Here is a 57,323-nt window from a genome sequence, read left to right on the forward strand (position 1 = left end):
AAATCAACTCATCGTGACCGCGCCCTCTACAATCTGAACCGCGTAACATCCCCTCGCGCGCAACGGTCACGTTGCGCCGGAATCGTCGGTCACGTTCACCGGAATACGCAGCTTTTCAATAACTTCGCTTGAATTAAGGAAATTCTAGCGATTTTCGCGGGTGATGGGAATTTGCCGGGTGCGCACCGAAAACCCATCTCTATCCCATCTCAGGCCGGTGATTTCTCTGGCGGGCGAGACGGCGGCGTGCCAGTAGCAACCCGAGCTGGAAAGAACCCATGAAATCGACGAGTGACTTTCGGGGTGACCGAAGCGTGTGCGATTTCAGGCGTCGACGACCGTGACTCGTCCGAAAAGTGTGCGACTCGTCTGCAAGACTGTCCGAGAATTGTATGTTTCTGGCACACCTAGTCCGCCGTGACAACTCGAGACGTCTGCGTGCGCCCGTCGCAACCCGACTTGGAGGGCATTCATGAAATCGACCCACCTTTGTCTCGCCTGTGGTAACGCGTTTGTGCCGTTGCCGCATGTTCCCCACCAGCGTTACTGCTCCGAGAAAGCCTGCCAGCGCGCCCGTCGACGTGACTGGCAAAACCGCCGACTTCGTACCGACACCGATTATCGCGACAACCAAGCGAGGGCCCAGGCGAAGTGGCGCATAACTCACCCCAATTATTGGCGCGAGTATCGAGCTGCTCATCCGGCATATCGAGAGCGCAACCGCAGCATGCAGCGGATGCGCAATGCAAGGCGGACTTTCAAACCGATTGCAAACATGGATGTCATAGGGCGCCATCGGACGTTGGGTTCTGGCTTCTATGTACTGTGTCATGCGGACGAGGCCAGCATTGCAAAAATGAACGCGTGGACCGTCCATATCGCCGTCCTGTCGGCACCTGCAGCGCCCCCCATATGATTGCAAAGAGATGACGTGATTCACCTTGGCGTCGTGCCTGCTACCCTTGCCTCACCAAGTTCGCTTTCAAACGCCACCACCTGATGTGAAGCCGTGGTGCGCGCATTTGAAGCTCCCTTGCGTTCGGTGCCATCCGCGGTCTATGTCTGAGTTGCGGAGTGAAAAATGTCATCCAATAACGCGGTTGCTGCAGTCGTTGCCGGCTCGTTGGCCGGACGGGCAGCGGAGTATTTCCGCATGTCGACCGAACATCAGCAGTATTCGACCGAGAATCAGCGCGACAAAATTCGAGAGTACGCATCCCGTCGCGGATTCGAAATCGTCCGCACGTACGCTGATGAGGGTAAGAGTGGCCTTCGAATCGACGGTCGCAAGGCACTTCAAAATCTCATCTCAGATGTGGTCAGTGGCAATGTTGATTTCAGCGTAATCCTCGTCTATGACGTGAGTCGATGGGGGCGATTCCAGGATGCCGACGAGAGCGCTTACTACGAGTACATTTGCCGCCGTGCCGGCATCCAAGTTGCGTACTGCGCAGAGCAGTTCGAGAACGATGGCTCGCCTGTCTCGACCATCGTGAAAGGGGTAAAACGTGCAATGGCTGGCGAGTACAGCCGAGAGTTGTCCGCGAAGGTATTCGCCGGCCAGTGCCGTTTGATTGAGATGGGCTTCCGACAAGGAGGTCCAGCCGGCTACGGGCTACGCCGCGTATTGGTCGATGAGCACGGCCTTATGAAGGCAGAACTATGCCGCGGCGAACATAAAAGCCTGCAGACAGACCGGGTAATCCTCATGCCGGGACCAGAAAGCGAAGTGCGAATCGTCAATCTAATCTACAGCTGGTTTATCGACGAGTCACTCGACGAGTATGAAATCGCAGCTCGCTTGAATGGTATGCATGTACGGACTGACCTTGACCGAGAGTGGACGCGAGCCACGGTACGAGAGGTATTTACCAACGAGAAATACATCGGCAACAACGTATACAACCGGGTCTCATTCAAGCTGAAGAAGATGCGTGTGTCCAACACGCCGGACATGTGGATTCGAAAGGAGGGCGCATTTCAGGGAATTGTACCGAGCGAAACTTTCTACACGGCTCAGGGCATCATGAGGGCCAGAGCTCGTCGCTACTCGAATGAGGAGCTAATTGAGCGACTGCGCAACCTGTACCGTAGTCGCGGATTTCTTTCCGGTGTAGTGATTGATGAAACAGATGGCATGCCTTCTACGTCAGTCTACGTGTACCGGTTCGGCAGCCTAATTCGTGCATACCAGACAGTCGGTTTTACCCCTGGACGAGACTATCAATACATTGAAACCAACCGCTTCCTGCGGAAACTGCATCCAGAAATCGTCGCGCAGACAGAGAGGAAAATCGCGGATTTGGGCGGCACGGTGATACGCGACCCGGCTACCGACCTGCTGACGGTCAATGACGAGTTCACGGCGTGCATCGTGCTCGCGCGCTGCCAGGCGCATGGCAATGGCCGGAATCATTGGAAGGTCCGCTTCGATACGAGCCTGCTTCCGGATATTACTGTTGCGGTGCGGCTCGACCAAATGAATGCCTCGGAGCTGGACTACTATCTATTGCCACGTCTGGATTTTTTGCAACCTCGTATTCACCTCGCTGACCAAAATCCAATCGAGTTTGAGAGTTATCGCTTCGATACGCTGGACTACCTCTATGGCATGGCCGAGCGTGCACGTCTCAGGAGAGTAGCGTGAACTCGCGGCAGCAGCTCGGTGAAATCCGGATGGTCCCCGTCTCTCAGATAGAAGTCATCAATCCGCGAGAACGCAATGGTCGAGTTTTCAAGGAAATCGTCGACAACATCAAGACCATCGGCCTCAAGAAACCTATTGTTGTCACCCCGCGAGCGACCGCCGGTGGCATAGAGAAATACCTCCTCGTGTGCGGCGAGGGGCGATTGAAGGCATTCCGCTCGCTCGGGGAAGCGACCATCCCCGCACTCGTTGTAAGTGTGAGCGACGAGGACGCGTTCGTAATGAGTTTGGCGGAAAACATCGCGCGCAGACAGTGTCGCCCACTTGAGCGGCTTGCTGGCATTCGTCAATTGCAGGAGCAGGGATATACGCCGAAGGTCATTGCAGAAAAGACCGGTCTTACGCCTTCTTACGTTCAAGGCATTCTCACCCTGCTGCGCCAAGGAGAAGAACGGCTAGTTGTTGCGGTGGAGAAAGGTCTTGTCCCCCTGAATGCGGCGCTTACGATTGTTGGCGCCGGCGACGACGACGCCGAAATACAAGCAGCACTCCAAGAGGCCTATGAGTCGGGCAAATTGCGGGGCAAGCAACTGATGAACGCCCGCCGAGTCATCGAGCGCCGAAAAGCGCTCGGGCGAAGCACAGCCCACAACATGACGAGCAAGTCTGCCGCCGTCACGACATCGAGTCTCGTACGGACGTATGAGCACGAGGTAGAACGTCAGAAATCCATGGTGAGAAAGGCCGAGTTCACGCAACAACGGCTGCTATTTGTGGTGGGCGCGTTGAGGCAACTGTTTGCCGATGAGAACTTCATCAACCTGCTTCGAGCGGAGGGACTGGCCAGCCTGCCGAAGTATCTTGCCGAACGTGTTTGGCCAATCGGGAGTGCCACATGACTGGCGTGACTCTTGGGTTCATCCCCGAGCCGTTGTCGGTGCTGGTCACCAACATCTTGCCATCGCGCAGGATACCGGCACCCGTGGTGGAATCGCGAAAATTTAAGCAGATAAGAACCTCCATTGAGGAGGTGGGCCTCATCGAACCGCTCTCTGTAACGCCTGCGGACCAATCTTCCGGCCAACATGTCCTGCTAGACGGGCATCTCCGCTTACTTGCCATCCAGGACTTGGGGTACGAGCGGGCTGCCTGCCTCGTCGCAACTGATGACGAGAGCTACACGTATAACAACCGCGTAAATCGCCTCTCTACAATTCAAGAGCACTACATGATACGGCGTGTAATTGAAAGAGGCGTGTCACCCGAACGATTGGCGAAAGCTCTTTCCGTAGACGTGTCCCAGATTATAAAAAAGATGTCGCTGCTCGATGGCATTTGCCCGGAAGCGGCTGAGCTTCTGGGAGACCGGCAATTCTCGGCGGAGCTTGTTCGCGCTATTCGCAAAATGAAGCCGACGCGGCAGGTCGAATGCGTTGAACTGATGGTGGCCGCGAACAACGTGTCAGTCTCCTACGCTGAGGCTTTATTGGTGGCTACGCCTGCCGCGTTTCTCGTGGAGGGAAAGAAGCCACGCAAACTGACGGGCGTCAACCCGGAGCAGATGGCGAAAATGGAGCGGGAAATGAGCAATCTGCAGGGGCAGTACAAGCTCGTGGAACAGACTTACGGTCAAGACGTACTAAATCTGGTACTTGCGAAAGGATACCTCGCCAAGCTCCTCGAAAACGAATCTGCTCGGCAATACGTTGCGCAGCGCCATCCGGATTTGATGGTGGAGTTCGAGTCCATCGTCGCGACCATTTCTCTCGACCAGCAGCAATGCGGCGCGGTCCTCTAGCCGATGGTGCCGGCTGTGGCATATGTTCATCTGCCTCTCTGGCTGAGCTGATTAGGTGAGCACGAGCGACGCAAGGCATCCTGGAATTCAGACTACGAGTGTGGGAGCCACGGTGAACGCAACCACCGGATTCCGGAGCTGGTGACACGGTCAGGCTCTCTGAGCCGCTGCCAGAACGACTCGAGATGATGTCTTCAGAAGGCGACCGATTACCGCTGAAAGGTCTTCGGGCGTAAGATGGCTTGTACCAATCCACCCCCCGCTCACCAATCCTGAGAAGTCGCTGTTCGACATATGGCGAGGTATTGAGTCGTATTTCACGATTTGCCCGGACCGTGGTCCTTGAGTTTGCTTTAGTTCAAGCAACGTAGCGACGTCAGCTCGGCGCAACAGACGACCATCACACAGCTCACCATCTTGCCGCTGCAGTGGCAGGCGTTTGCAGAACTTTACATAGAACGGGGCCGTACAAAGCCTGCTTTGATGCATCTGCACTTCAGGCACTTGATACCCATTGGCTCTCGAAATCCGCATCTGCTCGAAGGCAATCTCGGCCTGCCGCATGCTTTCCATTTGGTCGTAGAACTTGTGGTCGGCGCGATACGTCCATTCAGAGTTTTTGTTGTCACAACACTTGTACTGAATCATGACCAGCGATGCCAGGTCAGCCAAGTAGATGAGCAAGTCAACACCTAAGGCAGTCTCAAGTGGTCCTTTGTCGAGCGTTTGCACATGGAGCTTGCGTGAACCTTCTCCTATTGAAAGGTCTCCGGTTACCGCGAAGTCCGGCAACACGAGACTGGCAAATGCATTCCGGTCATAGTCGACGAGTTCGCGCTCTTGGGTCGGCGCAACCCCTTCGAGGTACGAGATAAATGAGTCTTCTTTTGCGCTCTCGTCTACCAGTTTAGCCCTCCTAAACACGTCACGACGAGTGTTCCCAAGTTTCGCACAATCCAGCGCCAAGCCAATGGCGTCTCGCTGCAAAGCAAGTGTCTGCAGGTTGCTCGAAGTTTCAATCCGTTCGGGCTGGCAAACCTTTTGCCACAGGACCTCAAGCTCGCTTGCGATGGATGGCCGCAATCCCGATACCGTTCTACGCACCTCCTCCCAGGCAACGGGCGGCATCCTCCTTGCGACTCCGCCAACGCTCCTCACAAGCGACTTCTTCGTTCCGGGTGACACCCTGCTCTCAAGCTGCGTCACCGAAATCGGCTCGAAAAACACAAAGTCCGAAAACCGGTAGTTCCGCGCCCCGGTGTTTTGGGGCCCCGCCTTGTAGGAAGCCATTGCAGCGGCGGAGATTTGCTTGCCCTCACCATCGAAGCACACCAAGAAGAATTCTCGTGTCTTGGCCGAGTTGTCCAAGCGCGAGAGCTCCAGGGAAAAGGGCTCGCGTGCCCGAGCCCGGTCTTCGAATAAGCGCGAACGCTCCGGCTCGAAAGAAATGAGGAAGCCTCCTTTGCCTGTTGCCATGACGTTTCCTATCGCGCGCAGTTGGTGCAGCAGTTTTGGAATTCTGAGAATGATAAGGCACTTTTTTCCGCTGAGCTGCACGGTGTATTGCAACGGAAGCAGTGCAGCGCGGACTGCGGCATGCGACAGCGGGAAGCAGGGGAGAACTCCGCAGCAACTGACTGACCCAAAAGGCACAGCCTCGTTGTCGGAGGCGCTGCTTTGCCAAGCGGAGCAGGCACGGTTACCAGTCGTCGCTGGTATGACCACCGTTTGAGGGATGAGGCCAGGTGGGGCGGGCAGCTAAGCCGGCGGCCCGGCCTAGAAGTTTGCGCTTTGGTTCAGGTCGACGAGAAAACGCGGCGCTGGAGCAAGAGGCGCACGGAGATGCAATCTAACTGTAATGTGTAGCCGCACATCCGGCACCTCTTAGTTTCTGGAACAGTCCTGTGACTGCCCTCATGCCTGGCTTGAGCTCCCATGGCCCTCATTCGCGTTTCCATTCGCCGGCTGATTTTCTGGCAAGTTGTCTTGCCAAGCCGCGTAAGTGATGGTCGTCCCCTTGAGTCGCCAGGTGTCGCGACCATTATCGGTGCGCCCCAAAACAGTGGCAGACGCTGCGCTAGGGCTGGAGAAATTCACATCCCGTATGAAGACCAGGTGCGAGCCGTCGGGCGATAACTGCAGGGAACCCTCGCTGCGCAAACCTTCGCGTAGCTGCTGGTATGAATGCGGTTGCCCGGACCAATCCAGCTTCGCCTGCGACTGGGCAAGGACAATGAAGGCACTACCACTCTTTCGCGCCAAAGCATTGAGGCAGTGCTTAGCGCTTTCCAGCTCGAAGTCGACGCCCTCGCCGTTCGCCGACAGTTCAGACAACATCTCATTCGCGAGGTCGGCCTTACTTTTGCGGTCTTCCAGGCGCCAGTGATTCTCGAATGAATCCATCACAAACGTCTGCCGCTGCTGCATGACATTGGCGGTCCAGTCCGAATGCTGGAGTACCTGTGTCGTAAGGGCGAAACTGCTGACTCCGCCCTTCGAGAAGTACGTGGTCTTCTTCCACGAGAAGTCGCGATTACTCGCCGAGCTGTTCTTCTTGCGGCTCAGTAGAACAAGATTGCCCAAGCGGTGCACCCAACTTTGATAGACCTTCGTATCTGGAACCCACGTTACCCATTGGCTGTTCGGAGCGGCTTGCTGCGGCATCACATGCTCGACCGAGACAACGTCATGCTCGTAGATTGCGCTCCCGTCAGACAGGAGACGGTCCAGGCGCAAGAGCAGTAACGCAACGGCCCGTGCAGAATGCGTGTCGTATAGCGGCCCATTTAGCATTGAGTACGTGTCATACTGCTCACCCGGCGAAAGTTGTAACGCTGACATCCCGTCAAAGAGGTTGAGTCCGTTTTCGACGGCTCCCGTCAGCGCGGAAAAGCGTTCTACTCGACCATTCACGCCGACCTTCCGCGCCAGCATCGAATACGCGAGGCGCTCGAGGTCACGAAAGAACGCCAACATCAGGCCAGGCTGCTCGCGATGCCGTACATAAAATGATAATGCTGGCGGAACCCAGTCCTTGAACTCCAGCCTATTGAGCCAGCGCAGATGTTCGTTCACCTGCTCCGCGTGCATCTGGCTAGCGTAATCTGAACCGCTTAGCGCAGCAAAAGCGTCTGCCATCGGCAGTAGGATTTTATCGACAAACACTTGCGGTTGCGCGACTGGAGCGACGTGCTCCTTGAACTCCTTGAGCAGCGTCCCGTGAGGCTTGGCTTTGCGATACACCATACGGATATGGCCGAACAGGTCGCCGAACTCGTCGCGCCCCAAATCCTCTTCCGCGTCTTCCCAGTTTTTTGTGTACGCCTCGCGCAACCCCGACTCTACGCCCCCAATGATTTCTGCCTTCAGAATGTCTGTAGCGCTCAAATCCAGGCCGCGGCTATTGAGAACCCCGAAAATGCGATAGGCAGAATCAAGGTCGGGGGTCGCGACCACGACGAGGTAGCAGCGCGTGATAATGAACTGGACGAGTCGAACCAACTCGGACTGTTCCAGTTCAGCAAGTCCGGTCATAAAGACGTTGGCATTTGCTCGAAGACGCTCCTGCGCACTCGGCAGTATCGAATTGAGCTGAATAAGCTTGGCTAAGCCATCCTCGTGCTGGACGTACTGGCGGAAAAAATCTCTGTCTCGCTCTCGCAGTGAAAGTCGATAGCTGGCTGCCGTGGCGGATACGACATCACCATGCTCGTAGATGCGCTTTGTGATACCTGCCTGCACTGCGCCATCATTTATCGTGGTCCTGATGGCTGAAAGCAGAAGCGTTAGCGTAGTCAAACGCTGTTGACCATCGACCACCGTCGCATCAGGCGAAGCCTCGTTCTTGATGAGAACAATGCTGCCAAGGAAATACGGTACGGCATCTCCAAGCTGTTCGGGCGCCGTCTCTAGTGCGGTCAGCAGGTCGTCAAGAAGTTCCTGAGCCTGGTCATTACCCCATGAATAAGGCCGCTGGTAGCCCGGTATGGTGAACACGTATTCATCGCTGAAAATCTTCGCCAGCGTCTGTTCTTTTGCGGTGAGGGTGTTGGACACGTGGATTTCCTGGCCGATTGGGAGTTGCTATGCGCCCCAAATATACTGGCTTTCACGGTCGCCGGCACTTTCATGCGCCACCCCGAGTCACGTGATACGCCCCTACGAAGATGTGCCTGAACTTCCGTGCCTCGGGGATAACGCCATGACTCGGCCGAACAGACCTCCTTCTTGTTGGGACAAACCAATCTCCCGCTCCCCGCATCGAGCCAGGGGCATCGCCCTGGCTGCCTGCGGTCGGAGGGTCAGCGACCGGCCGCAATCTGGCCGAGCTCCGCCAAAACGGTGTTCTTAAATGTCTCAAACACAATCCAATTCTTGAACTCCGGGTTCCAATACCCACGTCCTCGGCAAATTGGCTCGACCAGTTTCCGAACAGGCTCGCAGATTTGGTGGAACACTGCGATGTTGTTTCTGGGCAATTCGCGCACGTGAACCGACACACCCAGAATAGAAAAAGTCCATACTCCGTTTCGTTCAAACATGATGACCTCCTGTGTTGGAAACGAGGCCAGCCTAGCCAGCACGGGTAATCAAAAACAGTTGCCAACGGTGGAAGAAACTGTGCAAGACGGAAATATTCTTCTTAAAATCAATAACATAGACAGCGGCCAGCCCCAGATACTCCAGGCTAACGAGAACGAAAGGCTGGCCGCACTCGACGCGTTCTTGGGCTTTCTCAAACTGCAGGGGAAGGAGACGAAGGCGCTGAGAGTCGCGCGCGGACTTGCTGAACACACTCGAAAGAGGTTGAACGAAGGCAAAGCCCTAGTTGTTTACAATTCCGTCAACGTTGCGGAGATGGCGGAACAACCTGTGACGCCAGAGCGGGCCACCGCCTGGCTCGCCAAAATCTGGAGCAATCTTGAGGAGCGCCTTGAAGAGCGTGAAACCGGCATCCAGGACTTCGCCCGCCAGGCAGGGCTATCGATTTATGCATGGCCCAGGAAGACTTCCGGCGCAGGTGGCGCTGGAAATAACTCCACCTACGCCATCGAGTTCCTGAAGCTTCCTTCAGCCAACGCGCATTCCCCGGAGATTGCGCCCGGCGGCGTCGCCTACGTGCAAGACCTGACCTTGAAGCCGGCCTTTTGGCTGAAGCCACTCATCCGGACTGGCTTTGCCCTCAAGGGATGGAGGCGCGTCGCCTTCCTCGTGTATGGCTTTGGCGGGCTCGCGGTCATCGGAGCGCTATTCGTTCTGCTGTGGCTAGCTCTGACGACACAGTCGGCGAGAATACCAAGCGGTGACATTGCTACCCTAATATTGTTCGCCGCGGTGGTCGGATGGCTGGGTTTCGCATTTCTTAGCCCATTCTGGAGGCTGATTGACTTGCGCATTATCATGGCACCCGACCTGCTGTTGTCGTTACGTGAGCGTGGCGTTCAACTCGAAGCAGCAAAAGAGCCTGCGGGCGACGGGCAGCACGTCCGAGTCATACGATTGGTGCGGTACTCAGCCCGCTGCCCCAAATGCGGAGAGGCTGTCCATCTCTACAATGGTCGGAGAGAGTTTCCAGGACGCCTGGTGGGGAAGTGCGACGAGCATCCTGCCGAACATGTTTACTCGTTCGACAGGTTTACAAAGACAGGCAGCCCACTACGATAGGGTCCAACCCGGACTGCTCTGCGCGAGTCCGGCCATCCGCTTGTCAACCTGGACCTCTTGGGTCGCTATTTGCTGGCTCCCAAGCGGGGACACTCCAGCCCATGCCTGTGCGATGATAGGTCCTTCATTCTTGCGGACTCCTTCATGGAAAACGACCACGCAGTGCTGCTGAATTCGGTTCTCGTTCGGCTCGGCCGCAATATCCTGCTATTCCAGCGGATTGAATCAGCATTGAAGTTCATGCTGCCATTTATGCACCCGAAAGGGAGTGCTAGCGGTGACGAGGCCTTCGCCAGGTTTCGGGACAAGGCCAAGGGCCAAACGTTAGGGAAGCTGGTGGAAAATCTCCAGGAGTCCATAAATGCGGACACGGACGCTGTAGCGCAGTATCTCGAGCGCATGGTAGAGCAGCGCAATCAACTCGTTCACCATTTCCACGAAATGCCCGGCGTCTCGCTGTTGACCGAGGCCGGTTGCCGTGCAGCGATACAAGTTCTTGACGACCAGCATCACGAAGCGCAACCGCTCCAGGACTTGGTCCATCTACTAGGTGTCAGCCTGGGAGCGTCGCTGGCCGCAAAGTTCAAGGACGACCCTGAATGGGTGGCCGTCTACACGGCACTAAAGCAGGAACTCCCTGCCCATGTCGAGTATGTGGACCTGTCTGACCCGAGCGAGACGACTTGGCCCACCACTCGCATAGTTCGGGCTCTCCAGGAGGCCGAATCTCGGACCGAGCCCGTGAACGGCCTGACGTCGTTAGCCCGTGCCGGGGCCTTCCTCCGCTCGCTCGACCCTGACCTTAATCCGCAGGCGTACGGTGTCAGCAAGCTCAAGCGTGTCCTCGTACTGTCAGAGGCCTTTGACATCGTCGAACACTGCCCGCATGAAACGTCGGAACCCATCACTCTCTATCGTAGCAAGCCCGCCAACGGGCCCTGAGTGAATTCAATACCTGCACGAGATAGCGATAACTAAGCGTATTCATTTGGCTAGAAGCGAATTCGCGCAGGCGAGGGGGTAAGCGTCGCCAATATCCTGCACGCTCAACGAACACAAATCTCGGACGACTTAGCTTCAGTCGTTGAGGTCGGCGTCTGTATCCACATCTGGCATGCTGACCAAGGCCTATTTTAGCGAGCGCCAATACGGCTTCCTCAGCTTCGCACGGCAAATTTCGAGCTCTCGCGACAATGCGTCAATTTCTGACTGCATGCCGGCTGCCCGCTTGAGGAGTTGACCAACTCGATACCAATATTCGTAACCCAAGTCACCGTCCGCTAACGCAAGCTCGTGCAATTTGCGAAGTGCAATGTCCAGGTCAATTTGATTCTCCGAAGACATCATCGTGCTCCTTTTTCGGGCGCGGCAGCCTCATCCCTGTGATGCACGTAGGTGACGGCGCTCACTTCCCAGTTTAGGTCCGCTTCCCATCATCTGCTGGGCTCATCGACCGTCCAAATCAGCTTATCTCGAGCGAAGCATTGCCCCATTCAGGGAAGACTTCTTCGATTTGCGTTTCATGCTCACCTGTGATGCATATACTCATATGCAGGGACGTACATGCTATCCGCCGCGCGCAAAGCCGCCGGGTGGTGAGGGCCGCCCCGTCACGGATGACGGGCTTCGGTGATGTCGTTGTTGCCGCTCGCGCTGACGGGGTACCAACCACCAGGGCGTGAGGGAAATCGAGCACTGGGGGGTTGCCTTGAGAAGCTCGGCGCGCTGGCGAAGATAGAGGCGCGAGGCAAAAAGTCTGTCGGGCGAGGCCGGCTCCATACCGTAGAAGGAGGGGTGGCGGCTGAGTGAAGGCGCATCCCAGGCAGCTGCCAGGGAGGGCTAGGCTCAGCCTCACCACCCGTAGCAAGGCGGTGCAGGTGTACACCTTCTTTTTGGCTGAGCCCTTTGGGCGAGTAGGAGGCATGTGAAACCTCTCTCGGTTAAGCCTATGTTTGTGGAAAGAGCGGTATTGGCACTCTCCGGATGAAGCCGCACGTTCGAGCATCGCAGGCTGGCAACCTGTCAACTCTCTACATCGTGAGCACATGGTCGTGTCATGCCTACGAGATAGAATGCGTGGACATTCATCAACGGCGAGCTCGCTTACATTCATGCTGTCCGTGGCCGTCGCCCATCATCACGTGAATGATTGAAGAGTTAGCCTGCGAGAGGTGCCGTAGCTCCGCACGGAAGCCATATAGTCGATGCAGTGCTACGGCAATCGCACATGAGCGTGAGTACCCGCCTTCACAGTGCACAACCACCGATGTGATTTCGTGCGGCAGACCCTCGACGAATGTGCGAACCGCTTGGGCTTGGTCCTTGGTGAATGCGTGGATGAGTTTTTCTTGCGCCCTCGCCGAGAGGTTTGGATTCAGGAAATCGACATCCGCAAAGCTCAAACGCAGAACATGAGCAAAGCTACCGATGTTTGCCTGAGGGCGTTCGGGCGCTGTGATTGAGATAAGCGCCACAGCCGGTAGTTGAGGTAGCTTTTCCGCATCCGCTCGCGATAGCGCAAAAACTTGACGCGTCCCGTCTGCGGGAGACTTGTACAGTTTCCCAATGATGTCCTGCAGTCGCCGCGTCATTTCATTCCTCGCAAGAACCCTTCGCTGCAGCAAACGTACTATGTCTGGTCATCGCCCACCTCCCTCGCCTTTCGCTTGGTTTGTCAGCAACTCACGCGTCCGCTTCATCGTCCAGGCTATTTCGGCAGACGAAAGGTCCCAGCGGCCAGTACTGACCTTGTTGGCAACGCTCTTTTCGACTCGAGTAAGTACATCGTCCAATGGACAGACGTGCTCAGACATTTTGCGCGCGGCGTAGCCTGCAAGCTGTTGAGCAAGGTCCTCACATGCGTCGTAACGTTCCCACAGTTCATCCTCAGTGAGGCCCGCGTAGTACCGTCCATCAATCCTGCGCAGGACGAGCTTGGGTTGCGCACCTGAGACGACGCCATGGCCTGGCTCTCTCGGGAAATCATCGGGAATCACACGGTTAGTCATCAATTTCTCCCAAGAGTTTGCATGTCGGTCGCGCTCTTCCTGCGTGTGCCTCTCAGCCCCACGTCCAACAAAGGCCTCCGCGCGCATCAGTTCTACCCGCCCAATTGCACCGGCGCTGCGGATACAAACAGGTCCTGTCCAGCCCTCGCACCGAGAACGGCGAGCCGGCCCAGCTCTGCGATGCGAATCAGCCCCCCGCGAACGGCTCCCCCAGGAAGCTGCTGCGCGCCGACCAGCTCGATGCCGGACAGCAACTTCGACAACGCCGATGACTTGGTACCCATGCCTCTCGCCAGGTCTGCAAGGGGCACGAAGGTTTCCCGAAATGCCAACAACTGGTGAGGCAACACCACCCGACACGGCTGACCGCGCAGCACAATGGACTCGGAGGCCAGTAGACCCTGCTCTATCCAGTGGGCAATGCTCTCCCACTTCCAGCCGGTGAACCTGGACAACTGTTGAATCGACATACCTGCTTCGAGTAGCGGCGTGCCGAAGTACGAGGCCACGTCGGCGCGGCGGAACACCGTGTCGCCAAGCCGACGGCCACGAGCGATAGCCTTCACCTTGCCTTCGGAAATGGCCTGCATCGCTGACTGGATGGCCTGCCTGTCACCCATGCGCCGGCTGGTCAGCCCTGTCCACGTGAGTTTCTCATCGTCCGTGCCGGCGGCAGGTTCCGCCGCTTCTCTGACGCGCTCATACAGTTCCAGTACAGAGCGGCGCTCGACCAGACCTCCCTTCAGAATGTCCTGTCGCCAGTTCACGTCGGACCGAATCACGCCGGCGGACATCATGTGCTCCAGCACCGAAGTCGGCACACCAGCCAGTTCGCAGGCTTGCGCGCTGTTCATCCATTCACCGCGCTGCCCTTGGATGCGCATGACCTCGGCGCGAGGGATTTCATAGACTTGCCCGCGGGTACCTACGCGACGCGTGCGGGAATCGCACTCCTCGGTATGGATGGCCGTGTGCATACGGGAAACACTGACGCCGATAGCTTTCGCAGCGTCCGACGCGCGCACATACTCGGTCGCCTCCTCTGCCATCGCCTTCGCCGAATCCAGCCCGAGCGCCCCATCGAATCGCACAGCCGCGACTTCGATAATAACTTTGAGAAATGGCTCCAGTGCGGTGCCTTGGCAGAGTTTCCGCAGACCGATGTACCAGGGACCGAGCAAGGTGTTCAGTGTTCGTGCCTCGGGCTTGCCCGCGCCAATACGTCTCTCGACATGGGACCGAAAGCCCTCTGGCCAGTCCGCCAGCAGCGTCTCAAGTGGCGCAAGCAAATCGATAGCTTCAGCAATGGATTTTGGCAATGCTGCGCTTCGACGGGGAGATGGAACCCCTGGGTCAGCGAACAAACAGAGGGTGCGGACGACCTGGCCCAACGTAACGATGTCCACTCCACCAAAGGCTGGTTGGATGTTCCCCGAGTGCTTGCCCCTACTGGCAATGAGTGTCGACAGCCAGTGCTGGGCGCTCGTCGAAGCAATGCGAGGAAGCATGTGGAGGTCATGCCCGCACTCGCATCTATCAATGTGGTAGCGATATGGCGACAGTAACTCGCCGCAATCATTGCATCTGTCGACAAGTCTGATGCGGTGATGGGGACATGCGGTGACATAGGTGTGCTCCCAGTAGTGGCGTAAGTACCCTAGTTCAGCTAGACAGACAGGACAGGCGGCGTCGGCCTGGGCTCGATGCAACCGCCCCCAACTTCGGCAGGTCGTTTCCTGCTGGCTCGCAAAGCGCGCCCACTCGCTCTCAAGACCGAGCTGGCCCGCTACAAAATCCGCGTGACCAAGCAACGCACTGCGACTGCGCTGTACACCCGCTAGCCCCGCTAATTCACGCCAGTTGGACAGGAGGTTATCGGCGGCGAGCCGGCGGTAATAGCCCAGCCCGGATTCGTCATCCTGCGGGGCATACGTCAGGACCAGGCTCATGCAATACCTCCGGCTTGCTCATGGATGACAGGAACCGCGAGGTCGTTGTCGTTCATCACCTGCACAAAAGCTTGGTGGAGGGCTGCTGGTGCGACTTCTGCCTGCATGGAGTCCGGATTCCCGAACGCCGGAAAGTGAGGGGAGCCGGCGGCCTCGATGGCATCCGCCGCTGCCTGGCAGTCCGCGAGAGTGACGGTACGCGGTGCCTCATACGCGAGCTGACTCGCCAGCTCCTGCATGAATCGGCTCAGTACGCCAATCAGACCGCCTGTCAGGAGATAGCATTGGTAGGTGAGCGCTGCTGCCGTTAGGTCTATCGGATAGCCGGATTCGCGAAAGAGATTGGCGTAGGTCGCCACGCAGATATGAAACGCCTTCATGTTTTCTGGAATACGGGAGTCGTAAGGCAAAAGATAGCGGGCAGCTGACGACCGCAGGCGCAATTGCTCATTGCTGTCGAACAACCGCTGGAGACGTGGCACGCCGAAGAGAAATACCGTCAGGTTGTTCGAATCCGCCAGCGCCTTGAACCAGTCGCCAGCCGAACGCGGCGGCACGCGCGCGCCCGGTTCAACAAGGTGGCTAGCTTCTTCAAAAAGCACTGCGCGCGTACCGGCAAGATTCAGCTGGTCCAGCATGCGATTGTCCATAACACCCTTCGTGATATTGCGTTGCACTGGCAAGCCAAGTGCGGCAAGCACGCTCGAGGGCAGCAGCAGTGGTGATACGGGCGTAGGTACTGGCACGACGAGGATTGGCACATGGCGACGCCCGTTAATCCTCGTTTCCGGAAAGGTGCGCTTGAGCGCATTGATAAGCATCGACTTACCCACGCGCGACGGCCCCATCACGCGCTCAATACGGCTTGCGGCGCCGTCCAAGGCGTCCTCGATGCGCTGTCTGAGCGGGTTGAACTGCTGCAGGAACAGCAGATGAGGAAGTTCGCAGCTTTCAATCGCTTTGCGTAGTTGCTTTGCGGGCGTCATATCAGTTCATCACCATTGGCACGGTCCAGGACGGGGAGCAAGGCCGCATCGCCGAATATCGAGCCAACGGGCTGCGCAGCAGCAGATGCTTCTTCTGAGACTTTTTTGGACCTGCACGCTGGTGGCGGAGGTAGTGGACCCGGTTGCCTGGATGCGCGCGTGACAGCTCGTGTCTCCCTCTCCCGACGTGCGGTTTCGCGGTTTCGCTCATGCTTGCTCGGCTTCTTGCGTTTGGGAGCAAGAGAGTCCGCGACGACTTGCTCATGCATGTCCTGGTCGAATTTCTCTGCCTGGGGGGCTCGTTTGATGGTGGACTTCTGGTTCTTGAACCGCTCCTTCGCCTCGCTGAACGACCACGCTGGCGTCTCGGGTCTCAGGTGCTCGTGCGGCAGCGTAACGAGTGGGAAGTCATCGCCCTCGTAGACGTAGACATGTCGGAAATCATCTGGGTTGAACAGCACACGCAGTTGTCTCTGTTCGCCGTATTTTTTTATCAGCGCCTCAATCTCGTCGCTCTTGTAGTGCAGTCCGTCTACGGTGATGCCAGTCTTTCGGCTCACGCTGCGGTCCGTGTGCTCGTAAAGCGCTGCCAGCCATTCTGACCGTGATGGCGGAAGGGAAATCGCGAAGCATGACGCCTCGAAATGCTGCCAGCGTTCGGCTGGGGTATTTCCCTTCAGTGAATCCGTGAGCACGACGTCCCACTGCAGACGCTCAAGCGGAGTGTGAATCCACTTTTCGTAGTACCAGCGCACAATCCAAACCTCGAGCTCCTCCAGTGTCGGGAGCTTGTCGCCTAGCGCAATCGGGTCGCGCTGCCCGTCTTTACCGTCCATCCGCGTGCAACCCGCTAGCCCCTCCATCGCTTCCTTGATGGAACGATTAGAACGTTCGATGAAGGGCTTTTCCTGTCCCGCCCTGGCCCGACAATGCTTGACGTCAACACCGAGCCGCTCCAGGTTCTGGATGCGTCCACCTTTGGCTTCGGCACCGTTATCGAAGATAAGCTGCCCAGGCGTTCCGCACACGTTCATGGCATGGTCGATACCCAGTTCCTCGAAGCGCTTCTTCTTGAGAGGGGCCATGTACAACTCTGCGCATGCGAGCGAATCGGTATCGGTGGGAGCTCCGACAACCAGGCGCCAGCCAAGCGGATAGCTCGTGCAGCAGTCAATGGCGTGCACAAGCCAAACCTGACTGGTTATGCCGTTCGGTGTCTGAACGACGAATGGCAGATGCAAAGCGTCCTGTTCGACGCGCTCAAATGGCGTCTCGACGCGAATGCGCTTCTTCGCGAGTGACTTCCCGGCGACGACATCTGCCGGAAGCATCCGCTCCAGTTCGGGGTCGGCGCTGACAATCCGCAAGATGGCGTTCTTCACATACTTGACGCTTATCGGCCGGCAGTTTGTTGGTGGAACGGCGCCACTCACCTGGCGATTGACTTCCTTGGTGACCCTTCTCAGCGTCCAGCGGGAGTGCGGCACCAAGTAATGCAGCTCGGCGACAATGGCAATCGTGTTGTCGACTTCGTACGGATACCGCGGCAGGTAGTTGCCTTTGTTTTTGTTCCCACGAAGAACCGGCAGGCCGGCCATGTCAGATTTTCGATAGCGGTACATCGTCGACTGTGGGGGGAATGGCCGCGACTCCGGTGTGGCCTTCTCCTGGTGCTCTTTCGCTGCACGTATATACGCCTCCCGAAAGCTGACGCCTTGCCGCTTCTGAATTTCCTGAATGCGCCTCATGACCGTATGGATAAAGCGATTGCGCTCGTGCAGTTCCTGGTCGTCAGGTTGCGCGGCATGGCTGAAGCGAGGTTTGCCCTCGCGAAGCACAGTCAGCTTGCCGGCATGAATGTCGGCCAAGATGTTTGCTATCTCGATGTACCGGTCCTCGCGCTTCTCGGCATCGAAAACCTTAATGCATCCGCCGCGCGGATGGGGGTCAAGGACCTCGAGGTACGCGTCGTGATTCTTAGGCGGAGCAAGCCTGTCGTGGAGGCGCAGAGTTCGGGTCATTTCTCCACCCCTTCGAGTAGACAGAGATGGCTCAGGTCCCCATGTGCCAGGGACAGCTCCAGCGTGCCGCATATGGGGTGACGAGCAAGGTCGCCCGCTAGCACACCGCTGACCAGCAGGACCGGCATCAGACCGGGCAGAAGCGCAAGGTCCGAGCACAACGTGCGCACTGTGATAGGACCTGCTTCACAGCGGCGCGTGACGCGTTCGGCGAGCTCGTCCGTCAGGTAGGTGCGGACCTGATGGGTCGCTTGCTTGAGCGCCCGCGCATTCATCCGGATGGGATGCGCTGTGTTCGCCGGAAGGACCAGGGTGCGCAGGGGATAGCCGTTGGCATCCAGAATTGGCCGGGCGCGCGCGACTTTTTCCCAATAGACGTCGTCTCCCTCTGAGCTCTCAGCTTTGACCTCGACGGCGTGACGTAGCCCATCGAGCCAATCGATTCTGAAGTCGACTGTGTAGAACTTCGGGCCCTGGACATCGCGATGCTTGTGCCAGGCTGCGCGCATAGCGTCTTTCGTGAACAGCAAGCGCTGGTCAATCAGGTCGACGCAAAACGGCTGCGGCTGGAACGCCCTGATGCGTGGGTCAATCGCCAGCAGATGCGCAACGAAGCGTTCAGCATCGGACTCGACGTTGAGGTGACCGCTTGCCTTCTCGATGTATGTGCCGAGCTTTGCCTTGCCATACGTCGACGCCGTATGACGGATGCCGGTGTTGGCGGCATCCAGGCGGCCGCGACGGCCGTAGGAGGCGGGCGTGCGGCTCACGACGCCCCCCACTCACCAGTGCACGGCAGCAAAGCCCCCTGGCTATGGGTGGCCGCAACGGGCACGAGAGTTCTTACGAAGGTGGTCCAGTGCGGGAAATCTGTCGTTCGGTTCCGGTTCAGCATCATGCAGTCAATCGAGCTATCAACTACGTAGCTTACGGAAGCATTTTCTGAAAAAATAGTGTCGATTTCGCAGGCGTTACACGCGAAATAGAAAACAATCGTTGATTCCAGAGACCTTTTTCGACTGAGAATTTTTTTCGCGTTACGCGCGTGTAACGCCAGCGTTACACGTCGTCGTAGCGGCGCGGCGCGGCGCAGCAAGACCAAGCGGTGGCAATCGAGACGATATGTGTCGAACTGGGAAATGGCATCGCATGCCGGCGAGTCTGCAAAGCGAGGCGGACCTGGCATACGGCGATGGCAAACAGGGGAAAGCTCAGTGCTCAGACCAAGTTGCAGCTGGCCGCCGCCGGCACCCTGATGGCAACCAGGGCTCGCGCCTATCGCCGGACGGCAGGCGCAGCTCACGTTCCGCCGACCTCCAGCCCGCCGCGCCCTAGAGAAAATAGCCTGGTTCATCACCCGCTCCCGTGTCGTACCCTCTCACAAATAGGGCTTGACCGCTCGGGCGGGTCACAACTGCCTAAACAGGTTCATTCTCGAAACAGCACGTCGGCATTGCACCGACGCCGAACTACCGTAGTCAACGCGGGGGGAGTTTTCAAGCTAGATGAGACAACGCCTTGGATTTTCCAGCCGCACTGGTCGGCTTCCATCCGGCGCCCTACACCTCGTTTGCTTGTCCCTGAGCGAAAGGTCGCAGTGTTTCTTCCGACGACAAGCCGATTCTTAAGGAGCGATAATTCCATTTGAAAAACATTCGTAGCATGCTACGATTGCAATCAACAAGCGGAGGTTGATTAGTATGAGCTACAGCAACCCGGGATTCGAGTCCACACGTTACCGTCGCACCTCTATGTCTCGTCATGCGGACAAGCGTGCGCAGCAGCGTGGCATCGACAAAGTCGTGCTGCCTTTGCTGTTGGGATACGGCCAACGCGAGTTCGATGGCAAGGGCGGAGTCAGTTGCTTGATGACAGCCACATCGCTCAACACCCTCAGCCGCGTGGTCGGCCGCACGAAGCAGGTCGAGGCGCTGGCTGGGGTCTACGTTGTGGTTAGCACCGAGGACCATACCGTCATTACGATGGGTCACCGCCACAACTAAGAAAAGAATCAGAACGCAATGGCACGAACCGAATCGCCCGCCACACGGGCCTACTTGCAACTGGTCGACCTTGCGCGACTTGACGGGGCTAGCGAAGCTCAGTTGTTCGCACTGACCTGGCTGGCCGCCGCTCGAATGGTCGCCATGCGGCAAGTCCGTGGCATTTCCAGAGTTGACCAACTCACCGAGCTGCAAGCGTGGAAGGAACTGCAAAAGGCGGGATTTCCCGTGGAAGCGTATGACCTCATTGCGGCCCAACGGTCCGCGGCGGTCGCTCATGATGTCGGTCGGCGCGCAACCGCCGCAGCCATTGTCTCCGAGTTGGAAGCGGAACTCGGGCAGCACCGTTGGGATGTCCTGCCATGCGTTACCGAGTCGGCTGGTCGGCGCGGCGAGGCTGAAGGTTTCGTGGTGTCCGAGTTGGCTTCGCTGCTGATGGACATGGTCGGCGCACCGCCAGACAGTGAGGTCTGGATTCCGTTCGACCTAAAAGGACAGTTGACCGTCGAAGCCCTGCGCCGCGGACTGCGTGTGTATGCAGCGTCGCCATTGGCGTCTTGGCCTTTGGTCCGTCAGCTCCTGTTGACGATTGAGACGGGCCAGCTTCACCCACCAGCCGTTCGAACCGAGGTTGAACGTGACCTTGCTGGGCGTCCGGTCGGGCGGGCGGACTATGCACTAGTGATGCCGCCCTTCGGCCTGCACGTTAAGGACAGCCGCATGTCGATGTGGGACATCACTGAAACCCGCGCTTATGAACAGTTTGCCCGGAGCGAGTCCTGGGCCCTCTTTGAGTTCGCAAACCGCATCAACATGCGGGCTGTATTTGTAACGCCACAAGGGGTTTTGTTTGCCAAAGGGCAGGAGCAACGTCTGCGCGAATACCTGCTGAACCGGAGTAATGAAAGCACTACGGTGCAGGCTGTTATCACGCTGCCACCGGGTGTGTTTGGCGCCACAGCCATCGCTGGTGTCATTACCGTGATGGACGTTGCCGGTGAGCCCAACGCTATCTATATGGCCGACCTGGGCAGTGGTCGCCGCTCGCTTCAAGAGGCTGGAGACATTGTCTCCGCAGGCCACGAGGTGGCGCTTGGACGGGCGCAGGCAGACAGAGCCAGACTCGTAACCCACGATGAAATTGAAGCGAAGGAGTTCAGTTTCGCCCCCTCGCGCTACCTGCGGCGCGTTGCAGACCTAGGCCAGGATGCCGTCAAGCTTGGCGACATTTGTGCAGCCGTGAGGCCGCCCGTTGCCTCCAAGGAGGCCACGCCCTTCGAAGTTGCGGAGGTGGGATTACCGGACCTGCACCAGTGGCACCCAATCAACCACAACATCGAAAAGACCGTCTACCTGAAATCGGTGCCAAAAGATGCAACGCTGGTGCAGCCGGGGGACATCGTGATGTCTATCAAGGGCTCAGTCGGGCGAATTGCCCTGATGGGCGCGGCTGCACGGCACAGGCCAACCGTCGTGTCTCAAAGTTGCCTTGTGCTGCGCCTGGACCCGAAATGGCACGACAAGAACTTGTCGCCGGAAGTCCTTGTTATGTACCTGCGTTCCCCGCATGGCCAGGCACAGCTTGACGGTCTGCAGGTCGGTGCGGGTGTGCAGCACATTAGCCCCGGGACGCTTATGAGTGCGGTCATGGTGCCAGTGCCATCCGCACAGACCTATATGGAAATCAGGCAAGACTACGACCGGCTTTGCCACCTTGAAAACCAAGTCGCCAGCCTCGACGGAGAAATGGACGACATCTCGCAGCGACGCTGGCCAGACACATTCCCATAAGCCGTTGCTCCGTTTTGCACGGCTCCAAATACACCGCATGAACAACCGAACAACCACATGGCTCAATTGACTCTCGACACGCTGGAAAGCTGGCTATGGGAATCCGCAAACATCCTGCGCGGCTCCATCGACTCCTCCGACTTCAAGAATTACATCTTCGGTCTCTTGTTCCTCAAACGTTTCAACGACGTTTTTGAAGAACGCGTCGGCCAATTGATGGCCGACGAAAGCTTGAGCCAGAAAGAGGCCGATGCTGAAGTTTGCGAAGACCAGGGCGCATTCCCCCCAACAGCGCGCTGGAACTGGCTCATTACCCGCACGGAGAACATTGGCGAAGCGCTGGACAAGGCCTTCCATGACATCGAAGCCGGCGTGAAAGGCACCGACCTGCAGCACGTGCTCACCGCCACCCAGTACGGCGACAAGCGCGTGCTGTCTGACCATACGCTGCAACGCCTGCTGCGCCACTTCAACCAGTACAAGTTAGGCAATGCCGACTTGTACAAGGCCGACATGCTGGGCGACGCCTACGAATACCTCATCAAACAGTTTGCGGATGACGCCGGCAAAAAGGGCGGCGAGTTCTACACACCCAAGGGCGTGGTGCAACTGGTGGTGGGCCTGCTTGACCCGCGGCCAGGCATGAGTGTGTATGACCCTACGTGCGGCAGCGGAGGCATGCTAGTAGAAAGCGCCCACCACATCGCCGAGCTGCCGGGCGGCACACTCATGGGAAAGCCCAATGTGCTGCTCTACGGCCAAGAAAAGAACCTGGGCACCTGGGCCATCGCCAAGCTCAACCTGTACCTGCACAACATGCGAGCCGAGATTGAGCGCGGCGACACGCTTGTCGAGCCCAAGCACCTGGACGGCGACTACCTGAAGACTTTCGACCGGGTGATTGCCAATCCGCCGTTCTCGGCCAAGGCGTGGTGGGCACCGCTGGAACTGGCTGCCGAAGCAGAGCAAGAGGGTGAAAAGAAGCCCAAGGCGCCCAACTACAAACTGGTCAGTGACCCGTATGGCCGCTTTGGCTACGGCATTCCGCCGCGCGGCTATGCTGATTTGGCATTTGCTCAGCACATGCTCGCCAGCGTGAAGGCCGACGGCAGAATGGGCGTTATCCTGCCACATGGCGTACTGTTCCGCGGTGGAGAGGAAGGCCGAATTCGTGAGGGCTTTCTGTTTGGCACCGACGCTGCCAGCGGCAATCAGCCGGGTGACCTAATTGAAGCCATCATCGGCCTGCCTTCGGCGCTGTTCTACAACACCGGCATTCCGGCCTGCGTGTTGGTGCTGAACAAGAACAAGCCGGCAGCGCTCAAGGGTAAGGTCATCATCATCGACGCCAGCCGAGACTACCTCGAAGGCAAGGCCCAGAACACGTTGCGACAGGAAGACATCACACGCATCGTGGCCGCACACAAGGCCGCGTTTGGCCGCCAAACCGAGGTGGAGAACTACTGCCGTGTGGTGACTTTGGATGAAATCCACAAGAACGACGGCAATCTCAATATTGCTCGCTACATCGAGAACGGTGAGGCGGCAAAGACGGTCAACGTGTCTGCAACGTTAGCGCAGCTTGCAGCGCTGGCGGACGAAGAAGCGCAGATTGACGCGCGGCTAAATGGCTACTTGGTCGAGTTGGGGCTGCGGGAGGCTGGAGCATGATGAAGGCCGAAATGCTGGATTGCCAGAATGCGCCCACGAGTCAGCTTCCCCGAGATTGGCGCCTTTCGAAACTGTCCGACGTTGCCGACATCAATCCTGGTCGCACAAAGCCCAAGTCAGGGGACGATGAAGTGTCGTTTTTGGCCATGGGAGATGTGTCCGAAGACGGGCGGGTAATTGGTAGGCAGAGACGCAGCTATCAGGACGTGGCAAAGGGGTTCACCTCATTTGTTGAAAATGATGTCTTGGTAGCCAAGATTACGCCATGTTTCGAGAATGGAAAGGGTGCACTCGCGACGAATCTGCTTAGCGGAATTGGTTTCGGCAGTACCGAGTTTCATGTTATCCGTGCAAAGGAGGGGCATGCCTTGCCGTCCTTCTTGCATTTGCACACGCGCGATGAGTCGTTTCGAAGAAACGGTGAGCGAAATATGGTCGGCTCCGCTGGGCAAAAGCGAGTCCCCACGGATTTTCTGCGCGAATATGAGATTGCACTGCCCCCCATTCGAGAACAACAAAAAATCGCCGCTATCCTTGCCTCGGTGGACGACAAGCTGGACGTGATTGCCCGCCAAATTGAGGCTACCCAGACCCTTAAGCACGGGTTGATGCAGACGTTGTTCAGTCGAGGTGTGGGTACTCAAGATGCCGATGGGCAATGGGTGCCGCATGCTGAGTTCAAGGATAGTGAGCTGGGTGCGATTCCTGTGAGATGGGAAGTAAAGCCACTCGGAGCCATGTCGCAAGAGAGCAGAGTAAGGAACGCTGGCAGTCTCGACGATGCGCTACTGTGCGGAGTCCTGAAAGAACAAGGCCTGGTTCCAATGAGAGAGCGGGTTAAAGGAGCAACAACCGAGCGATGCCGAATCGTCGAATCGAATGCATTCGCCTATAACCCGATGCGTATCAACATTGGGTCTATTGCTCGCAATCCTCGTAACCACTCCGTCATGGTAAGCCCAGATTATGTTGTTTTTGCGACCAAAGCTGGGGAGCTAATGTACTCCTACCTCGACCACTTCAGGCGCTCAGATGAGTGGCAGCGATTCGTAGGTCGCTCAGGGGACGGTGGTGTGCGAATTCGAATCTATTACGACGACTTGGCTCAGTTGCGCATGAGGGTTCCCCCGCTCAAAGAGCAGGCAAGGATTGTTGACGTCCTTGATTGCGTAACGAAAAAAATAGACAACCTCACCACCAAGCATCGGGAATTTCAGATTCTCAGGCGCGGCCTGATGAGAAAACTCCTGACCGGAGAATGGCGCGTCAAGCTAGAAGACATCGAGTCGCTGGCAGCCTGAGCACACAGCACCGTAAAAGAATAAGGAATGCAGACATGGGCAACGCAGAAAAGACTGGCGTCGAAACTCCAGCCATCGACTGGCTTGTCAAATTGGGTTACACCCACCTGCCAGCCAGCCAAGTCGTGGTCGAACACCGCCACCTTGCCCCGCTGCTGGAAAACATCCTCAAGCCCCGGCTGCTGGCGCTGAACCCATGGCTAGCAACTGCGCCTGGCGGCGTAGACGCCGCCCTCGTCGAATTGCACAAACGAGTCAACGACGAGCTGCTACCCGCTAACAAGGCATTCTGGGAGCAGGTGGTGCACCGTTCGGACATCCAGGTCAAGGATGCCAATGGCAAGCCGTGCAGCGTGCGATTCTTTGACGCCGGCACGGCAGCCAAAAACGACTTCCACGTAGTCGACCAGTACGTGGGCCGCAATGCCGACGACGATGTGTTCCGCCCGGACCTGCTGCTGTTCGTCAACGGCTTGCCCATGGCCATCATCGAGTGCAAGGCCAACCACCATCGGCTAGACGAAGCACTCGGGCAGCTGGACGGCTACCGGGCTGCCTTCCCAGCCCAGTTTGTCTTCAATCAGGTCAGTGTCGGGTTGAATGGCCGCCAAGGAGTGTACGGCGCCATCTTTACGCCCCCGGCTTTCTACACCCACTACCGGCTGCAAGACTTCGAGCATGCCGAGGTGGCGGCTTTGCTGGGGGGTGAGCCGAGCGAGCAAGACCAGTTGCTGTGGGCGTTGTTCGAGCCGGCGCGCTTTCTTGAACTCATCACTCATTACGTGCTGTTCGAAACTCGCGACGGTAAGACATCTAAGAAGCTGCCGCGCTACCAGCAGTGGCGAGCCGTACGCAAAACGGTGCAGCGCCTGACCGCGCCCAAGCCACTTGGCGGCGTGGTCTGGCACACGCAGGGGAGCGGAAAATCACTCACCATGGCCCTGCTGGCTCGCTTGCTGCGTACCGAAAGCACGGGCCTGGACAACCCGACGGTGCTGGTGCTGACCGACCGGCGCGACCTCGACAAGCAAATTTTCGACACTTTCCACGCAGTGGGCATCAAGGCCATCCAGGCCGTGTCTGTCGATGGCCTGGTCAAGATGCTGTCGAACGACTATGGCAGCGTGTTCACGAGCACGGTGCAGAAGTTCCAGGAGAAGGACGAAGCGGATGACGAGGCGGACGCATCGGCGGAACCCTCGCCGGATGACGACGAAACCCTTCTAGCGACCCGCCACCGGCGTGTACGAGAAGGCAAGAACTTCTTCATGGTTGAAGAGCGCAATGTCAACTTTGGCCAGTACGATGCAGATGGAGTTCCGCTTTCGCCCAAATGGGAAGAACTAGGCCGCGAGAGGGTGAACTTCCGCGTGCTGAGTACCAAGCCAAATTTCTATGTACTGGTGGATGAAGCCCATCGCAGCCAGTACGACTTTCTGGCCGCCTTTATGCGGGCCAGTCTGCCAAGCGCCAAGTTCATTGCTTTTACCGGCACGCCGCTGCTGAACGACGACAAACACACTCTGGCCGAATTTGGCGGAGGTGAGTATATCGACGAGTACCGGCTGCACGAGGCCGTGGCCGACGGGGCCACGTTGCCCATCAAGTACCAGGACGCCTGGGTCGCACTGGCCCCCGATGGCAACCTCGACCAGGCGTTTAAAGACCAGTTCATCAACGAGTCAGAGGCGCGGCGGCATGCCTTGAAGAAGGAACTGCTCACACGCTGGCGACAAGCCGGTGACCGCATGGAAAAGGTGGCTCACCATCTGGTCGAGCACTTTCTGACCAACGTACAGGCCAAGGGCCTGAAGGGCATACTGGTGTGCGACGGGCGTGAGATGGCCGTGCGTTACAAAGACCTGCTCGATGCCATCATGAAGGAGCGCAACAAACAGGGGCTTCCCACTTTCGAGAGCAGGGTGGTGGTATCGCTGGCCAACATCACGGCTTCTCGCACCGGTGCATCTGAGAAGGAAGCAGCCGCCGAGAAGGGTGTCGGCGCCGATACGGTACGCACCATCGAGGAGCGCGTGCGCGATGAAATCAAGGCAGGCAAGGTGCCGGTCGCGATGCCGCCTGAGCAGATTGCAAACTTCGTCAGCAAGCTGTTTGCGCTGCCCTATGGCGATGAAGCCAAGGGCAAGGATGGCAAGGTGCACGCCAACAACGTCGGGCTCATCATTGTGTCCGACATGCTGCTCACTGGCTGGGATGCTCCGATTGTCGGCACCATGTATCTGGACAAGCCGCTTAAAGAACACACCCTGCTGCAAGCCATCGCACGCGTGAACCGAACTATGGCCGGCAAGAACGCGGGCTACATCGTGGACTACCACGGCGTGGTGGAGCACCTGGACCACGCCCTCAAAATCTACGGCGGCGAGGTCAAGCCTACCCAGGTATGGGAGGGCTTGGAAAGCGAGCTGCCCAAACTGCAAGCGACGCTGGAACGGATTCTCAAGCTCCTGCCTCGCAAGCATGACCCGGTCAGTCAACGTGAGGATTACAAGACCGATGCTGAAGCCTTCCTCGACCCAGCAACCCGGCTGGATAGGGTGGAAGATTTTCTGGAACTGGTCAAACAGTTCAACCGCAGCATCGACATCGTCCTGCCCGACGTGCGCGGGGTGTCATTCAAGCAGTATTTCACGCTGTTTGCTGAAATCCGCCTGATGCTGCGGGACAAACTGCCCGGCACGGCATATCGTGAGCGCATTACCAAGCTCGAATCGGTGCTCCTGCAGCAGTTGCTGGATGAATACATCAACGCCAGCCCAGCCAAAAGCCTGCTCGGCAAAGAGGTGTCTATTCTCGATGCCTCAGACATGGACCGGCTCAAGAAACTCGCTAGCCCTGGCAGCCGGGCGCTGGTGATGAAGAACCAGCTAAAACATACCATCGAGACGGGGCGCGACAAGGACCCTGCGTTCTTCGACAAGCTGGCGGAGGAGTTGGAAAAGCTGCTTGAAGAAGAAAAGGCCGGCCGCATTACCCAGGTCAAGTTTCTGGAGCAGTTGGACCTGTTCGGTCAGCGCGTCAAGGAGAAAGACAATACTGGCTTTTCCAGCCCGGCCCATTCCGCCGCCTTCCACTACCTAGAATCGCATCTGTCGAGTGACGTAGCCCGGGGCGTGACGACCAAGCTGTTCGAGGATGCCGAACTCAGCCACACCATGGCGTCTGGCAACTGGAAGGCCATGCCGGACCTGCACCCCGACATCAAGAAGCGCATCAGTAGCCTGCTAGTCCCGCTGGCGGGCTGGCAGCGTGCTGTGGCGCGGGACCACGCCGGGAACCTGCTGACCATCTTGCTGAAGAACTAAGCCATGCCGCAGTTGCAGTACGGAGAGACGACCATTGAGTGGCAGTTCCAGCCGGATGCAGAGCTGAAACGCCACTATGTGACGGTCGAACGTGGCCATCCGGTGTTGTTGCGCGGGCCGTGGGTGGAGGTGCCAGAGCAGGAGACGCTGGTGCGGCGGCGTGCCCGCTGGATACGCGAGAAGCTGGCGCTGGTCAACAAACCGCAGGCCGAAGACGCCATCGTGACCGGTAGCCGGCTCAAGTATTGCGGGCGCAGCTACTTCACGGAGGTCCGGCACGTGCCTGCTCTGACGACGCCGCGGCTGGCTTTTACCGCGTCACGCTTTGTGGTGGAGTGTCCGTGGGGGAGCGCTACCACGCCCGAAGCCGTGGCGCCGCTGTTGGAAGCCTTTTACCGCGAGCGCGCAGAAGAGAAACTGCTGCGACGCGTCCGCCATTGGGAACGCGAAACAGGGCTAAAAGCTGCAGGGGCCTGCATCCGGCATTTTCAAAGCCGATGGGCAAGTTGCGATGCGGCGAACGTCCTGCAGTTCCACCCCAGGGTGATGGAACTGGCCGGCAGTGTGCAGGACTATGTCATAGTCCACGAGCTCTGCCACACCGTCGAGAAGAACCACACTAGGGCCTTCTGGAGCTTAGTCACTCAGGCCATGCCTGGCTGGCGACGAGAACACGAGGCGCTGGAGCGAGCAGCACTCGGGGATGCAATCTAGATGTAGGGCGAACGCGAAGCTTACTCCGTCGGTTACCGAAGCTCTTGTAGCGCTCGAACCAACGCTATTGCAGCCGCCCTGCGCCTTTCGGAACGACCAAAAAGCTCAGCAAACTGCCGGACGACATTCAACCAGCTCCGATACGGCTTCTTCGGCGAGATTGGCGGAATATTGGCCGCCATCAAGAAATCGAAACGAGACCTTGGCCCTGCGGAACAGGCCAACGTAACGGAAGAGCTTGGCGATGCGCTCTGATAGCCGCAGAGAATTTGGAGAAATTCGAATCGCGATGGCCCAGAGAAGGCACCGCCTCTCAGCCGTTGTTCGATGACACATACGCGCTACCAGCAAGTAGGAGGTGATTGGAGGCACGGACCTGGACAGGGGAATGGATTGGGTTCGCCTACCACGGAGAGCGACTTGAGGGCGAGGTGGTTAGCCGGTTAGTTCAATGCACAACCAGGGTAATGAAACTGTCTAGGCGTAGTGGGGTATTCCCGGCGGCTACAGTGATTCGGATTTTGCGGGCGTTGACTGGGATTCGAGAGCGAGCAGTGTCAGGATAGAGGCAGTCGACCCGGTGCTCTGCCTGACACACCATGCAAGCATTCGAATATGCGGGCCTGCTCTGTGCACATGGTTGCAACTATGCATCAGGCTAGTCTAACCACTTAGTTTTGACATTTCTTCTAGAGAATTACCCAACAACTGGGCTCGTTCCCCTTCCAATCGTTGAATTTCGACTGTTTTTTCGTTGATGGCTTGCAGAGTTCTTTCCGCTAGCTCACAGGCGCGGCCAGAGAGGCTTGGCACGGCAAGACCGCCGAGGTCGGCTAATCGGATGTTACGCACCGTACTGCCAGTCACAATTGAACGCAGGCGTTCTATCCCCGTCGGGCTCTTGAGGTAAAGGTAAAGCGCCTTCGTTTCGTCCGCGCTCTTTGCACGTAGCACCAAGCAGGAGTTTGGCAGAAGTATCAGCCCGTTCGTGGGCTGCTCGACTAGCCCCACCGCGCCGACCGTGCCCTTTACGACAATAACGATGTCTCCAGCCTCAAGGTCAGTGGTGGTTTCATGCGCCTTACCGTACTCGCTTCCATCATCCGTACCGCCCGTTGTTTCGACATAGCGGATGTATGGGAACGCACGGATGATACTGTCGGTCGTCACCGCGGCGCGTGGTCTGCGCGCTCCTTTGGGCAACGCGGTCGGACGAACTATGTGCACGATATCGCGCAGCGTCGCTCGACTTCCAGCGTTGTGAGCATCAGCCCAGGTGCCTCCAAGCAGCATCCGGGGCAAAAGAGAGCCAATCTCCAGTAGTTGTCTGAACGTCAATAGGCGACCGTTGCCGGGGCCATCAGTACGTCTATCAATTACTTGTGCCGCGAGTGCGCAGCTAGACTCGACCTCCACCCGCCGTCCCCGACCGCGGGTGGCTGGGGACGCGCGCTCGGGCAAGCTCATAACGAATACGGATTCTTCTGCAGCGGGATTCCGAGTTGGGCGAAGTACCAACACGGAATACTGGTGCGTCGCAAGTGGCGTCGTACCGTTAGGAAGCTCAAGCACCGCCTCGACGAGTCCCGAGGATAGAAGGTCCCGTCGGAATTCGGCAGCCTTCCCAGTTCGATAGAGCATCGAACTCGGAACGAGCACTATAAGTCGTGCGACGGTCACTCCGTACCGGTCAATGATGGCGCTTAGGTCTTCACTCGCTGCATACGGCAGCTGTTTGGCATGCACACCGCCGGAAATACCCGGTATGAGCGGAAGGGCGGCAATTAAAACGCCGTTATCACGTTCCGTTGTCGATGGACTTGTACATGGCGGTGACTCATCCATTCGTGCGCCAGCGCCTTGATTCGATTGCGCTCCGGTCCCATAGACATCCCGCTCGACGGCAGTCCAGGCAGGCATGTTCGTAAGTGCGGCACACAGCTTCGGAACCTCCAAGTCGGAACAGTACTGTTCCACGCATACGCCTAAGTCAACCAACCTCGACGCCACAAGGCAAAGCGGGTCCTGCAGAATGATGGCAGACGAATGCCCTCCTTCAATGACGAGGTCAGCCAAAAGCTGTGCGATGTCCGGGGTAAGCATCGCTTCCCCGCGCCGCCTAGCCGTGTCAGAAAGCGAGACCCAATCAAGAACCTCCACAAGATGGGCCTTCGTGGCTTCGAGTGCGGAGCCCACACATGCCTCAGACAAGGACAATTGACTCGACTGTGGTGAGCCCCCGCCGTGTATTTCGGCCAGCAGGGAAAGCGCCGCGCGATATGCGTCCGGCACGCCACGATTGCTTAAGGTTGAGACTAGCTCTCGAAAGGGGCTGGTGTTGTCCATTACTTCCGCTCCCCTTCTTTTTCGGCACTGCGCCACTCTGCTGGCGGCAGGCTGCCGACCGTCAGATGAATGTCTAGCTTCATCGGCGGCAGACTCACTGGGTGCAACGTAAGCACTGTTGCTACAACTGCCAAAATGGGCCGCCGAGAGTGTTGGTGAATCCTGCGTTCGTTTTCTGAAAGCCGATTGTCCATGTCCTTCCCTAAAGGTGGTGCGCACGCAAATCATGACATGAAATTTGCGCTTTGCGCAACACAGCTCAAGTGCTTTATCCCATCGAATCCAAGCAATTCCGTTGACAGGGCGTCGAGAAGTGAACGTCCTGTGCTCGATATAGCGCCTCGGGAAGTGCGTTGGGGCGGGCGAGTGCCGGCATTGACTTGCCGGGCTCGCGCGGCAACGAGGGATAAGGCGACAACCAGTGGCTGAGTTCGAGTCTCGCCAGGGGCCTAGTAGCCCTCTAGAGCCCGAGACTAAGAAATTGTCATCTGCCGAAGCGGCGATGACAGACGCGCAACTTTCCATGTTGCGCTGCAGCCTACCCGCAGCCCCATCCAGAAGAAGAGCAGTCTCATGGCCCACTACTGCCTCTCACCTCTTAGGACTCGGCGCGTGTGCAGGCAGCTACGAAGGCAAGCCCATCCCGAAACGGCAGCCAGCCGACCATCCGCATGGCTCAGGTCGACTCATTGCACATGGCTGTTGCATGCTATAAGGCGAACGGTCTGCGCTGACGCTCGGTCGCGCCCCACGTCCCATGACGTTGGCATCTTAGAGAAAAACTTGATGACGACAGCTTTGCGCATGACCTCGTCGCGGGTGCCTGGCAACAGCGATGCTCGGGACTGTAGCCGGCGGAAGTCTGGTTTTCAAACGACGACGCCAGGCGAGGTGCTCACTCTTGTTTATCTCGATGTGAAAATGTTTGACGTTGGATTCGACCCAAATGCATTCGGGCGGTGATACAACGAGCACGACAGTGTGAGGCGCTATCGATAGCGCGCACACGCAATATATGCAAACAACCCGGCCTCTGGTGAATCGCTAGATTAATTTTCCATTTCGAGTATTACGTCAGAAGTGCCGCCTCAATCGCTTCGTATTCGCTTTTCGACCGAAGAACAATAAGGCGCTCCAAATCTGACTCTTGGCATTTAAGTATCGAGAGCTTCTCGGTGACACTGCCGGTGGTCAATGCAATGTTGCCGCGCGCTTTCTCATATCCACTTGTAATGTCTGCACGCGTTGCGACTGGAACTATCAGGAATCGCCGGTATCGGAGTGCGGCGCGGCTTGCATGCAGGCTACCGCCGCCTCTGTCAGACTGCGCCATCACCACGGCCTTCGAAAGAGCCGCTTGAATTCTATCTCTTTCCACAAACTGGCCAGAGAATGCGGGTGTCCCGTAGCCATACTCTGATACTAAAAGGCCGCCCTTCGCCACAATGGCGTCAGCAAGAGCAGCATTCGATTTCGGATAGACCGAGTCCAGTCCGTGAGCCATAGCAGCCACCGTCGAGCCATCGTGGTTCAGAGCCTCTTTGTGGGCAACCGAATCAAGACCGAGCGCAAGCCCACTAACTATTTGCCATCCGGCGCTCCCAAAGTACTGAGTGATTCGCCGAGCGGTTTCAATTCCATGCTTCGATGGCTCTCGTGTGCCGATGACCGCAATAGCCTTCTTGGAGAATCGCGCCGGGTCCCCTGCGACATATAGGAGCGCAGGTCTGTCTTCCGTTGTGGCTAGAAGTCGCGGATAGTCCGAGTCCGACGGACTCAAGATGGTATGGCCACGTTCTGACGCTTGCCGAAGGTCATCCTCCGCCGCCTTAACCGCCGTCTCATAGGTCAGGCTTGCAGGCTGCAGCAGCGCGAGTTCCGGGAAGGTTTCAGCCAACTCCTCTAGCTTAACCTGGAAAAATAGCGGTTCCCTGGTTAAAGCTTGGAGGGTCTTCCGGCCCACTCCCTTCACCTTGCTCGCAATCAGTACACGAATTGTGTAGTCAGATACAGCCACTATTGGATGTCTTCAGTGTAGTTGCAGGACGGTGTCTGATTGTATCCGGTGCAGCCCCAAAACCGGTTACCATTCTGTCTGTTGGTACGGCGCACCATGGGTCTGTTGCAGACTCCGCAGAATTTCGGATGCATGTCCTCTGTGTAGGGGCATCGCTCGTCTTCCTCGTCCGCAAAGTAGCCGGAGCAGCCCCAGAAATGACTGCCATCGGCCTGATTGCGCCGAAGTCGCATCGGTCGAGTGCATCGCGGGCAGTTCTTGTCATCCTGCTGAACGCTTACCGTTTTCGCAAAAGCCAACCCGGTCACCGAGGCGGCCCCGGCTTTTTCCAGCAGGTCGATTGAGCGTGCGATAGTTGACCCGGTCGTTACTACGTCGTCGATTACGAGAACATGCCGGCCGCGAATGCGCTCGGCCGCAACACCTGCGAGCTGGAGCGCCCGCTTGGCTTCTGCCGCCCGCTGGTCGGCTGAGAGAGTCTTCTGCTTCAGCGCATCGTCGACATACCGCAGCAGCGATGCATCGAAGCTCACCCCAGCAAACTCTGGCCCAGCAGCTTGCTGAACGCGGCGAAGGAAATTCTCCAAGCGCGGATGACCACCGGCCTTTCCCGGTACGACAGTGATTAGGTCAAAAGGATGCTCGTTGTGGAACAGATATTCAGGTGCTCGTCGGAGGACGTGCAACACAACGTCGACCCAATACGGCTGAAGCTCAAACTGCGGGATACTCTCTTTGCGCACGATGTCTTGTGAAAGCGCATGCGCCTCGTGGAGCGACGCCGTAGCCACTGCCTTCTGGCTGTAGTAGCGGCCGAGGCACAGAATCCGCAGTTGTTCGCCGACGGTTATCACATTGCCGGAGAGGTCGAGAGGCAGGAAAAAGGTCGCGCCACGGTGGAAATTAATAGACTGATGCTCTGCTGCGCGCTCCGCAAATAAGCGGAAGTCGCTTGGGTCATCAAAGTAGTCAATCAGGTCTCGCGACGACAAGGCTGCCGCTGGCGCCGTCGAGACGGTTTCGCGCGACGCCCAGGTTGGAACGATGGGCGTAACTCCAGCGTTGTACGCGGCGACAATGTCGATGTACTCGTCACCTACATAAAGAACGTGGGGGCCCGACTCCTCCCCAAGCTGCTCGAGCGCAAGCAAGATTCCATCAGGCGCCGGCTTTGGCTCCTTGCCTGCGCGCTTTACGTCTGAGTAAGTGACAACCACGTCAAAGTCGTTCCGCATCCCCAAATGGGCAAGAATGCGGTCGATGTAGCCTCGTCCCGCATTGGACACAATCCCGAGCAGGACACCTCGTTCCTTCAGCGCCCTAATAAGCTCCGGAACGGGTTGATACGGCGCAACCTGGGCCATCGTCTCCGGTGTGAGCAAATCGTATTCGACAGACTCTCGTATCTCCCGGACCGACCGCGTATTCACCAAGGTGCTATCGAAATCGAACAAAATAACGTTGGCCATCCTGGTCTCCACGCGTGGTGTAGTTCTCGAATTTCTGAATTGAACGGCACACCGTCTGCACGGCCTTATGTCAACAGCGTTGTCAACGCGGCTTGGCTTCCGACATTGGTGGTGCCGGGAAATGGACTGAATGCCCCGATGAAGTCCGACGCTTGCACTGGAGCGAATGGGTTAGCCTTCAGCTCAATTTGATAGGCACCAAGCTGGTTTCCAAACTTGCCCAATGCGATACCGGTAACCGACGCCGCTCCCGCCTTACGCAGGAAGGCTGCCGCCACACCGAAGGAAACGCCATACGTTGTGCAGTCATCGACCACCACCACGTTCTTCCCGCGAAGCTTACTAGCGTAGAATGGATTCAAGTGAATGGTCGTGACCTGCCCCGTTGGGTCCCGCCTATCTCCACTGAAGCTGCCACTAGACCGTTTGGCCGAAGGAGTATGTCGAATGAACAGAGGCTGACCGCGCTCCGCATTTCGAACTCGCGAAGCCGTCGTGCGCAGTCGATGGGTGAAGTCGCTAAGCGTCTCGTTGTCAGAGTTGTCGCTGCTGGATGATGGGTAGACGCCCCAGAGGAGGTCTGGGACGGCACCGACGCCCATAAACAACATAGACCGTGCAGTCACTGCGAGCAGCGCATTCAGGTGAACGCCTCCGTTTTTGACAGTCTGTTTGATTTTCCCTGCAAAAACCTGCTGGTCGATTCCCTTGCCCATCTGCGACAGGTCCGCCAGGACATGCACGCTGTAGCCCGGTGTGTTGCCTTGGTACCACCATTGCCCCTGCCATCCCGCAGTCAACCCGATGACTTGTGCAAGCTCAGTAGGATTCGCGGCTCGAATGCCCAAATCTGCAACGTACTTATTGTTTGACCACCCAGCGCCAATCACCACCGCATGACCGTTCTTCGCCATCTGGATGTCGTCCAGCTTCGAGGCTAGAACCAGCACGTCGTGATTCTGCAAATTGAAGCGCTTAGCATTGTGCGAGACCACCCCTCCATCTTGTCTCCCAGGGCTGCGAAGGAACTGAACTGCGGTGCCCGCAAACGCTTGCTTGAACCAAACCGGCTCTGTGTGGTTCGACAAAAGAGCGACCGGGTTTCCCGCCGCCGCGAAGTCAGCCAGCACTTTGACAATGGCCGGGTGGGCCCCCCCCGAGACCAAAACAGAGTCGGGAGATGTCAGGAGCATTTGCATTTAGAGGTCTCGCTCTATTGAGTGAACGCGCGGAGCCACGTCGAGTCGTTGCAGTCAACGACTCGGGACGCATCGCTAATTGCTGAGACGTCCATAAACATTGGCTATCAACGCAAAAGACCCATAAATTTCTCAACTTATGGGTCCCAGATTCTTAGGTTATGTGCCTATCTACAGACAAATTTTAAACATCAATATTCCGCGCCACCAACGCATTCGACTCAATAAAGTTCCTACGCGGTTCCACCTCATCACCCATGAGGGTGGTGAAAATCTGATCCGCCGCAATAGCATCCTCAATCTGCACCTTAAGCAGTCGCCGTTGGGTAACGTCGAGCGTCGTCTCAAACAGCTGCTCAGGGTTCATCTCACCAAGACCCTTATAGCGCTGACGGGACACGCCGCGTTCAGCTTCAGAGAGCAACCACTGCATCGCCCCATGGAAGTCATTGACAGTCTGATCCCTCAGCTTGTCCCCTTCCCCGCGCTGCACCTTGGTCCCCTCAGGCGTCAGCCCCTGGAACGTCTTGGCCGCATTGGACAGCGCCGCGTAATCCGCCCCGTGGACAAAGTCCGCGTCCAGGTGCGACAGCCGCACGTTGCCATGGTGACGACGCGCAATCATCAGGCGATGCTTGTCGGTCTTTTCGTCGAACTGGGCATACACATCCGCCGTGCCATCGTCGTTGACGGCAGCGCCGAGCAGCGTCTTGGCATGCATCTCCGCCAGCTTGGTCTTCAGCGCCACGGCCGATGCCTCGGCCGCCGGTGCGCTGTCCAGGTCCAGCGTCACGCCATCGGCAATCGCGCGCAGCGCATCCGTATCCACGATGCGTGACAGGCGGCCGATCACGCCTTCCGTGAGCTGGTACTGGCGCGCCAGCTCGGTCAGCGCGTCGCCGTTGATCTCCGTGCCATCCGGGCGCACCAGCACGGCCTTTTCCATGGCCAGCTTGAGCAGGTAGGCGTTGAGTTCTACGTCGTCCTTGATGTAGCGCTCTTCCTTGCCGTGCTTGATCTTGTAGAGCGGCGGCTGGGCGATGTACACGTAGCCGCGCTCGATGATGTCGGGCATCTGGCGGTAGAAGAACGTCAGCAGCAGCGTGCGGATGTGCGAGCCATCCACGTCCGCGTCGGTCATGATGATGATGCGGTGGTAGCGCAGCTTGTCCAGGTTGTAGTCGTCCTTGCCAATGCCGGTGCCCAGCGCGGTGATCAGCACGAGCACTTCCTGGCTGGAGAGCATCTTGTCGAAGCGCGCGCGCTCGACGTTCAGGATCTTGCCCTTGAGCGGCAGGATGGCCTGGAACTTACGGTCGCGGCCCTGCTTGGCGGAGCCGCCTGCGGAGTCACCCTCCACCAGGAAGAGTTCGGACTGGGCCGGGTCTTTTTCCTGGCAGTCGGCGAGCTTGCCGGGCAGGCCCATGCCGTCGAGCACGCCCTTGCGGCGGGTCATTTCGCGGGCCTTGCGGGCGGCTTCGCGCGCGCGGGCGGCGTCTACGATCTTGCCGCAGATGATCTTGGCGTCGCCGGGGGTTTCCAGCAGGAAATCGCCCAGGGCCTTGGCCACGAGTTCTTCCACCGGCAGGCGCACTTCGGACGAAACCAGCTTGTCCTTGGTCTGCGAGCTGAACTTGGGCTCGGGCACCTTGACGGAGAGCACGCAGGCCAGGCCTTCGCGCATGTCGTCGCCGGTGGTTTCCACCTTGGCCTTCTTGGCGATCTCGTTTTCTTCGATGTACTTGTTGATGACGCGGGTCATCGCGGCGCGCAGGCCGGTCAGGTGGGTGCCGCCATCCCGCTGCGGAATGTTGTTGGTGAAGCAGAGCACCTGCTCGTTGTAGCCATCGTTCCACTGCATGGCCACTTCCACGGCAATGCCGTCTTTCTCGGTATTGGCGTAGAAGATGTTCGGGTGCAGCGTGCTCTTGGCGCGGTTGATGTATTCAACAAAGCCCTTCACGCCGCCGGAGAAGGCAAAGTCTTCTTCCTTGCCGGTACGCTGGTCGACCAGCTTGATGTGGACGCCGTTGTTCAGGAACGAGAGCTCACGGATGCGCTTGGAGAGGATCTCGTAATGGAACTCGACGTGGGTAAAGATCTCTTCGTCGGCCAGGAAGTGAACTTCGGTGCCGCGCTTGTCGGTGTCGCCGATGATCTTCATCGGGGACACTTCGACCGGCTGGCCGTCCGGGCCGTTGACGGTCTCGATGATGCGGTTCTGCACGTCGCCCTTGGCGAATTCGATCAGGTGGACCTTGCCGTCACGGCGCACGGTCAGGCGCAGCCACTTGGACAGCGCGTTCACGCAGGACACGCCCACGCCGTGCAGGCCGCCGGACACCTTGTAGCTGTTCTGGTTGAACTTGCCGCCGGCGTGCAGCTCGGTCATGGCGATTTCCGCCGCGCTGCGCTTGGGTTCGTGCTTGTCGTCGAACTTGACCAGGGGCGGGATGCCGCGGCCGTTGTCGACGATGGAGATCGAGTTGTCGCTGTGGATGGTGACCGTGATCTCGGTGCAGTAGCCGGCCAGCGCTTCGTCGATGGAGTTGTCCAGCACCTCGAACACAAGGTGATGCAGGCCGGTGCCGTCGGAGGTATCGCCGATGTACATGCCCGGACGCTTGCGTACCGCCTCCAGGCCTTCCAGGATCTGGATCGAAGAAGCTCCGTAGGTGTTTTCCTGTTGCGGTGTCTGCTGTTCGGTCATGTCTTTCTACTCAACGGCTGATGCGAAAACCTGGCCGCGCCGGCACATTGGCAGGGCGTTTGGCTTCCGCATGGCGGGTTACTAAAAACGGCAAAAGGGGCGGATCGATTTCGATCCTGCCCCTGCTGCAAAGAGACGTCCCGTGATAGTGCGGGTGTCGTAGCGTGCCGTTTGCTGCTCCGGTATCTCTGTATCTGTAGTCCTGTTACCGGATCATCAGATGCGCATCGGCATGACGACGTACTTGAAGTTGTCGTCTTCCGGCACGGTAATCAGCGCACTCGAATTCGAGTCGCCGAGGCTGACCTGCACTTGCTCGCTCTTCAGGTTGGCGAGGACGTCGAGCAGGTAGGTCACGTTGAAGCCGATGTCGAGCGCGTCGCCCGAGTAATCGAGTTCCAGCTCTTCCTGCGCCTCTTCCTGATCGGCGTTGGTGGAGCTGATCTTCAGCATGTGGGTGTCCAGGATGCAGCGCACGCCCTTGAACTTGTCGGTCGTCAGGATGGCGGTACGTTGCAGCGCCTGCTGCAGGCGCACGCGGTCGATCGCAAAGGCGTTCTTGTAGCCCTTGGGAATGACGCGATTGAAGTCGGGGAACTTGCCTTCCACCAGCTTGGAGATCAGCTCGATATTGGCGAAGCTGAACTTGACCTGGTTGGCGGCGAGCTGCACCTGCACGGGATCGTCGTTGTCTTCGAGCAGGCGTTGCAGTTCGAGGATGGTCTTGCGCGGGATGATGACTTCCTGGCGCGAGCCCACACCGGTGGCTTCGTTTTCCAGTTCCACACCGCAGTAGGCCAAGCGGTGGCCGTCGGTGGCGACTGCCATGACCTTCTTGCCGTCGACGACGAGCAGCATGCCGTTGAGGTAGTAACGGATGTCTTGCTGCGCCATGGCGAAGTGGACCATCGCCAGCAGGTGCTTGAAGGTCTTCTGCGGCAGCGAGATGCTGGCGTTGAATTCGCTGGCTTCGGCAACGGTCGGGAATTCTTCGGCGGCCAGCGTCTGCAGTGCGAAGCGGCTCTTGCCGGACTGCACGGTCATGCGCTTGTCGTTGAGCGACAGGGCCACATCGCCGTCGGGCATGGCGCGCAGGATGTCGAGCAGCTTGCGTGCGGCCACGGTGGTGGCCACGCTGTCATTGCCCACGCCGCATTCGGCGTGCGTGGTGATCTGGATCTCGATGTCGGTCGAGAGGAAGGATACGTTCGAGCCGGACTTGCGAATCAGCAGGTTGGCCAGGATCGGGAGGGTGTGGCGGCGCTCCACGATGCCGCTCACGATTTGCAGCGGACGCAGCAGATTGTCTCGCGAGGTTTTGACCAATTGCATTGAATTTATCCTTCGTCGTTTGTCGTCGGCGACCGCAAACTCCAGGCAACTCCAATTTACTTAGAAATCAAGGAGTTAATGTGCCATTGTACCAAGGATAAGCCGCTGCGGTGAAGCGGGGCGAAACCGTCGGAAGTGGGGGTTGTGCACAAAAAGCCACGGCGCCCGCCAAGTACTTTCCGCATTTCATCCCGACTCACCGCAAAGCCTTATCTGTGGCTAACACTGCACACGGCTGCGGCTGGGCCGTTGTTGTTTAACAGGCGCCCCGGGGGCCTCCCAGTGACGCCGAACCTACAGTATGCCAGCCCTCTCGGGCCGGTTCTTCAAAATCCGCCCGCCCCGGTTTCCCGGCGCGGGATCCACCTCGGATCAACCCTTGAGCGTCTGTTCCAGCACGTGCAGTTCATGGTTGAGCTGAGCGTCCTTGCTACGCTCGTCGGCGATCTTGCGCACCGCGTGCAGCACGGTGGTGTGATCGCGCCCGCCGAAGAGTTCGCCGATCTCGGGCAGGCTCTTCTGCGTGAGTTCCTTCGCCAGGTACATCGCGATCTGGCGCGGCCTTGCAATGTTCGCAGGCCGCTTTTTCGAGTACATGTCAGCGACCTTGATGTTGTAGAAATCCGCGCAGGTCTTCTGGATGTTCTCGACCGAGATCTGGCGGTTCTGCACCGTCAGCAGGTCCTTCAGCGCTTCACGCGTGACTTCGATGGTGATGTCGCGGCCGTGGAAGTTGCTGAACGCCAGGATCTTGCGCAGCGCGCCTTCGAGCTCGCGCACGTTGGAACGCAGATGCTTGGCGACGAAGAACGCGACTTCCTCGGGCACGCTCACGTTTTCGGCGGCGGCCTTCTTCATCAGAATCGCCACGCGCATTTCCAGCTCGGGCGGCTCGATGGCCACGGTCAGGCCGGAGTCGAAACGCGAAATCAGGCGGTCGTCGATGCCGGTGATCTCCTTCGGGTACGTATCGCTGGTGATGATCACCTGCGCCCGGTTGGCGATCAGTGCTTCGAACGCGTAGAAGAATTCTTCCTGCGTGCGGTTCTTGCCCGAGAAGAATTGAATATCGTCGATCAGCAGCAGGTCGAGCGAGTGGTAATAGCGCTTGAACTCGTCGAACGCCTTGCGCTGGTAGGCCTTCACCACGTCGGACACATATTGTTCAGCGTGGATGTAGCGGATGCGCGCGCGCGGGTTCTCCATCAGCATGAAATTGCCGATGGCGTGGATCAAGTGAGTCTTACCAAGGCCCACGCCGCCATAGAGATATAGCGGGTTGTAGGACTTGCCCGGATTGTTGGCGACCTGGATGGCGGCAGCGCGCGCCAACTGGTTGGCCTTACCGGTGACGAAGTTGTCGAACGTCAGGATCGGGTTTAGGCGCGAACGCTCGTGCACGGTGTCGCTGGCCTGGCTCGGCTGGCCGGGCTGCGCACCGGGCCCGCCTGGGCCGGGGTGCTGCACCATCGGACCCGACTGCATGGGGGGTTGCTGCGGCTGCATGCGGTAGGAGCGGGCAGCAACTTCGGACGGATCCATCTGGACCACGTCGATCTCGCCCATATCGACGCCATGCTGCGCACCCGGCGCCGGCTGCTGGCGCATGCCGCCTTGCAGCGGATGGCCAGGGTAGGGTGCCTGCGCCGGAGGATAGCCAGCCTGGCCGTGGCCGGACTGGTACTCGCCATAGCCGGGCTGCATGCCCGGTTGGGCGAATTGCTGGCCCATGGGTTGGCCCATCGGCTGGCCGCCGCCATAGCCCTGCATACCCGTACCCAGTGCTGCGTGACCGTCGCCCGCGGCGCCCGGCATCATGCCCGGCTGACCGCCCATGCCGCCGGCCGGCGGCTGCGCGTAAGCCGCCGCACGGCCCGACGCAGCAGGATCCAGGACAAAGTGAACACTGACCTGCGCTTCCCAATATTCGCAGGCAAGGGCAGTAATACGCCCCGAAAACTGGCTCTTGACCCAATCCAGCTTGAACCGGTTCGGCGCAGCAATGCGCAGCGTGAGCGCTTCTTCGTCGAAACCGACGGGCGCCAACGGCTTGATCCAGGTTTTGAACTGTTGCGGCGTCAGTTCGCGCTCGAGCTGCGCGGCTGCCGCCTGCCAGAAGTCTTGCATTGTTTTTTGTTTAGTAAGCGCACCTCCAGGGTGCGCCACTGACTACTGTCGCGCCTCGCCAGCCCGGCCTTCCCCGTACCCATGTCTGCAACGCCGGCAGCGACTTACGTATACGTCCTGTATACGGTCCGCCGCGTCGACCTGCAAAAACTTGGGGGGAAGCCCGGGATGCGCCTGCGCCACGCAGCCCGTGTAGTGATTGGACCGGGATTGTACCCCCGGCCTCAAGTTATCCACAAAGGATAAGTCTGTGGACAACTTGTGCAAATTCAGTGGATTGGTGTGCACAACCCGAGCAGCGGCGCGGCTTTCCGGCATGCTGCAGCGCCGGAAAAACCAGCGGAAACAGGGACTTCGGCCAATCCGGCAGTCTGTCGCAGTGCATAAATCAGCACGCAAACTTGTTAACAGGCTGTTGTGGACAATGGCGCACGGCTGTTTACGTGCCGTTTACCGAGTGATGTGGCGATTGTGTCCTTGCCCACATTACGAAGCCTTGACACTGGCGGCGAAAATCGCTTAAATGGCGGGTTCTGCGATGCGGCAGGGGATCACACGTATGCGCATCGCCGGGTCTGGCCTGTCCGTGCCGCCCGCGTCTTGCAGGTATACCTGCAATCCAGGCGCTGGCCGGTTTCAGGGCCGGCACCAAGACAGAACCAGAATCGCCAACTTGTCGGTATACGCTTTGAGGCCTTGAGCGTTTCCGGCGCGCGGCAACCCCAATGCGAACCATACGCGGCGGCCACGGCACCCCGGCACCGGCCGGAGGCGGGCTAGCCCAGATCAACCAGAGAGTGCAACATGAAACGTACCTACCAACCTTCCGTTACCCGTCGCAAGCGTACCCACGGTTTCCGCGTCCGCATGAAGACCCGTGGCGGCCGTGCCGTCATCAACGCTCGTCGCGCCAAGGGCCGCAAGCGCCTGGCAATCTAAGGGCCGGGCGACCGGTCTGGACGGCGGCAACGCCGTCCATGCCAACCGCCTCGCCTTCTGGATGGCCGGTAGCTTGCCGCAGGGTGCAGTGTTCCCGCTAGCTTTGCCAAGCGTGTCTACCTTTGCCTATCCCAAAGCCGCGAGGCTGACAAAGACGGATGAATTTTCATCCGTTTTTGCTTTGCGGCCCCGACGACGCAGTACGCACTTCGTGCTCTACGTGCGCGCCAACGGCCGGCCCGAAGCCCGCCTTGGCGTGGTAGTGGGCAAGAAGTTCGCACCGCGCGCGGCCGAGCGCAACCTGGTCAAGCGCATGGCGCGCGAGCTGTTCCGCCAGCGGCAGGACCAGCTTGGCGGCCGCGATGTGCTGCTGCGGCTGCAGACCAAGTTTCCGCGTGCGGAATTTACCAGCCGCGCCGCGGTCCGAAGGGCGTGCCTGACGGAGATGACCAGCCTGCTGGAAGTCGCCGCCAAGCCGCTGCCGCCGCCTCCGCCGTCACCATCGGCCGCGCCTGAACAGCCCAAGGGCCTTCCGGCCTGACCGCTCCCAGCCATGAAGCGAATCCTGCTAGCCCTGCTGCGCATCTACAAGATCGCTCTGAGCCCGTACCTGGGCTCGCGGTGCCGCTTCTGGCCGACCTGTTCCGACTACGCCCGCGACGCCGTCATCCAGCATGGCGCCGCGCGCGGCAGCTGGATGGCTGCTCGCCGGCTGTGCCGTTGCCACCCTTTCACACAAGGCGGGTATGATCCCGTGCCGGGTGCGGAAGCGGAAACTGCACAAACGGGCAAGTTTGCCCATCCCGCGGCAGGCCATGGGCCTGTCACCGTCCGTCTCCCACGACCCTGATTTCCCCGACCACAGCGAGACATGGATATCAAACGCACCATCCTCTGGGTCATCTTCTCGATGGCCCTCGTGCTGCTCTATGACAACTGGCAGCGCGCCAACGGCCACGCGTCGATGTTCTTCCCGAGCGCGACGCAGCAGCAGGCCGCTTCGGCGCCCGCCGCCGGCGCCGCCCAGGGCGATGTGCCCAAGGCCAACGCGACCGCAGGCGCCGCCGCTCCGGCAGCCCCCGGTGGCGCGCCTCAGGCAGCAGCGCAGCCCACTGGCGAAAAGATCATCGTGACCACCGACGAGGTGCGCGCCGAGATCGATACCGCCGGCGGCATCCTGTCGCGCCTGGAGCTGCTCAACGAGCACGAGAAGGACGGCAAGCCGGTGGTGCTGTTCGAGCGCGACACCACGCGCACGTACATGGCCCGCTCCGGCCTGATCGGCGGCGACCTGCCTAACCACACCACCGTGTTCACGGCCACGCCCGGCCCGCGCACGCTGGACGGTGCCGACAAGCTCGAAGTCACGCTGACCGCCGACAAGAACGGCGTGAAGTTTGTGAAGACTTACGTGTTCCACAAGGGCAGCTACGTGGTCGACGCGCGCTTTGCCGTGACCAACGATGGCACTGCGCCGGTCTCGCCGACGCTGTACCTGGAACTGGCGCGTGACGGCAGCAAGGTCGAGCAGTCGCAGTTCTACAGCACCTTCACCGGCCCGGCCATCTACACGGACGCGGACAAGTACCACAAGATCACCTTCGAAGACATTGCCAAGGGCAAGGCCAGCACGCCGGCCGCCACCACCAGTGGCTGGGTCGCGATGGTCCAGCACTACTTTGCCTCGGCCTGGATTCCGCAAGCCGGCAAGGAGCACAGCTTCTACGTCCAGCAGATCGATCCGAACCTGTACCGCGTGGGCATCCAGCAGCCGCTGGGCCAGATCGCCCCGGGTGCCACGGTGACGACCGATGCGCGCCTGTTCGCGGGCCCGCAGGAAGAGCGCATGCTCGAGAAGATCACCCCGGGCCTGGAACTGGTGAAGGACTATGGCTGGCTGACCATCCTGGCCAAGCCGCTGTTCTGGCTGCTCGAGAAGCTGCATGGCTTCCTGAACAACTGGGGCTGGTCGATCATCTTGCTGACCGTGCTGATCAAGCTGGTGTTCTTCCCGCTGTCGGCGGCGAGCTACAAGTCCATGGGCAAGATGAAGGACCTGCAGCCGCGCATGACCGCGATCCGCGAACGCCACAAGGGCGATCCGCAGAAGATGAACACGGAGATGATGGCGCTGTACAAGACCGAGAAGGTCAACCCGCTCGGCGGCTGCCTGCCCATCGTGATCCAGATCCCGGTGTTCATCGCGCTGTACTGGGTGCTGCTGTCGTCGGTGGAAATGCGCGGCGCACCGTGGCTGGGCTGGATCCATGACCTGTCGGTGCCGGATCCGTTCTACATCCTGCCGATCGTGATGGCCGTGTCGATGTTCGTGCAGACCAAGCTGAACCCGACCCCGCCGGACCCCGTGCAGGCCAAGGTCATGATGATCATGCCGCTGGTGTTCTCGTTCATGTTCTTCTTCTTCCCGGCCGGCCTGGTGCTGTACTGGGTTGTGAACAACATCCTGTCGATCGCCCAGCAGTGGCAGATCAACCGCATGCTCGGCAAGGGCAAGGCGGCTGTGGCAGCGAAGAGCTGAGCGCAGGCGATGCACAAGCGTTAAGAGAAGCCCGGTGGAGACACCGGGCTTTTTTTGTATCGGCGCTCGCCGGTACGCAGTTTTCCCAAGGAGATATCGATGAGCTGGTCCGCCCGCCAATATGTGGCCTTTGAAGACGAACGCACACGCCCGGTCCGTGACCTAGTCGCCGCGATTCCCAATGAGATCGTGCGCACGGCGGTGGATATCGGTTGCGGGCCGGGTAATTCGACCGAGGTGCTGATGTCGCGATTTCCGGGTGCTTCGATCACCGGACTGGACAGCTCCGACGACATGGTCGATGCCGCGCGCAAGCGCCTGCCCGACGTGCAGTTCGATGTCGCGGATATCACGGCCTGGAACGACGCCGGCCCCTATGACGTAATCCTGGCCAACGCCGTGCTGCAGTGGGTGCCGGACCATGCCACGCTGTTTCCCGCGCTCGTGCAGAAGCTTTCGGAAGGCGGCACGCTGGCCGTGCAGATGCCCGACAACCTCGAAGAACCTGCGCACCGGCTGATGCGCGAAACTGCCGCGAACGGTCCGTGGGCCGCCAAGCTGGCCACTGCGAGCAACGCCCGCTCGGCGCGGGCTACGGCGCGCTGGTACTACGAACTGCTAAAGCCGCATTGCTCGCGTGTGGACGTGTGGCTGACCGTCTATCACCATCCGCTGGCCGGTGGCGCGAATGCCATCGTGGAATGGTTCAAGGGCAGTGGGCTGCGGCCGTTCATTCAGCCGCTGGATGATGCCGAGCGTACGGCCTATCTGGCGCGATATGAGGCGGAGATTGCCAAGGCGTATCCGGCGTTGCCGGATGGGTCGGTGCTGTTGCCATTCCCGCGGTTGTTTGTGGTGGCGACGCGCTGAGGGTTCAAGCTTGATTCAAGCGCCTGTTTGCTCCCCTCTCCCGCGAGCGGGAGAGGGGAGAAACCCCGGTGCGGCGTAGTCAGCCCGGCTTGTGGCAAACCGCCTCGATATTGTGTCCATCCGGATCCAGCACGAACGCACCGTAGTAATCCGGGTGGTAATGCGCACGAATGCCCGGCGCACCGTTGTCCCGTCCGCCCGCTGCCATCGCGGCCTTGTAGAAGGCATCCACCTCAGCCCGCGTATCCACGCGGAACGCCACATGCAGCGGCGGCTGGTTGGGCGTGCCGTTGCTGAGCCAGAATTCCGGCTTGCCCGGCGGGCCAAACCCGGCCACGTCTACCGAGCCGGTCACGCTGGCGGGAAACTCCATGATCAGTTTGATGCCGATGGCGCCTAGTGCCGCCGTATAGAAGGCCTTGCTGCGGCCGTAGTCGCTGACGTTGACGCCGGTGTGGTCAATCATGAGGTTTCCTCTTGGACAATGGCAATTCAGGCAAGGTCGATCACGCTCATGGTCGCATTGAGGCGGCTGACCAGCACGGCTTCGCCGTGCACGTCGGCAAAAACATCAGCCTCGACCACGATGATGGATCGGCCCGACTTCAGCACGTCGGCGCGGCAGCGCAGGCGTTCGCTGCGCACGGCGCGCAGCAGGTTGATCTTGAATTCGGCGGTAACCACGTGGCGGCCCGCTTCCAGGATGGTCGAGGCCGCAGCGCCCGCGGTGTGGTCCGCGATGGTCGCCTGCACCCCGGCGTGCACGACACCGCCCTGCTGCAGGTGGCGCGGAGCCACGGCAAGTTCGGATTCACACCAGCCGGGACCGCAGTCGACCAGCGTGATGCCCACGTCGGTGACAAAGGCGGCCTGACGAAAGCCGGCCTCGATGGTCTCACGCAATAGCAGCCGTTCCCGGTCAGTCGACATGGTGTCCCTCGCGCGGTAGGTGTGCGCGCATTGCAGCGCGAAGGGTTGGTCTTGTCAATCTTCCGTGCGGCGCATGCAGCGCGCTGCAGTGTTCCCACGTGCGGCATCGCCTACACTGGAACCTACGTCCCCGGCCGTCTCTCGAACTGGATGAGGCCTCCATGAATGCTGACCCCACTGCCAGGCTGCGCGGCAAGACGCGTCCGGCCGCGGCGTTCGCCGCGCTGGGCGAGGCTGGGCTGCAGCGCATCGAAGACAGCCTTGCCGCGCTGTTCGGGCGCGACGAGGCGGAAGACGTGCATGCCCTGCGCGTGGCCGTGCGCCACCTGCGCGCGGTGCTGTGGATATTTGGGCCGCTGTTGCCACGGGGCATCGCCGAGCGCTGGAAGGAAGACTTGCATGGACTGGCCGACGCAGCTGGCGAAGTCCGCGACTGGGACGTCTTCCTCGCCGAAACCATGCAGCCCGCGCTGGATCGCCAGCCCGGCGACGCGGTGCTGCATGCCGTGATCGACACAGCACGCGCACGCCGCCAGATCGCGCGCGAGACCATGCTGGCCCGCCTGGGCCAGTACCGCCACGACACACTGCCGACGCTGCACCGCGACCTGGCGCACCTGCCGGTACATACCGACGATGGCAGCGACACGCTTGGACCGTTTGCGCGCAGCCGCGTGCGCAAGGCCCGCAAGACGCTGCGCCAACGCAAGCGCAGGGCGCGCCAAGACGGTCTGCGAGCAGTGCACCGTCAGCGCATCGCCGGCAAGCGCCTGCGCTATGCGATCGAGGCGCTCGGGCCTGTATTGCCGGAGCAGAAAGCCAAACGCCTGCACCGCAAACTGGTGAAGGGGCAGGGCAAACTGGGCAGCGTGGTCGACGACAGCGTGGCGCGCCGGCTCATGGCGGAATGCCTGGATGTGCCTCCTGAGGAACAGGACAGCGCGCCCGCTGCTGCGTAAGCGGCCACCTCACGGTTGCATCGCTTTCCCGCACCATGCGCCGTGCCCGGCACGCCGCGGACCCCGATCACATCGATCTGAGACAATAGCGCCATGACTGCTCCCCTGCCTCCCATTGCCGCCATTGCCACCGCCCCCGGACGCGGCGGCATCGGCGTGGTGCGCGTGTCGGGCCCCGATGTGCGCCCGGTCATGCACGCCATCTGCGGCCAGGCGCTCAAGCCGCGCCATGCCACCTACCTGCCGTTCCTGGACGGTCACGGCAAGGTCATCGACCATGGCCTGGCGCTGTACTTCCCGGGGCCGAATTCCTACACCGGCGAAGAGGTGCTGGAACTGCAGGGGCACGGCGGGCCGGTGGTCATGCAGATGCTGCTGACACACTGCCTGCAGGCCGGCCACGAAATCGGCCTGCGCCTTGCCGAACCCGGCGAGTTCACGCGGCGTGCTTTCCTCAACGACAAGCTCGACCTGGCCCAGGCCGAGGCCGTGGCCGACCTGATCGAGGCCAGCACCGAAGCCGCGGCGCGCTCCGCAGCGCGATCGATGGAAGGCGAGTTCTCCAGCGCCATCCACACGCTGGTCGAAAAGGTGATCCACCTGCGCATGCTGGTGGAAGCCACGCTGGATTTCCCGGAAGAGGAGATCGATTTCCTCGAAGCCTCCGATGCGCGCGGCCAGCTCGCCACGATTCGCAATGACCTTGGCAAGGTGCTCGCGCAGGCCCGGCAGGGCGCGCTGTTGCGCGAAGGTCTGTCGGTCGTGCTCGCCGGCCAGCCCAATGTGGGCAAGTCGTCGCTGTTGAACGCACTGGCCGGGGCTGAGCTGGCCATCGTCACGCCGATCGCCGGTACCACGCGCGACCGCGTCAAGGAGACGATCCAGATCGAAGGCATCCCGCTTCATATCATCGACACGGCGGGGCTGCGCGATGAAGCCACGGACGAAGTCGAGCGCATCGGCATCGAACGCACGTGGGACGCCATCCGGCATGCCGACATCGTGCTGCATCTGGTCGACGCCACCGACTACCTGCGGCACGGCCTGTCCGAGATCGACGACGCCATCGACGACCGCCTGAGCGGCCAGTTGCCGCCGGGCGCGCCGATCGTGCGCGTGGTCAACAAGATCGACGTCGCACCGACGGTGGGGGGCATGATGTTCAGTGGAAACCGTCCGCACGTGGTGGCGGCCAACGGCCCCAACCCCACCGAAATCTGGATCTCCGCGCGCACCGGTTCGGGCATCGAGCTGTTGCGCAAGGAACTGCTGCGGTTGGTCGGCTGGCAGTCGGGCAATGAAGGCACCTTCCTGGCGCGCGAACGGCACCTGACCGCGCTGCGGCAGGCGCAATCACACCTCGATGTGGCGGACGAGCAGAGCAAACAGCAGGCGCAGGCGCTGGACCTGTTTGCGGAAGAGCTGCGGCTCGCGCAGGAGCATCTGAACAGCATCACCGGGGAGTTCACGAGTGATGATCTGTTGGGGACGATTTTTACGCGGTTTTGTATTGGGAAGTAGTGGCTACCGGCTACCGCCTCAAGGTATCGAGACAGTCGGTGCTAAACCGACGCCAGACCATTTCGTCGAAGTCAACAAAATGGTCCAGATTGGCTTGGCATGCCCAGCGGACAACGCCATCAGGCCTTCGGCGCCAGCGTGCGACGCACGTCATGGGCTCCGAAACCACGTTGATGTCGAGCACGATCATTCGTGAAGCTTCGGCGGTTGTGCGTACGTTCGGTCACGAGTCTGTTCGAGCGTCTCCACGTCGGCATTGGTCAGCCCCAGCCGATGCCCCAGTTGGGCCAGCGCATCACCCATCCTTACCCGCTCCGGCGGGTTCACGGCGCGCCCCAGAATATCGCACACCTCGGCCTCCGTGCTGCGGCAGTGCGCGGCCGCTAGTGCTCGCAAGGCGCGGTGGGTTTCGTCGGGCAGGTTGTGTATGGTAAGAGTCGCCATTGCAGTCATCACTCCAAGTTGCCCTCAATGAAAGCACACACACCTAATGCCGCATCACATCGGGAATCGACGCGCTAGATCAACGACCTCCACGCCAACTCCTCTGCCAGGTTTTCAGCACTCACAAACCGGTACCCGTGCAGCCCGGCATCAACCGCTCCCTGCACATTGGCCTCCGTGTCATCAATGAACAACGTCTGCGCGGCACTGCATCCAAGCTGCCCAATGCAACCCAGATAGGCCTGGGCAGCCGGCTTGGTCGCGCCAAACGCTGCAGAGGGATAAACGCTCTGTCCGAACAACTGCGCGACCGGCGGATTCAGGTAAGCGATATGGTCCGTGACCAGTCTGCAGTTGTTGGTCAGGATCGCGATCCGGTATTGGCCGGCCAGTCTGGCGGCCAGCGCCAGTGTTTCGGCATTAGGCGTGATGGATGCGCGGCGTGAGGCAAGCCAGTCGTCCCGGCTGACGCGGCAGCCCAGCAGTTGCCCGAGTTCCTGCAGGTACTCGTCATCGCTGATCTCGCCGGCATCGGCGCGCGCTTCCAGCCCCGATCCCCAGATAGCGTGCCGTACCTGTTCAGCCGACCGGCCAGTAGACGCGGCCAAGCGGTCGGCCCGCGCGGCGCGGTCATAGTGGGTCAGGACCCCTTCCATGTCGAACAGGACGAGCGCGATCGGTGCGGTCATGACATCTGTCCCGGTGGATGGCCAGAAGCCCTGATTGTGCATGGGCCGGGAGGCCGTTGGCGGAAAATCCTCGAGCCCCGGCTCACCTTTGGCGTGCGGGTACACTATCGGGCCGGCGAACTGCCCCTTTACGCGAGCACCAGCCGCCATTTCCGACACCCTCCACCGCATGCGCCTGACCCTCATCACCTTCGGCACCCAGGGCGATTGCCGTCCTATCGTCGCACTCGGTGCGGGGTTGCAGGCGGCCGGTCATGATGTGCTGCTGCTTGGCGAACAGTCAGCGGCGGCGCTGGCAGCCGAGCAGGGGCTGGCGTTCGAGGCGCTGGCCGGTGACATCCAGGCTACGCTGGCGCCCGGCGGCGCGCTGCACAAGCTGATGACCGAAGGCGGCAACGTCAGCGAGGCCACGCGCGCGTTCGCCCGCATTGCGGAGGACAACACCGCGCAGTGGATGGCGCAGCTCACGTCTGCCTCGCGCGAGCGCGATGCCATCGTCTTCTCGGGACTGGCCGCCTACGTCGGCATAGCCGTTGGCGATGCGCTCGGCAAGCCCGCCATCGCCGCCGCCATGTTCCCGCTGTCGCCAACGCGCGAGTTTCCATCGGCGTTCTTGCCACCGTGGCGCCTGCCGGGCTGGGCCAACCGGGCGACGCATCTGCTGATCAACCACGTGCTGTGGCGCATGTTCCGACCTGCCATCAACGCAGGCCGGCAGTCACAGTTCGGTCTGGCGCCGCGCAAGGCGATGTGGCAGGACTTCCCGTCGCTTTACGGCTTTTCCCCGCATCTGGTGCCGCGCCCGCGCGACTGGCATGCGGACTGGCTGGTCTGCGGCGCATGGACCCTGCCAGCGCAGGATGACTGGCAGGCACCTGCCGCATTGCAGGATTTCCTGGATGCGGGCGAGCCGCCGGTCTACGTCGGCTTCGGCAGCATGGCCGGCTTCGACCGCGACAAGGTCGTGCGCGCGCTGGTGCACGCCATGGACGGCCAACGTGCGCTGTTCTATCCGGGCTGGAGCGGCATTGACGTGGCGGCGCTGCCGCCGAACTTCCATGTGATCGGCGCCACGCCGCACGACTGGCTGCTGCCGCGTGTGAGCGCAGCCATTCACCATGGCGGTGCGGGCACCGTTCACGCGGTTGCCGCGGCCGGCGTGCCGTCGATCGTGCTGCCGTTCGCGGGGGACCAGTTCTTCTGGGCCGGCCGGCTGGCGGCGCTTGGCGTGGCACCGCGCTACGTCGCCGGGCATGACATCGACGCGGGCAAGCTCGCGGCGATGCTCGCCTTCACGCAACGGCCCGACGTGCGCGAGAAAGCCGCAGCACTCGGCGCCGCCATCCGTGCGGAACGCGGTGTCGGCCATGCCGTGACCGCCATCGAAACCTTTTGCCGACGGAGCACGGCATAGCGGCCGTCGCAAGGCGCCGCTCCACTATTCAGGCAGGAAATTCAGATGATGAACCGAACCCAACAAATCCTCATCGCCATTGTCGCCTTGGCAGTCCTTGGCATGCTCTGGTTTGCCGGCAATGACAAGGACCGCAGCCAGGAGGCTGCGACGGCCGATGCAGCACTGGCACCTGCGCCGGCTGCCAGCGACGTGCGCGGCGTGCCGCGCAACGGCACGCTCGACCCCGTGAGCATCGACCCTCAGCGCCCGGCCGACCAGCTGCCGCAATACCAGGCCGACGCCCTCCTCGACGACTACCGCAGCAACCCTGGCGCGGCCGATGAGCGCTACCGCGGCAAGTACATCATCGTCGAAGGCGTGGCCAGCGGCGTGCGGCGCGGTGAGGCGGACAATGTGTTCGTCGATATCCGCACCAATGACCCGAACGCAGTCGTGCGCGCCCAACTGCTGCGCCGGCAGATCTGCGGGCCGGCCGGCCGCGTGTGCGAAGTGGAAGCGCGCGCCACCATGGTCCGCCGCGGGCAGAAGGTGGCCGTGGAATGCAACGGCGCGGGCCTGGCTGACGGCACGCCGCTGCTGAGCGATTGCCTGCTGCGCGGCGGCGCCAACTGAGACCTCACATGCAAACCGTCCTGTCCGTTCTCGCCATCCTTGTCCTGATCGCCACGGCGGTCGGGCTGGTTTCTCCCTCGCTCATCAGCCAGACCTTGCTGCAAGGCAAGCCTGTGGGGCGTCTGCAGATTGCCGTAATCGGCCTTTGCCTCGCCGCGTTGTTGCTGATCCTGGTCGGGCGCCTGGCGCAACCCGTCGCGGGCGCCTGAAACGCCGCACGGCGCAGACCGGGGCAGCAGCGCCAGTTTTGCGCCTCTGTTCCGGCTATTGGCGCGCGGTGCCAGCGCATACAGTGCGTGGATAAGTTCCCGATGCTCCGCCTGCCGCAAGCGGCAATGAGCACCGATGCCATCCAGGACACTCCATGAACAAAGCACTGCTGGCCGCCGCGCTGGGCCTGACGATTACCGGCTGCTCCACCTACCAGGCCGTGATGCCCGTGGACCGGCCCGAGCAGGCCGACCCGCTCGGCGCCTTCCAGGTCCCCGCCGGCAGCGCCGTCGCGGCCGGTCCGCGTGGCAACTACGGCGCCAACGGCGCGCTGCTGTGCGTGGTGGCGAACCCGGTAAGCGGCAATGAATATCTCGACGCATTCCGCGCGTCGCTGCAGGCGCGCAATTTCGAGGTGAAGCTGCTGCCGCCGTACGCGCCAGTAGTGTCGTGCCCGCTGGTGGCAACGTATTCGGCCAAGAGCGCGTGGTTCTGGATGTCGTACCTGAACAGCGTGGACATCATCGTGTACCAGAACGGCGCACGGGTGGGCAAGGCGGTCTACAACGCGAACCGCAGCGCGGGCGGGATCAACCTGAGCAACTTCGTCATGCCGGAGCGGAAGCTCGATGAGCTGGTGGAAAAGCTGTTCCCCGGCATGCTGCCTCCGCCGCCTCCGCCGGCCGGGACGCCCGTGGCGGCGCCGGCAACGGGCACCGCCGCCGCGTCCTGAACGCTCAGGCTTCGAGCTGCCCCAGGCGCACCACCGTCACGCCGGGACGAAGCTGCCGCAGCGACGGCATCACCAGCACGCAGTTGGCATACGGCGTCACCACGGGCTCGCCATCGCGCCAGCCGATCACGGTGCCGGCCTCCGCGAAGGTCTCCAATCCCGTGTAGGGACCGGCGAAGCGGAAGTCCATGCTGCTGGCCACGACAGGCTCGGTCACGCGTACCACTCGCTGCGTGGCGGGCAGCGGTTGCAGCCAGCCAGTCGGCACGTCCTGGGCATCGATCACGCCCGCATTCAGTAGAAAGCGTGCCGCGCTATCCCGCGCGACCGTGACCGCCGACGTTTCCCAATGCTGGCCACACTCGATCAGCAGCGCATTGCGCGCGCTAGCCGGGTCGCCGAAATCCGCGTAGTCGCGCATGCGGCGGCCTTCGGGATGCCCTTCGTCGACGATCACGTCGGCCGGCGCGCCAAGCGCGCGGGCCAGCGCGATGCCCTTGTCGAGTGGGCCGGACACGATCAGCGGGCGGCTCTTCTCGTGCATCGAGTGCAGGTCGAGCAGCAGATCTACCGTGTCGATCACCGGACGCATGGCGCGGGCGCGGCGCAGTTCGGATGAATCGCGGCTCGCATCGTCGAGCACCGCCGATGTCCAGACGCGGTTGAAGTCCTGGTCGACAAAACGCGAGGCATCGGGCCGCGTCGGGTCGAAGCGAGCATAGGCATCCACATTCGCGAACGCCAGCGTCATGCGCCCGCGGCGCGGCTTCACGCCGGCGTCGAGCAAGCCCTTCACCGCGATGGCGCCGCAGACTTCGTTGCCGTGCGTGAGCGCGTTGACCATCACATGCGGGCCATCCACGCCGCTGTCGAACGTGAACACATAAGGGATGCCGCAGTTGCCCTCGGCATACGGGCGGATGTCGGGGAATGCGACCTCGACCGGATAGGCGTCGAGGGTAAGGGGAGCGTTGTTCATGCTGGGTTGTGCTACTTGATGACGGCTTATTCGGCTTATTCGGCTTATTCGGCTTATTCGGCTTATTCGGCTTATTCGGCTTATTCGGCTTATTCGGCTTATTCGGCTTATTCGCGGATGCCTGCGGTCTGAACGATGGTGCGGTAGCGGCCGGTCTCGCGCTTGACGAACGCGCCGAACTGCGCCGGATTGCCCGGGGCCACCTCCACGCCGGCTTCGGCGAGCTTCTTCTTCACGTCAGGCATGGCCAGCACGGCCTGCATCTCGGTGTTCAGGCGGTCGATGACCGGGCGCGGCGTGTTGGCCGGGCCCATCAGGCCAAACCACACACCCATGTCGACGCCCTTGAGCGCGGGGGTTTCCGCCAGCGCCGGCACGTTCGGCGCCACGCCGGAACGCTTGGCCTCGGTCACGCCGTAGGCCTTCACGCGGCCGGCCTGGATATGCGGCAGTGCCGACGACAGCACCATGACTGCCAGGTCAATCTGGCCGCCCAGCAGGTCGGTCGCCATGGCCGAGGCGCCCTTGTACGGCACGTGCGTAATGTTGACGTGGCCCTGCTGCTTGATCAGCTCGCCCGCCAGGTTCAGCGGCGTGCCGACGCCCGACGACGCATACGACAGCTTGCCCGGCTGCGCCTTGGCCAGTTCGATCAGCTCGGCGGCGTTCTTCGCCGGCAGCGCGGTCTTGCCGACCAGCACCATCGGCTGCGTGCCGACAAAGGTGATCGGAGCCAGGTCTTTCTCGCCGTCATAGCGGACTGCCGGGTTGGTCAGGCGCGCGATCGACACTTCACTGCCTGATCCCAGCAACAGCGTGTAGCCATCGGCCTCGGCCTTGACCACCTTGGACGCACCGATGGTGCCGCCGGCGCCACCGAGGTTCTCGATGACCACACTCTGGCCCAGCCGCTTGCCCAGCTCGGGCGCGACCGTGCGCGCGACCAGATCGACACTGCCGCCGGCTGTGTAGCCCACGACCAGCGTGATCGGCTTGGTCGGCCAGCCGCTGGCGTGTGCGGCAAGCGTGGACAGGGCGAGGGTGGCGGCGGAGGCCGCGCGCAGCAGGGTGGTCTTCGTGGTCATGTCTCGGGTCGGAATTTTGGAATGGGGATGACGCTGGCCTGATGGTAGTGAGCGCGCCGGGCGGCGGCATGCGGCTTTGGCAAGGGGGGTTGCCGATTTGGCAATGCCTCAGCCCCGCGGTTCGCTGATGGCGGCTTCCCAGAATGCCTCCGCCAGCGGGCGCATTGGCGCGCGCTGGCGGTAAAGGCGGATCTCCAGCGCCAGGTCCACCTCCTCCGCACCGCGGCCCGCGGTCGCGCGCACCAGCCGCCCGGCGTGGAGATCGTCCGCAATCAGCCGCGCCGGCAGCCACGCCAGGCCCATGCGCTGGCGCACCATCTCGTGCACGGACTCCGCAAAGTCGCTGACCGCGATCACGTCGAGCCGGCTGGCGAGCTTGCGGCGCGCGATCTCCTGGTTGACCATGCGGCCGAGCGTCAGGCTGTCGGCGTAGGCGATCATCGGCGTGGGTGCCGTGCGGGGACCGCCTTTGGTTGCCTGAAGGCGAAACTCGGGCGCGCCGCGCGCATCGGCGGCGCTTACGCATACCAGCCGTTCGACGCCGACCATGTGGAAGCGGTAGCGCGCGTCATCGAGCATCACCGGGATGTCGGGCGGGCTGTAACACAGCAGGAAATCGGCATCGCCTTCGGTGAACATCGCGAGCGCATCGTGCATCGGAAATGTGGACAGGCGCGTGCGGAAGCCGGCGGCCGCCTTGTCATTGCACAACGCGTGCCGCAGGCCGGCGAGCCACGCCGGCACCATCGAGCGTGCGAGCGTCTTGCCGGTGGCGATGGTCAGCGTGCTGGCATCGGCGCGATGTGCCGTGCGCAGCGCCAGGCGCGCGTCTTCGAGTGTCTGCAGCGCGTTCTGCGCGGCTTCCAGGAACTGGCGGCCCTCGGCGGTCAGGCGTACCGGGAAAGCGCTGCGGTCGATCAGCGGTGCGCCGGCCCAGACTTCGAGCGCCTGCATGCGCCGCCCGAACGCCGGCGGGGTGACGTTGCGCAGCTCCGCCGCGCGCGCGAGGCTGCCGGCCTGGGCGAGGCAGATGAAGTCTTCTAGCCAGCGGATGTGCATGGGGGCAGGTGTGGAGGGAGCCGACGGGTGGGGAGACCACATTATCGGCACTATTGCGTCCTTGCCGAATTGTGGGGGGCGTGCTTGGCTGGCGCCGCTGTTTTGCCGGCGCAGCCGGCGGGGCTTCTCGTGGGATTGGGTTGTCGCTCTTGGCAGGCGCCGCTGTTTCGCCGGCGTAGCCGGCGAGTCACTTTTTGTCCGAGCGACAAAAAGATGGAATGAACGCGCCCCGGCCCACTAAGCAGAAGGCACCGGCAA

45 protein-coding genes are annotated in these 57,323 nt (G+C 60.3%); 23 read left to right on the top strand and 22 right to left on the bottom strand.

The window, feature by feature from the left end:
- The first annotated feature begins 472 nt into the window (after window positions 1–472).
- The 4 genes from KHO41_RS33265 (at window position 473) to KHO41_RS33280 (ending at window position 4,445) form a co-directional block, all read left to right on the top strand.
- Window positions 473–916 (top strand): hypothetical protein, encoded by a 444-nt coding sequence (locus KHO41_RS33265; protein WP_211957491.1) that lies wholly within the window; start codon window positions 473–475, stop codon window positions 914–916.
- Between the two features lie 165 nt (window positions 917–1,081).
- A complete protein-coding gene (locus KHO41_RS33270; RefSeq protein ID WP_211957492.1) occupies window positions 1,082–2,647 on the top strand; it encodes a recombinase family protein in 1,566 nt (521 codons plus the stop codon).
- 29 nt (window positions 2,648–2,676) lie between these two features.
- Window positions 2,677–3,546 carry a plasmid partitioning protein RepB C-terminal domain-containing protein gene (locus KHO41_RS33275; RefSeq protein ID WP_376989892.1) on the top strand — a complete coding sequence of 290 codons (870 nt, stop codon included), beginning with the start codon at window positions 2,677–2,679 and terminating at the stop codon, window positions 3,544–3,546.
- The gene (locus tag KHO41_RS33280; RefSeq protein WP_211957494.1) at window positions 3,543–4,445 is read left to right on the top strand and encodes a plasmid partitioning protein RepB C-terminal domain-containing protein; all 903 of its coding nucleotides are present in this window, start codon (window positions 3,543–3,545) and stop codon (window positions 4,443–4,445) included. The genes KHO41_RS33275 and KHO41_RS33280 overlap by 4 nt, the downstream gene beginning before the upstream one ends.
- A 150-nt stretch (window positions 4,446–4,595) precedes the next feature.
- Here KHO41_RS33280 and KHO41_RS33285 read toward each other — a convergent pair whose 3' ends face one another.
- The 3 genes from KHO41_RS33285 to KHO41_RS33295 form a co-directional block, all read right to left on the bottom strand.
- Entirely contained in the window at window positions 4,596–5,921 is a 1,326-nt protein-coding gene (locus tag KHO41_RS33285; protein WP_211957495.1) for a hypothetical protein, read from the bottom strand.
- 438 nt (window positions 5,922–6,359) lie between these two features.
- Window positions 6,360–8,501, bottom strand: a complete 2,142-nt coding sequence (locus KHO41_RS33290; RefSeq protein WP_211957496.1) for a DUF4357 domain-containing protein — start codon at window positions 8,499–8,501, stop codon at window positions 6,360–6,362.
- Between the two features lie 245 nt (window positions 8,502–8,746).
- Window positions 8,747–8,986 (bottom strand): hypothetical protein, encoded by a 240-nt coding sequence (locus KHO41_RS33295; protein WP_211957497.1) that lies wholly within the window; start codon window positions 8,984–8,986, stop codon window positions 8,747–8,749.
- On the opposite strand from KHO41_RS33295, the gene KHO41_RS33300 reads away from it, so the two are divergent.
- The gene (locus KHO41_RS33300) at window positions 8,985–10,109 is read left to right on the top strand and encodes a hypothetical protein (RefSeq protein WP_211957498.1); all 1,125 of its coding nucleotides are present in this window, start codon (window positions 8,985–8,987) and stop codon (window positions 10,107–10,109) included. The two genes, KHO41_RS33295 and KHO41_RS33300, sit on opposite strands and share 2 nt — an antisense overlap.
- 144 nt (window positions 10,110–10,253) lie before the next feature.
- Entirely contained in the window at window positions 10,254–11,051 is a 798-nt protein-coding gene (locus KHO41_RS33305; protein WP_211957499.1) for an OST-HTH/LOTUS domain-containing protein, read from the top strand.
- Between the two features lie 1,697 nt (window positions 11,052–12,748).
- Here the strand turns inward: KHO41_RS33305 and KHO41_RS33310 are convergent.
- From KHO41_RS33310 to KHO41_RS33330, 5 genes are all read right to left on the bottom strand, one after another.
- Entirely contained in the window at window positions 12,749–13,117 is a 369-nt protein-coding gene (locus KHO41_RS33310; protein ID WP_211957500.1) for a hypothetical protein, read from the bottom strand.
- Window positions 13,118–13,209: 92 nt separating this feature from the next.
- Window positions 13,210–15,066 carry a TniQ family protein gene (locus tag KHO41_RS33315; protein ID WP_211957501.1) on the bottom strand — a complete coding sequence of 619 codons (1,857 nt, stop codon included), beginning with the start codon at window positions 15,064–15,066 and terminating at the stop codon, window positions 13,210–13,212.
- A complete protein-coding gene (locus tag KHO41_RS33320; protein WP_211957502.1) occupies window positions 15,063–16,052 on the bottom strand; it encodes an ATP-binding protein in 990 nt (329 codons plus the stop codon). Before KHO41_RS33320 ends, KHO41_RS33315 begins: the two co-directional genes overlap by 4 nt.
- Window positions 16,049–18,073, bottom strand: a complete 2,025-nt coding sequence (locus KHO41_RS33325) for a Mu transposase C-terminal domain-containing protein (protein ID WP_211957503.1) — start codon at window positions 18,071–18,073, stop codon at window positions 16,049–16,051. Before KHO41_RS33325 ends, KHO41_RS33320 begins: the two co-directional genes overlap by 4 nt.
- Window positions 18,070–18,843, bottom strand: coding sequence for a hypothetical protein (locus tag KHO41_RS33330; protein ID WP_211957504.1), 774 nt, complete (start codon window positions 18,841–18,843; stop codon window positions 18,070–18,072). The genes KHO41_RS33325 and KHO41_RS33330 overlap by 4 nt, the downstream gene beginning before the upstream one ends.
- 930 nt (window positions 18,844–19,773) lie before the next feature.
- On the opposite strand from KHO41_RS33330, the gene KHO41_RS33335 reads away from it, so the two are divergent.
- The 6 genes from KHO41_RS33335 to KHO41_RS33360 are packed head-to-tail and all read left to right on the top strand — an operon-like array spanning window position 19,774 to window position 28,879.
- A complete protein-coding gene (locus tag KHO41_RS33335; RefSeq protein ID WP_211957505.1) occupies window positions 19,774–20,076 on the top strand; it encodes a hypothetical protein in 303 nt (100 codons plus the stop codon).
- Window positions 20,077–20,094: 18 nt separating this feature from the next.
- Window positions 20,095–21,867, top strand: coding sequence for an N-6 DNA methylase (locus tag KHO41_RS33340; RefSeq protein WP_211957506.1), 1,773 nt, complete (start codon window positions 20,095–20,097; stop codon window positions 21,865–21,867).
- 57 nt (window positions 21,868–21,924) lie between these two features.
- Window positions 21,925–23,538 carry a type I restriction-modification system subunit M gene (locus tag KHO41_RS33345; RefSeq protein WP_211957507.1) on the top strand — a complete coding sequence of 538 codons (1,614 nt, stop codon included), beginning with the start codon at window positions 21,925–21,927 and terminating at the stop codon, window positions 23,536–23,538.
- Window positions 23,535–24,839: a restriction endonuclease subunit S gene (locus KHO41_RS33350; RefSeq protein WP_211957508.1), complete on the top strand. Its 1,305-nt coding sequence runs from the start codon at window positions 23,535–23,537 to the stop codon at window positions 24,837–24,839. Before KHO41_RS33345 ends, KHO41_RS33350 begins: the two co-directional genes overlap by 4 nt.
- Window positions 24,840–24,874: 35 nt before the next feature.
- Window positions 24,875–28,165: a type I restriction endonuclease subunit R gene (locus KHO41_RS33355; RefSeq protein ID WP_211957509.1), complete on the top strand. Its 3,291-nt coding sequence runs from the start codon at window positions 24,875–24,877 to the stop codon at window positions 28,163–28,165.
- A 3-nt stretch (window positions 28,166–28,168) separates the two neighbouring features.
- On the top strand, window positions 28,169–28,879 hold the full coding sequence (locus KHO41_RS33360) for a YgjP family zinc-dependent metalloprotease (RefSeq protein WP_211957510.1): 711 nt from the start codon (window positions 28,169–28,171) through the stop codon (window positions 28,877–28,879).
- Window positions 28,880–29,542: 663 nt separating this feature from the next.
- On the opposite strand, the gene KHO41_RS33365 is transcribed toward KHO41_RS33360, so the two are convergent.
- From KHO41_RS33365 to dnaA, 7 genes are all read right to left on the bottom strand, one after another.
- A complete protein-coding gene (locus KHO41_RS33365) occupies window positions 29,543–31,225 on the bottom strand; it encodes a restriction endonuclease subunit S (RefSeq protein ID WP_211957511.1) in 1,683 nt (560 codons plus the stop codon).
- Between the two features lie 1,069 nt (window positions 31,226–32,294).
- Entirely contained in the window at window positions 32,295–33,242 is a 948-nt protein-coding gene (locus KHO41_RS33370) for a DNA-processing protein DprA (protein ID WP_211957512.1), read from the bottom strand.
- Window positions 33,242–34,711 (bottom strand): HAD-IA family hydrolase, encoded by a 1,470-nt coding sequence (locus tag KHO41_RS33375; protein ID WP_211957513.1) that lies wholly within the window; start codon window positions 34,709–34,711, stop codon window positions 33,242–33,244. Before KHO41_RS33375 ends, KHO41_RS33370 begins: the two co-directional genes overlap by 1 nt.
- Window positions 34,712–34,776: 65 nt before the next feature.
- Window positions 34,777–35,910 (bottom strand): phosphoribosyltransferase, encoded by a 1,134-nt coding sequence (locus tag KHO41_RS33380; protein WP_211957514.1) that lies wholly within the window; start codon window positions 35,908–35,910, stop codon window positions 34,777–34,779.
- A gap of 184 nt (window positions 35,911–36,094) precedes the next feature.
- Window positions 36,095–38,620 (bottom strand): DNA topoisomerase (ATP-hydrolyzing) subunit B, encoded by a 2,526-nt coding sequence (gyrB, locus tag KHO41_RS33385; RefSeq protein ID WP_211957515.1) that lies wholly within the window; start codon window positions 38,618–38,620, stop codon window positions 36,095–36,097.
- 216 nt (window positions 38,621–38,836) lie between these two features.
- Window positions 38,837–39,952 (bottom strand): DNA polymerase III subunit beta, encoded by a 1,116-nt coding sequence (gene dnaN, locus KHO41_RS33390; protein WP_211957516.1) that lies wholly within the window; start codon window positions 39,950–39,952, stop codon window positions 38,837–38,839.
- A gap of 372 nt (window positions 39,953–40,324) precedes the next feature.
- On the bottom strand, window positions 40,325–42,079 hold the full coding sequence (gene dnaA, locus KHO41_RS33395; RefSeq protein WP_211957517.1) for a chromosomal replication initiator protein DnaA: 1,755 nt from the start codon (window positions 42,077–42,079) through the stop codon (window positions 40,325–40,327).
- Between the two features lie 804 nt (window positions 42,080–42,883).
- Here dnaA and rpmH point away from each other — a divergent pair.
- The 5 genes from rpmH (at window position 42,884) to tam (ending at window position 46,427) form a co-directional block, all read left to right on the top strand.
- Window positions 42,884–43,018, top strand: a complete 135-nt coding sequence (gene rpmH, locus KHO41_RS33400) for a 50S ribosomal protein L34 (RefSeq protein WP_008650850.1) — start codon at window positions 42,884–42,886, stop codon at window positions 43,016–43,018.
- Window positions 43,019–43,130: 112 nt separating this feature from the next.
- On the top strand, window positions 43,131–43,559 hold the full coding sequence (gene rnpA / locus KHO41_RS33405; RefSeq protein ID WP_211957518.1) for a ribonuclease P protein component: 429 nt from the start codon (window positions 43,131–43,133) through the stop codon (window positions 43,557–43,559).
- Between the two features lie 12 nt (window positions 43,560–43,571).
- Window positions 43,572–43,868 (top strand): membrane protein insertion efficiency factor YidD, encoded by a 297-nt coding sequence (gene yidD, locus KHO41_RS33410; protein WP_211957519.1) that lies wholly within the window; start codon window positions 43,572–43,574, stop codon window positions 43,866–43,868.
- A gap of 21 nt (window positions 43,869–43,889) precedes the next feature.
- Window positions 43,890–45,557, top strand: a complete 1,668-nt coding sequence (gene yidC, locus KHO41_RS33415; protein WP_211957520.1) for a membrane protein insertase YidC — start codon at window positions 43,890–43,892, stop codon at window positions 45,555–45,557.
- Window positions 45,558–45,656: 99 nt separating this feature from the next.
- The gene (gene tam, locus KHO41_RS33420) at window positions 45,657–46,427 is read left to right on the top strand and encodes a trans-aconitate 2-methyltransferase (protein ID WP_211957521.1); all 771 of its coding nucleotides are present in this window, start codon (window positions 45,657–45,659) and stop codon (window positions 46,425–46,427) included.
- 79 nt (window positions 46,428–46,506) lie between these two features.
- On the opposite strand, the gene KHO41_RS33425 is transcribed toward tam, so the two are convergent.
- The gene (locus tag KHO41_RS33425; protein WP_211957522.1) at window positions 46,507–46,893 is read right to left on the bottom strand and encodes a VOC family protein; all 387 of its coding nucleotides are present in this window, start codon (window positions 46,891–46,893) and stop codon (window positions 46,507–46,509) included.
- A 26-nt stretch (window positions 46,894–46,919) separates the two neighbouring features.
- Window positions 46,920–47,357 (bottom strand): PaaI family thioesterase, encoded by a 438-nt coding sequence (locus tag KHO41_RS33430; RefSeq protein WP_211957523.1) that lies wholly within the window; start codon window positions 47,355–47,357, stop codon window positions 46,920–46,922.
- A gap of 161 nt (window positions 47,358–47,518) precedes the next feature.
- On the opposite strand from KHO41_RS33430, the gene KHO41_RS33435 reads away from it, so the two are divergent.
- Both KHO41_RS33435 and mnmE read left to right on the top strand, forming a co-directional pair.
- Window positions 47,519–48,316 (top strand): CHAD domain-containing protein, encoded by a 798-nt coding sequence (locus tag KHO41_RS33435; protein WP_211957524.1) that lies wholly within the window; start codon window positions 47,519–47,521, stop codon window positions 48,314–48,316.
- A gap of 93 nt (window positions 48,317–48,409) precedes the next feature.
- On the top strand, window positions 48,410–49,837 hold the full coding sequence (mnmE, locus tag KHO41_RS33440) for a tRNA uridine-5-carboxymethylaminomethyl(34) synthesis GTPase MnmE (protein ID WP_211957525.1): 1,428 nt from the start codon (window positions 48,410–48,412) through the stop codon (window positions 49,835–49,837).
- A gap of 186 nt (window positions 49,838–50,023) precedes the next feature.
- Here mnmE and KHO41_RS33445 read toward each other — a convergent pair whose 3' ends face one another.
- Window positions 50,024–50,281 carry a FitA-like ribbon-helix-helix domain-containing protein gene (locus KHO41_RS33445; protein ID WP_211957526.1) on the bottom strand — a complete coding sequence of 86 codons (258 nt, stop codon included), beginning with the start codon at window positions 50,279–50,281 and terminating at the stop codon, window positions 50,024–50,026.
- 74 nt (window positions 50,282–50,355) lie between these two features.
- Window positions 50,356–50,970, bottom strand: a complete 615-nt coding sequence (locus KHO41_RS33450) for an HAD family hydrolase (RefSeq protein WP_211957533.1) — start codon at window positions 50,968–50,970, stop codon at window positions 50,356–50,358.
- A 169-nt stretch (window positions 50,971–51,139) separates the two neighbouring features.
- Between KHO41_RS33450 and KHO41_RS33455 the strand changes: the two genes are divergently transcribed.
- The 4 genes from KHO41_RS33455 (at window position 51,140) to KHO41_RS33470 (ending at window position 53,942) form a co-directional block, all read left to right on the top strand.
- Complete coding sequence (locus KHO41_RS33455; protein ID WP_211957527.1) at window positions 51,140–52,384, top strand: glycosyltransferase; 1,245 nt, start codon at window positions 51,140–51,142, stop codon at window positions 52,382–52,384.
- A 45-nt stretch (window positions 52,385–52,429) separates the two neighbouring features.
- On the top strand, window positions 52,430–52,999 hold the full coding sequence (locus KHO41_RS33460; protein ID WP_211957528.1) for an OB-fold putative lipoprotein: 570 nt from the start codon (window positions 52,430–52,432) through the stop codon (window positions 52,997–52,999).
- 8 nt (window positions 53,000–53,007) lie between these two features.
- Window positions 53,008–53,208: a hypothetical protein gene (locus KHO41_RS33465; RefSeq protein WP_041679762.1), complete on the top strand. Its 201-nt coding sequence runs from the start codon at window positions 53,008–53,010 to the stop codon at window positions 53,206–53,208.
- 155 nt (window positions 53,209–53,363) lie between these two features.
- Complete coding sequence (locus tag KHO41_RS33470; protein ID WP_211957529.1) at window positions 53,364–53,942, top strand: Sbal_3080 family lipoprotein; 579 nt, start codon at window positions 53,364–53,366, stop codon at window positions 53,940–53,942.
- A gap of 4 nt (window positions 53,943–53,946) precedes the next feature.
- On the opposite strand, the gene KHO41_RS33475 is transcribed toward KHO41_RS33470, so the two are convergent.
- From KHO41_RS33475 to KHO41_RS33485, 3 genes are all read right to left on the bottom strand, one after another.
- Entirely contained in the window at window positions 53,947–54,921 is a 975-nt protein-coding gene (locus tag KHO41_RS33475) for a M14 family metallopeptidase (RefSeq protein WP_211957530.1), read from the bottom strand.
- A 107-nt stretch (window positions 54,922–55,028) separates the two neighbouring features.
- Window positions 55,029–56,006 carry a Bug family tripartite tricarboxylate transporter substrate binding protein gene (locus tag KHO41_RS33480; protein WP_211957531.1) on the bottom strand — a complete coding sequence of 326 codons (978 nt, stop codon included), beginning with the start codon at window positions 56,004–56,006 and terminating at the stop codon, window positions 55,029–55,031.
- Between the two features lie 108 nt (window positions 56,007–56,114).
- Entirely contained in the window at window positions 56,115–57,065 is a 951-nt protein-coding gene (locus KHO41_RS33485) for a LysR family transcriptional regulator (RefSeq protein WP_211957532.1), read from the bottom strand.
- Between the last annotated feature and the right edge of the window lie 258 nt (window positions 57,066–57,323).

It is taken from the genome of Cupriavidus numazuensis (genome assembly GCF_905397435.1).
GTDB classification, from domain to species: domain Bacteria; phylum Pseudomonadota; class Gammaproteobacteria; order Burkholderiales; family Burkholderiaceae; genus Cupriavidus; species Cupriavidus numazuensis.

What these genes read in the sequence shown, in the direction of transcription:
- KHO41_RS33265 (WP_211957491.1), top strand. Translation starts at nt 473, where the DNA reads ATGAAATCGACCCACCTTTGTCTCGCCTGTGGTAACGCGTTTGTGCCG.
- KHO41_RS33270 (WP_211957492.1), top strand. Translation starts at nt 1,082, where the DNA reads ATGTCATCCAATAACGCGGTTGCTGCAGTCGTTGCCGGCTCGTTGGCC.
- KHO41_RS33275 (WP_376989892.1), top strand. Translation starts at nt 2,677, where the DNA reads ATGGTCCCCGTCTCTCAGATAGAAGTCATCAATCCGCGAGAACGCAAT.
- KHO41_RS33280 (WP_211957494.1), top strand. Translation starts at nt 3,543, where the DNA reads ATGACTGGCGTGACTCTTGGGTTCATCCCCGAGCCGTTGTCGGTGCTG.
- KHO41_RS33285 (WP_211957495.1), bottom strand. Translation starts at nt 5,921, where the DNA reads ATGGCAACAGGCAAAGGAGGCTTCCTCATTTCTTTCGAGCCGGAGCGT.
- KHO41_RS33300 (WP_211957498.1), top strand. Translation starts at nt 8,985, where the DNA reads ATGATGACCTCCTGTGTTGGAAACGAGGCCAGCCTAGCCAGCACGGGT.
- KHO41_RS33295 (WP_211957497.1), bottom strand. Translation starts at nt 8,986, where the DNA reads ATGTTTGAACGAAACGGAGTATGGACTTTTTCTATTCTGGGTGTGTCG.
- KHO41_RS33305 (WP_211957499.1), top strand. Translation starts at nt 10,254, where the DNA reads ATGGAAAACGACCACGCAGTGCTGCTGAATTCGGTTCTCGTTCGGCTC.
- KHO41_RS33310 (WP_211957500.1), bottom strand. Translation starts at nt 13,117, where the DNA reads ATGACTAACCGTGTGATTCCCGATGATTTCCCGAGAGAGCCAGGCCAT.
- KHO41_RS33315 (WP_211957501.1), bottom strand. Translation starts at nt 15,066, where the DNA reads ATGAGCCTGGTCCTGACGTATGCCCCGCAGGATGACGAATCCGGGCTG.
- KHO41_RS33320 (WP_211957502.1), bottom strand. Translation starts at nt 16,052, where the DNA reads ATGACGCCCGCAAAGCAACTACGCAAAGCGATTGAAAGCTGCGAACTT.
- KHO41_RS33325 (WP_211957503.1), bottom strand. Translation starts at nt 18,073, where the DNA reads ATGACCCGAACTCTGCGCCTCCACGACAGGCTTGCTCCGCCTAAGAAT.
- KHO41_RS33335 (WP_211957505.1), top strand. Translation starts at nt 19,774, where the DNA reads ATGAGCTACAGCAACCCGGGATTCGAGTCCACACGTTACCGTCGCACC.
- KHO41_RS33340 (WP_211957506.1), top strand. Translation starts at nt 20,095, where the DNA reads ATGGCACGAACCGAATCGCCCGCCACACGGGCCTACTTGCAACTGGTC.
- KHO41_RS33345 (WP_211957507.1), top strand. Translation starts at nt 21,925, where the DNA reads ATGGCTCAATTGACTCTCGACACGCTGGAAAGCTGGCTATGGGAATCC.
- KHO41_RS33350 (WP_211957508.1), top strand. Translation starts at nt 23,535, where the DNA reads ATGATGAAGGCCGAAATGCTGGATTGCCAGAATGCGCCCACGAGTCAG.
- KHO41_RS33355 (WP_211957509.1), top strand. Translation starts at nt 24,875, where the DNA reads ATGGGCAACGCAGAAAAGACTGGCGTCGAAACTCCAGCCATCGACTGG.
- KHO41_RS33360 (WP_211957510.1), top strand. Translation starts at nt 28,169, where the DNA reads ATGCCGCAGTTGCAGTACGGAGAGACGACCATTGAGTGGCAGTTCCAG.
- KHO41_RS33365 (WP_211957511.1), bottom strand. Translation starts at nt 31,225, where the DNA reads ATGGACAACACCAGCCCCTTTCGAGAGCTAGTCTCAACCTTAAGCAAT.
- KHO41_RS33375 (WP_211957513.1), bottom strand. Translation starts at nt 34,711, where the DNA reads ATGGCCAACGTTATTTTGTTCGATTTCGATAGCACCTTGGTGAATACG.
- KHO41_RS33380 (WP_211957514.1), bottom strand. Translation starts at nt 35,910, where the DNA reads ATGCAAATGCTCCTGACATCTCCCGACTCTGTTTTGGTCTCGGGGGGG.
- gyrB (WP_211957515.1), bottom strand. Translation starts at nt 38,620, where the DNA reads ATGACCGAACAGCAGACACCGCAACAGGAAAACACCTACGGAGCTTCT.
- dnaN (WP_211957516.1), bottom strand. Translation starts at nt 39,952, where the DNA reads ATGCAATTGGTCAAAACCTCGCGAGACAATCTGCTGCGTCCGCTGCAA.
- dnaA (WP_211957517.1), bottom strand. Translation starts at nt 42,079, where the DNA reads ATGCAAGACTTCTGGCAGGCGGCAGCCGCGCAGCTCGAGCGCGAACTG.
- rpmH (WP_008650850.1), top strand. Translation starts at nt 42,884, where the DNA reads ATGAAACGTACCTACCAACCTTCCGTTACCCGTCGCAAGCGTACCCAC.
- yidD (WP_211957519.1), top strand. Translation starts at nt 43,572, where the DNA reads ATGAAGCGAATCCTGCTAGCCCTGCTGCGCATCTACAAGATCGCTCTG.
- yidC (WP_211957520.1), top strand. Translation starts at nt 43,890, where the DNA reads ATGGATATCAAACGCACCATCCTCTGGGTCATCTTCTCGATGGCCCTC.
- tam (WP_211957521.1), top strand. Translation starts at nt 45,657, where the DNA reads ATGAGCTGGTCCGCCCGCCAATATGTGGCCTTTGAAGACGAACGCACA.
- KHO41_RS33425 (WP_211957522.1), bottom strand. Translation starts at nt 46,893, where the DNA reads ATGATTGACCACACCGGCGTCAACGTCAGCGACTACGGCCGCAGCAAG.
- KHO41_RS33430 (WP_211957523.1), bottom strand. Translation starts at nt 47,357, where the DNA reads ATGTCGACTGACCGGGAACGGCTGCTATTGCGTGAGACCATCGAGGCC.
- KHO41_RS33435 (WP_211957524.1), top strand. Translation starts at nt 47,519, where the DNA reads ATGAATGCTGACCCCACTGCCAGGCTGCGCGGCAAGACGCGTCCGGCC.
- mnmE (WP_211957525.1), top strand. Translation starts at nt 48,410, where the DNA reads ATGACTGCTCCCCTGCCTCCCATTGCCGCCATTGCCACCGCCCCCGGA.
- KHO41_RS33445 (WP_211957526.1), bottom strand. Translation starts at nt 50,281, where the DNA reads ATGGCGACTCTTACCATACACAACCTGCCCGACGAAACCCACCGCGCC.
- KHO41_RS33450 (WP_211957533.1), bottom strand. Translation starts at nt 50,970, where the DNA reads ATGACCGCACCGATCGCGCTCGTCCTGTTCGACATGGAAGGGGTCCTG.
- KHO41_RS33455 (WP_211957527.1), top strand. Translation starts at nt 51,140, where the DNA reads ATGCGCCTGACCCTCATCACCTTCGGCACCCAGGGCGATTGCCGTCCT.
- KHO41_RS33460 (WP_211957528.1), top strand. Translation starts at nt 52,430, where the DNA reads ATGATGAACCGAACCCAACAAATCCTCATCGCCATTGTCGCCTTGGCA.
- KHO41_RS33465 (WP_041679762.1), top strand. Translation starts at nt 53,008, where the DNA reads ATGCAAACCGTCCTGTCCGTTCTCGCCATCCTTGTCCTGATCGCCACG.
- KHO41_RS33470 (WP_211957529.1), top strand. Translation starts at nt 53,364, where the DNA reads ATGAACAAAGCACTGCTGGCCGCCGCGCTGGGCCTGACGATTACCGGC.
- KHO41_RS33475 (WP_211957530.1), bottom strand. Translation starts at nt 54,921, where the DNA reads ATGAACAACGCTCCCCTTACCCTCGACGCCTATCCGGTCGAGGTCGCA.
- KHO41_RS33480 (WP_211957531.1), bottom strand. Translation starts at nt 56,006, where the DNA reads ATGACCACGAAGACCACCCTGCTGCGCGCGGCCTCCGCCGCCACCCTC.
- KHO41_RS33485 (WP_211957532.1), bottom strand. Translation starts at nt 57,065, where the DNA reads ATGCACATCCGCTGGCTAGAAGACTTCATCTGCCTCGCCCAGGCCGGC.